The organism is Streptomyces sp. NPDC003456, from assembly GCF_042878735.1.
In the GTDB taxonomy this organism is placed as follows: Bacteria; Actinomycetota; Actinomycetes; order Streptomycetales; family Streptomycetaceae; genus Streptomyces.
Genome location: NZ_JBIAOK010000007.1, coordinates 1 through 54412 on the forward strand (window position 1 = coordinate 1; position 54412 = coordinate 54412).

General features: G+C 72.4%; 57 protein-coding genes and 1 rRNA gene. 25 read left to right on the forward strand and 33 right to left on the reverse strand.

The features are described 5' to 3' along the window. Positions 1-91: ribosomal RNA gene (gene rrf, locus ACFYWG_RS27345) — 5S ribosomal RNA — on the forward strand; the annotation flags it as partial. A gap of 67 nt (positions 92-158) precedes the next feature. On the opposite strand, the gene ACFYWG_RS27350 is transcribed toward rrf, so the two are convergent. The 4 genes from ACFYWG_RS27350 to ACFYWG_RS27365 are packed head-to-tail and all read right to left on the reverse strand — an operon-like array spanning position 159 to position 3806. Continuing rightward, a complete protein-coding gene (locus tag ACFYWG_RS27350) occupies positions 159-830 on the reverse strand; it encodes a response regulator (RefSeq protein ID WP_389203991.1) in 672 nt (223 codons plus the stop codon). After that, a complete protein-coding gene (locus tag ACFYWG_RS27355) occupies positions 827-2086 on the reverse strand; it encodes a sensor histidine kinase (protein ID WP_389203993.1) in 1260 nt (419 codons plus the stop codon). Before ACFYWG_RS27355 ends, ACFYWG_RS27350 begins: the two co-directional genes overlap by 4 nt. Before the next feature lie 23 nt (positions 2087-2109). Further along, positions 2110-2889, reverse strand: coding sequence for an ABC transporter permease (locus tag ACFYWG_RS27360; RefSeq protein WP_389203994.1), 780 nt, complete (start codon positions 2887-2889; stop codon positions 2110-2112). Next, entirely contained in the window at positions 2886-3806 is a 921-nt protein-coding gene (locus ACFYWG_RS27365) for an ABC transporter ATP-binding protein (protein WP_389203995.1), read from the reverse strand. Before ACFYWG_RS27365 ends, ACFYWG_RS27360 begins: the two co-directional genes overlap by 4 nt. 93 nt (positions 3807-3899) lie before the next feature. On the opposite strand from ACFYWG_RS27365, the gene ACFYWG_RS27370 reads away from it, so the two are divergent. Beyond that, positions 3900-4439 carry a GNAT family N-acetyltransferase gene (locus tag ACFYWG_RS27370; protein WP_389203996.1) on the forward strand — a complete coding sequence of 180 codons (540 nt, stop codon included), beginning with the start codon at positions 3900-3902 and terminating at the stop codon, positions 4437-4439. Between the two features lie 82 nt (positions 4440-4521). Here the strand turns inward: ACFYWG_RS27370 and ACFYWG_RS27375 are convergent, their stop codons facing one another. The 7 genes from ACFYWG_RS27375 to ACFYWG_RS27405 all read right to left on the reverse strand — a co-directional run bounded on the left by ACFYWG_RS27375 (position 4522) and on the right by ACFYWG_RS27405 (position 12898). Then, the gene (locus tag ACFYWG_RS27375; RefSeq protein WP_389203997.1) at positions 4522-6195 is read right to left on the reverse strand and encodes a type VI secretion protein; all 1674 of its coding nucleotides are present in this window, start codon (positions 6193-6195) and stop codon (positions 4522-4524) included. 10 nt (positions 6196-6205) lie between these two features. Continuing rightward, the gene (locus ACFYWG_RS27380) at positions 6206-7615 is read right to left on the reverse strand and encodes an ATP-binding protein (protein ID WP_376330571.1); all 1410 of its coding nucleotides are present in this window, start codon (positions 7613-7615) and stop codon (positions 6206-6208) included. Between the two features lie 5 nt (positions 7616-7620). Continuing rightward, positions 7621-9177 carry an SCO6880 family protein gene (locus ACFYWG_RS27385; protein ID WP_376330573.1) on the reverse strand — a complete coding sequence of 519 codons (1557 nt, stop codon included), beginning with the start codon at positions 9175-9177 and terminating at the stop codon, positions 7621-7623. Then, a complete protein-coding gene (locus ACFYWG_RS27390; protein ID WP_389203998.1) occupies positions 9174-10502 on the reverse strand; it encodes a hypothetical protein in 1329 nt (442 codons plus the stop codon). Before ACFYWG_RS27390 ends, ACFYWG_RS27385 begins: the two co-directional genes overlap by 4 nt. Then, a complete protein-coding gene (locus ACFYWG_RS27395; RefSeq protein WP_389203999.1) occupies positions 10492-11322 on the reverse strand; it encodes a hypothetical protein in 831 nt (276 codons plus the stop codon). Before ACFYWG_RS27395 ends, ACFYWG_RS27390 begins: the two co-directional genes overlap by 11 nt. Positions 11323-11532: 210 nt before the next feature. Next, entirely contained in the window at positions 11533-11841 is a 309-nt protein-coding gene (locus ACFYWG_RS27400) for a hypothetical protein (protein WP_333935173.1), read from the reverse strand. A 454-nt stretch (positions 11842-12295) separates the two neighbouring features. Then, positions 12296-12898 carry a TetR/AcrR family transcriptional regulator gene (locus ACFYWG_RS27405; RefSeq protein WP_389204000.1) on the reverse strand — a complete coding sequence of 201 codons (603 nt, stop codon included), beginning with the start codon at positions 12896-12898 and terminating at the stop codon, positions 12296-12298. A 71-nt stretch (positions 12899-12969) separates the two neighbouring features. On the opposite strand from ACFYWG_RS27405, the gene ACFYWG_RS27410 reads away from it, so the two are divergent. The 3 genes from ACFYWG_RS27410 to ACFYWG_RS27420 all read left to right on the forward strand — a co-directional run bounded on the left by ACFYWG_RS27410 (position 12970) and on the right by ACFYWG_RS27420 (position 16268). Beyond that, positions 12970-13905 carry an oxidoreductase gene (locus ACFYWG_RS27410; RefSeq protein ID WP_389204001.1) on the forward strand — a complete coding sequence of 312 codons (936 nt, stop codon included), beginning with the start codon at positions 12970-12972 and terminating at the stop codon, positions 13903-13905. Between the two features lie 474 nt (positions 13906-14379). Then, a complete protein-coding gene (locus tag ACFYWG_RS27415) occupies positions 14380-15324 on the forward strand; it encodes an NlpC/P60 family protein (protein WP_389204181.1) in 945 nt (314 codons plus the stop codon). A 245-nt stretch (positions 15325-15569) separates the two neighbouring features. After that, the gene (locus ACFYWG_RS27420) at positions 15570-16268 is read left to right on the forward strand and encodes a phosphatase PAP2 family protein (protein WP_383501362.1); all 699 of its coding nucleotides are present in this window, start codon (positions 15570-15572) and stop codon (positions 16266-16268) included. A gap of 37 nt (positions 16269-16305) precedes the next feature. On the opposite strand, the gene ACFYWG_RS27425 is transcribed toward ACFYWG_RS27420, so the two are convergent. Next, positions 16306-17856, reverse strand: a complete 1551-nt coding sequence (locus ACFYWG_RS27425) for an FAD-binding oxidoreductase (RefSeq protein ID WP_389204002.1) — start codon at positions 17854-17856, stop codon at positions 16306-16308. Positions 17857-17928: 72 nt separating this feature from the next. Beyond that, positions 17929-18099, reverse strand: a complete 171-nt coding sequence (locus ACFYWG_RS27430; protein WP_376330589.1) for a hypothetical protein — start codon at positions 18097-18099, stop codon at positions 17929-17931. A gap of 137 nt (positions 18100-18236) precedes the next feature. Between ACFYWG_RS27430 and ACFYWG_RS27435 the strand changes: the two genes are divergently transcribed. Together ACFYWG_RS27435 and ACFYWG_RS27440 are read left to right on the forward strand one after the other, a co-directional pair. Then, on the forward strand, positions 18237-19088 hold the full coding sequence (locus ACFYWG_RS27435) for a hypothetical protein (RefSeq protein ID WP_383501368.1): 852 nt from the start codon (positions 18237-18239) through the stop codon (positions 19086-19088). A gap of 91 nt (positions 19089-19179) precedes the next feature. Further along, positions 19180-19347 carry a hypothetical protein gene (locus tag ACFYWG_RS27440; RefSeq protein ID WP_383501526.1) on the forward strand — a complete coding sequence of 56 codons (168 nt, stop codon included), beginning with the start codon at positions 19180-19182 and terminating at the stop codon, positions 19345-19347. Between the two features lie 17 nt (positions 19348-19364). On the opposite strand, the gene ACFYWG_RS27445 is transcribed toward ACFYWG_RS27440, so the two are convergent. After that, entirely contained in the window at positions 19365-19742 is a 378-nt protein-coding gene (locus ACFYWG_RS27445) for a metal-sensitive transcriptional regulator (protein WP_376330593.1), read from the reverse strand. Positions 19743-19945: 203 nt separating this feature from the next. Between ACFYWG_RS27445 and ACFYWG_RS27450 the strand changes: the two genes are divergently transcribed. Together ACFYWG_RS27450 and ACFYWG_RS27455 are read left to right on the forward strand one after the other, a co-directional pair. After that, the gene (locus ACFYWG_RS27450; protein WP_333935180.1) at positions 19946-20566 is read left to right on the forward strand and encodes a DUF47 family protein; all 621 of its coding nucleotides are present in this window, start codon (positions 19946-19948) and stop codon (positions 20564-20566) included. A gap of 7 nt (positions 20567-20573) precedes the next feature. Beyond that, positions 20574-21572, forward strand: coding sequence for an anion permease (locus tag ACFYWG_RS27455; RefSeq protein ID WP_376330595.1), 999 nt, complete (start codon positions 20574-20576; stop codon positions 21570-21572). A 110-nt stretch (positions 21573-21682) separates the two neighbouring features. Here ACFYWG_RS27455 and pstB read toward each other — a convergent pair whose 3' ends face one another. From pstB to ACFYWG_RS27510, 11 genes are all read right to left on the reverse strand, one after another. Continuing rightward, positions 21683-22459, reverse strand: coding sequence for a phosphate ABC transporter ATP-binding protein PstB (gene pstB, locus ACFYWG_RS27460; protein WP_376330597.1), 777 nt, complete (start codon positions 22457-22459; stop codon positions 21683-21685). A 44-nt stretch (positions 22460-22503) separates the two neighbouring features. Next, entirely contained in the window at positions 22504-23559 is a 1056-nt protein-coding gene (gene pstA, locus ACFYWG_RS27465) for a phosphate ABC transporter permease PstA (protein ID WP_362280860.1), read from the reverse strand. Further along, entirely contained in the window at positions 23556-24557 is a 1002-nt protein-coding gene (pstC, locus tag ACFYWG_RS27470) for a phosphate ABC transporter permease subunit PstC (protein ID WP_376330601.1), read from the reverse strand. Before pstC ends, pstA begins: the two co-directional genes overlap by 4 nt. A gap of 103 nt (positions 24558-24660) precedes the next feature. Further along, on the reverse strand, positions 24661-25785 hold the full coding sequence (gene pstS, locus ACFYWG_RS27475; protein WP_376330603.1) for a phosphate ABC transporter substrate-binding protein PstS: 1125 nt from the start codon (positions 25783-25785) through the stop codon (positions 24661-24663). A gap of 250 nt (positions 25786-26035) precedes the next feature. Continuing rightward, the gene (locus ACFYWG_RS27480) at positions 26036-26479 is read right to left on the reverse strand and encodes an NUDIX hydrolase (protein ID WP_389204003.1); all 444 of its coding nucleotides are present in this window, start codon (positions 26477-26479) and stop codon (positions 26036-26038) included. Positions 26480-26512: 33 nt separating this feature from the next. Next, the gene (locus ACFYWG_RS27485) at positions 26513-27730 is read right to left on the reverse strand and encodes a CHAD domain-containing protein (RefSeq protein WP_389204004.1); all 1218 of its coding nucleotides are present in this window, start codon (positions 27728-27730) and stop codon (positions 26513-26515) included. Next, positions 27711-30077, reverse strand: a complete 2367-nt coding sequence (locus ACFYWG_RS27490) for an RNA degradosome polyphosphate kinase (protein ID WP_389204006.1) — start codon at positions 30075-30077, stop codon at positions 27711-27713. Before ACFYWG_RS27490 ends, ACFYWG_RS27485 begins: the two co-directional genes overlap by 20 nt. 212 nt (positions 30078-30289) lie before the next feature. Then, positions 30290-30493, reverse strand: coding sequence for a hypothetical protein (locus tag ACFYWG_RS27495; RefSeq protein WP_389204008.1), 204 nt, complete (start codon positions 30491-30493; stop codon positions 30290-30292). Next, entirely contained in the window at positions 30490-31353 is an 864-nt protein-coding gene (locus tag ACFYWG_RS27500) for an ABC transporter permease (protein ID WP_389204009.1), read from the reverse strand. The genes ACFYWG_RS27495 and ACFYWG_RS27500 overlap by 4 nt, the downstream gene beginning before the upstream one ends. Then, a complete protein-coding gene (locus tag ACFYWG_RS27505; protein ID WP_389204010.1) occupies positions 31350-32234 on the reverse strand; it encodes an ABC transporter ATP-binding protein in 885 nt (294 codons plus the stop codon). Before ACFYWG_RS27505 ends, ACFYWG_RS27500 begins: the two co-directional genes overlap by 4 nt. Next, positions 32231-32623 carry a GntR family transcriptional regulator gene (locus tag ACFYWG_RS27510; protein ID WP_376330744.1) on the reverse strand — a complete coding sequence of 131 codons (393 nt, stop codon included), beginning with the start codon at positions 32621-32623 and terminating at the stop codon, positions 32231-32233. Before ACFYWG_RS27510 ends, ACFYWG_RS27505 begins: the two co-directional genes overlap by 4 nt. Positions 32624-32835: 212 nt before the next feature. On the opposite strand from ACFYWG_RS27510, the gene ACFYWG_RS27515 reads away from it, so the two are divergent. Next, positions 32836-33798: a LysR family transcriptional regulator gene (locus ACFYWG_RS27515; RefSeq protein ID WP_383501393.1), complete on the forward strand. Its 963-nt coding sequence runs from the start codon at positions 32836-32838 to the stop codon at positions 33796-33798. Between the two features lie 383 nt (positions 33799-34181). On the opposite strand, the gene mshD is transcribed toward ACFYWG_RS27515, so the two are convergent. Continuing rightward, positions 34182-35108: a mycothiol synthase gene (gene mshD, locus ACFYWG_RS27520; RefSeq protein WP_389204011.1), complete on the reverse strand. Its 927-nt coding sequence runs from the start codon at positions 35106-35108 to the stop codon at positions 34182-34184. A 144-nt stretch (positions 35109-35252) separates the two neighbouring features. On the opposite strand from mshD, the gene ACFYWG_RS27525 reads away from it, so the two are divergent. Together ACFYWG_RS27525 and ACFYWG_RS27530 are read left to right on the forward strand one after the other, a co-directional pair. Further along, a complete protein-coding gene (locus tag ACFYWG_RS27525; RefSeq protein ID WP_389204012.1) occupies positions 35253-37070 on the forward strand; it encodes a bifunctional metallophosphatase/5'-nucleotidase in 1818 nt (605 codons plus the stop codon). A 58-nt stretch (positions 37071-37128) separates the two neighbouring features. Further along, positions 37129-38340, forward strand: a complete 1212-nt coding sequence (locus tag ACFYWG_RS27530) for a DUF2993 domain-containing protein (RefSeq protein ID WP_389204013.1) — start codon at positions 37129-37131, stop codon at positions 38338-38340. Positions 38341-38460: 120 nt separating this feature from the next. Here the strand turns inward: ACFYWG_RS27530 and ACFYWG_RS27535 are convergent, their stop codons facing one another. From ACFYWG_RS27535 to ACFYWG_RS27555, 5 genes are all read right to left on the reverse strand, one after another. Then, the gene (locus tag ACFYWG_RS27535; RefSeq protein WP_389204014.1) at positions 38461-39927 is read right to left on the reverse strand and encodes a sensor histidine kinase; all 1467 of its coding nucleotides are present in this window, start codon (positions 39925-39927) and stop codon (positions 38461-38463) included. Beyond that, entirely contained in the window at positions 39924-40661 is a 738-nt protein-coding gene (locus ACFYWG_RS27540) for a response regulator transcription factor (protein ID WP_383501410.1), read from the reverse strand. Before ACFYWG_RS27540 ends, ACFYWG_RS27535 begins: the two co-directional genes overlap by 4 nt. Before the next feature lie 100 nt (positions 40662-40761). Continuing rightward, positions 40762-41754: a S1C family serine protease gene (locus tag ACFYWG_RS27545; protein ID WP_389204015.1), complete on the reverse strand. Its 993-nt coding sequence runs from the start codon at positions 41752-41754 to the stop codon at positions 40762-40764. A gap of 105 nt (positions 41755-41859) precedes the next feature. Continuing rightward, entirely contained in the window at positions 41860-42882 is a 1023-nt protein-coding gene (locus ACFYWG_RS27550; protein WP_376330628.1) for a LacI family DNA-binding transcriptional regulator, read from the reverse strand. A 127-nt stretch (positions 42883-43009) separates the two neighbouring features. Beyond that, positions 43010-43798 carry a response regulator transcription factor gene (locus tag ACFYWG_RS27555; RefSeq protein ID WP_376330629.1) on the reverse strand — a complete coding sequence of 263 codons (789 nt, stop codon included), beginning with the start codon at positions 43796-43798 and terminating at the stop codon, positions 43010-43012. A gap of 173 nt (positions 43799-43971) precedes the next feature. Between ACFYWG_RS27555 and ACFYWG_RS27560 the strand changes: the two genes are divergently transcribed. The 8 genes from ACFYWG_RS27560 to ACFYWG_RS27595 all read left to right on the forward strand — a co-directional run bounded on the left by ACFYWG_RS27560 (position 43972) and on the right by ACFYWG_RS27595 (position 49072). Continuing rightward, the gene (locus ACFYWG_RS27560) at positions 43972-44823 is read left to right on the forward strand and encodes an alpha/beta hydrolase (protein WP_389204016.1); all 852 of its coding nucleotides are present in this window, start codon (positions 43972-43974) and stop codon (positions 44821-44823) included. Between the two features lie 78 nt (positions 44824-44901). After that, positions 44902-45156: a MoaD/ThiS family protein gene (locus ACFYWG_RS27565; protein ID WP_383501421.1), complete on the forward strand. Its 255-nt coding sequence runs from the start codon at positions 44902-44904 to the stop codon at positions 45154-45156. A gap of 2 nt (positions 45157-45158) precedes the next feature. Beyond that, complete coding sequence (locus ACFYWG_RS27570) at positions 45159-46235, forward strand: hypothetical protein (protein WP_389204017.1); 1077 nt, start codon at positions 45159-45161, stop codon at positions 46233-46235. Between the two features lie 151 nt (positions 46236-46386). Next, positions 46387-47127 carry a DUF2993 domain-containing protein gene (locus tag ACFYWG_RS27575; RefSeq protein ID WP_383501428.1) on the forward strand — a complete coding sequence of 247 codons (741 nt, stop codon included), beginning with the start codon at positions 46387-46389 and terminating at the stop codon, positions 47125-47127. A 203-nt stretch (positions 47128-47330) separates the two neighbouring features. Next, the gene (locus ACFYWG_RS27580) at positions 47331-47411 is read left to right on the forward strand and encodes a putative leader peptide (protein WP_350310325.1); all 81 of its coding nucleotides are present in this window, start codon (positions 47331-47333) and stop codon (positions 47409-47411) included. Between the two features lie 137 nt (positions 47412-47548). Next, a complete protein-coding gene (locus tag ACFYWG_RS27585; RefSeq protein WP_376330639.1) occupies positions 47549-48394 on the forward strand; it encodes a sulfurtransferase in 846 nt (281 codons plus the stop codon). Positions 48395-48437: 43 nt separating this feature from the next. Beyond that, on the forward strand, positions 48438-48725 hold the full coding sequence (locus tag ACFYWG_RS27590) for a DUF1416 domain-containing protein (RefSeq protein ID WP_003991226.1): 288 nt from the start codon (positions 48438-48440) through the stop codon (positions 48723-48725). A gap of 86 nt (positions 48726-48811) precedes the next feature. Next, positions 48812-49072 (forward strand): DUF3099 domain-containing protein, encoded by a 261-nt coding sequence (locus ACFYWG_RS27595; protein ID WP_383501433.1) that lies wholly within the window; start codon positions 48812-48814, stop codon positions 49070-49072. A gap of 69 nt (positions 49073-49141) precedes the next feature. Here ACFYWG_RS27595 and ACFYWG_RS27600 read toward each other — a convergent pair whose 3' ends face one another. Then, positions 49142-49504: a DsrE family protein gene (locus tag ACFYWG_RS27600; RefSeq protein ID WP_376330643.1), complete on the reverse strand. Its 363-nt coding sequence runs from the start codon at positions 49502-49504 to the stop codon at positions 49142-49144. Between the two features lie 203 nt (positions 49505-49707). Between ACFYWG_RS27600 and ACFYWG_RS27605 the strand changes: the two genes are divergently transcribed. The 3 genes from ACFYWG_RS27605 (at position 49708) to ACFYWG_RS27615 (ending at position 51764) form a co-directional block, all read left to right on the forward strand. Beyond that, a complete protein-coding gene (locus ACFYWG_RS27605; RefSeq protein ID WP_383501436.1) occupies positions 49708-50283 on the forward strand; it encodes an FABP family protein in 576 nt (191 codons plus the stop codon). Positions 50284-50350: 67 nt separating this feature from the next. After that, a complete protein-coding gene (locus ACFYWG_RS27610; protein WP_376330647.1) occupies positions 50351-50788 on the forward strand; it encodes a Fur family transcriptional regulator in 438 nt (145 codons plus the stop codon). A gap of 10 nt (positions 50789-50798) precedes the next feature. Then, positions 50799-51764 carry a YgfZ/GcvT domain-containing protein gene (locus tag ACFYWG_RS27615; RefSeq protein WP_376330649.1) on the forward strand — a complete coding sequence of 322 codons (966 nt, stop codon included), beginning with the start codon at positions 50799-50801 and terminating at the stop codon, positions 51762-51764. Positions 51765-51806: 42 nt separating this feature from the next. Here ACFYWG_RS27615 and dtd read toward each other — a convergent pair whose 3' ends face one another. Further along, positions 51807-52232 (reverse strand): D-aminoacyl-tRNA deacylase, encoded by a 426-nt coding sequence (dtd, locus tag ACFYWG_RS27620; protein WP_376330651.1) that lies wholly within the window; start codon positions 52230-52232, stop codon positions 51807-51809. Positions 52233-52443: 211 nt separating this feature from the next. Between dtd and ACFYWG_RS27625 the strand changes: the two genes are divergently transcribed. After that, positions 52444-53076 (forward strand): aerial mycelium formation protein, encoded by a 633-nt coding sequence (locus tag ACFYWG_RS27625; RefSeq protein WP_385412741.1) that lies wholly within the window; start codon positions 52444-52446, stop codon positions 53074-53076. 72 nt (positions 53077-53148) lie between these two features. After that, positions 53149-54408: a GNAT family N-acetyltransferase gene (locus ACFYWG_RS27630; protein WP_376330654.1), complete on the forward strand. Its 1260-nt coding sequence runs from the start codon at positions 53149-53151 to the stop codon at positions 54406-54408. The last annotated feature ends 4 nt before the right edge of the window (positions 54409-54412 follow it).

A 54412-nucleotide genomic window follows, 5' to 3' on the forward strand; every position in this document is an offset into this window, starting at 1 on the left:
GCCCGGTTACATTCCGAACCCGGAAGCTAAGCCTTACAGCGCCGATGGTACTGCAGGGGGGACCCTGTGGGAGAGTAGGACGCCGCCGAACAATTGTTGGGAAAACCCCCGCATCGAAAGATGCGGGGGTTTTCTGCGTTTCAGGGGCCTTTACGCCTTTACGACGGCTGCACCAGCTTCGTGTCGTACGCCAGAATGACCGCCTGAATGCGGTCGCGGGATCCGGTCTTCGCCAGGATGCGGCCCACGTGGGTCTTCACCGTCGACTCGGCGAGATGGAGGCGCGTGGCTATCTCCGTGTTCGTCCAGCCCTGGCCGATCACCGTGAGGATCTCGCGTTCCCGGTCGGTCAGGGACGCCAGGCGAGGATCGTTCTCGGGGAGAGCGGTCGTGCCGGGGTCCGCCGGCAGGTGGTGGACGTAGGCGTCGAGCAGGCGGCGGGTCAGGCTGGGTGCCACCACCGCGTCCCCGGTCGCCACCGCGCGGATGCCGGAGAGGAGGTCCTCGGGCTGGGCGTCCTTCACGAGGAAGCCGGAGGCACCCGCCCGCAGGCCGGCGTAGGCGTACTCGTCCAGGTCGAAGGTCGTGACGATGAGGACGCGGGTGCGGGCGCCGGCGGCCGTGATGCGGCGGGTCGCCTCGATGCCGTCCAGGCCGGGCATGCGGACGTCCATGAGGACGACGTCGGGGTGGAGTTCGGCGGTCATGCGGACCGCTTCCGCCCCGTTCGTCGCCTCGCCGACGACCGTCATGTCGTCCTGGCTCTCCAGGAGCATGCGGGAGCCGAAGCGCTGCAGGGGCTGGTCGTCGGCGATCAGGACCGTGGTCACTGCGGGATGTCCTCCGGGAGATGCAGACGGACGCACCAGCCCTGCTCCGGATACGGGCGGGGGCCGGCCTCAAGTGTGCCGCCGTACAGGGCCGTTCGCTCGCGCATTCCCGGGAGTCCGCGGCCGGCGGCCCGGGTGTCCGGGGAACGGGGCGGGGCGGTGCCCGTGTCCGTGATGGTGACGGTGACGGCGGCCTTCTCCCGGTAGGAGAGGTCTATGGCCGCGGTCGTGTGCGGGCCCGCGTGTTTCAGGGTGTTGGTGAGTGCCTCCTGGACGACCCGGTAGACGGTGAGCTGGCGGCCCGGCGGGAGGGTGGGGGTGCCGTCGACGGTGAGCTGGACGGGGAGGCCGGCCGCGCGGACGCCGTCGAGAAGCTGGTCGAGGTCGGTGAGGCCGGGCTGCGGGGTGAGGTCCGCGGGCTCCTTCGCCTCCTCGTTCTCCTCCTCGCGCAGGACGTCGAGGAGCCGGCGGAGTTCGGTGAGGGCCTGGCGGCTGGTGGTGGCGATGGCGTCGAGGGCCTGGGCCGCGCGCTCGGGGCTCTTGGCGGCGGCGTAGCGGCCGCCGTCGGCGAGGCCCGTGATGACGGAGAGGTTGTGGCCGATGATGTCGTGCATCTCCCGGGCGATGCGGGCGCGTTCGACCGCGGTGGCGAGCCGGGCCTGCTGGTCGCGTTCGCTCTCCAGGCGGCGGGCGCGGTCCTCCAGGGCCTCGGTGTGATCGCGGCGGGTGCGGACCGTGGCGCCGATGAGGGCGGCGACCGCGACGGACATCAGCTGCGAACCGATCTGCTGGTCCCACGTGCCCTCCCCGTGGCGGGCGACCGACACCAGGACCGGGGCCATCACCAGGGCCGTGGCCCACCACAGGTTGCGCAGGGGGCGGCGCAGGGCCAGGTAGTAGACGAGGACCAGCTGGAGGAGTGCTGCCTGGAGGGCGGCGCCCGTCCAGGCGTTGACCAGGGCGAAGGGGAGTGTGGCGGCGAGGGCCGCGCCGGGGTGGGTGCGGCGGCTCAGGAGCGGGACGGAGAGGCCGAGGCTCAGGGTGAGCAGCAGCCAGCCGGGCACGTCGAGCTGGTGGGCGTTGTTGCGCCAGCCGCCGCCCAGGTGGTCGATCAGGGCGGCCGTGACCCAGAAGGCGGTGAAGTGCAGGTCCCACAGCAGGGGATGGCGTCGGTCGAAGGCGCGCAGCCGGCCGGTGAGGCGGTGGGCGTACTCGGTGAGGGGCTCCGGCGCCCTGTCGTGCGTCACGGGGTCCATCGTGGGGCCTTCCCGTCCGGGCGTCACACGTCCCGGCGGCGCAGGACCACCGCGGCCGCCGCCAGGGTCGCGGCCGTCCACAGGACCAGGGCGAGCAGGGCGGTGCCCGGCGATGCCGCTCCGGGGACGGGCTGCGCCGTGGTGAGGGCTTCGAGGGCCTTGCCGGGGAAGTAGTGGACGGCGTCGTCGACGACGGCGTACGGGAGCATGGCGAGGACCTCCGGGAGGATCATGAGCAGGCCGATGAAGGTGCCGATGGCCAGGGGGACCGAGCGGACCAGGGCGCCGATGCCGAGGGCGAGGACGGTGAGGAGGGCGAGTCCGGCGGCATTGCCCGCGAGGGCCCGCAGGACGCCCGGGTCGGTGAGGGAGGCCGACAGGTCGGTGCCGGTGAGGAAGGTCTGGGCCAGGGGGAAGGTCAGCAGGTTCGTGGCCAGGGTGAGCGGGAGGGCGACCGCCGCCAGGACGGCGGCCTTGGACCAGAGGACGGGCAGGCGGCGCGGGACGGCGGTCATGGTGGCGCGGATCTGGCCGGTGGAGTACTCGCCGGCCGTGGCGAGGATGCCCAGGACCCCGAGGTTGATCTGGGCGAACTGGGTGCCGAGCAGGACGAAGACGACGGTGTCCAGCGCGCCCTCGCCGGTGTCGTCGTAGGCGGCGCCGAGGCCGATTCCCATGGCCACGGTCAGGGCGGTGGTGACGGCGAGGTTCACCCAGGTGGAGCGCAGGGTGCGGAGCTTGTGCCATTCCGCGTGCAGGACGCGGGCCGGGGTGACGCGGTGGGCGAGGGCGGTCGTGGTCATGCCGCTGCTCCTTCCAGGGCCGCCGGGTACTCCAGGGCGTCGCGGGTGAGGTCCATGAAGGCCTCCTCCAGGGAGGCGGTGCCCGGGGTCAGTTCGAACAGGGGGATGCCGTGGGCGGCTGCCGTGCGGCCGATGTGTGCGGCGTCGGTGCCGCGGACCTGGAGGGCGCCGGGGCCGTCGGTGGTGATGTCGACGCCGGGGGCGGTGAGGAGGCGTACGAGGTCGGGTGCCCGGGGGGTGACGACCCTGGTGGTGCCGGCGGCGGAGTCGCGGACGAAGTCGGCGACGGTGGTGTCGGCGAGGAGGCGGCCGCGGCCGATGATGACCAGGTGCTCGGCGGTCAGGGCCATCTCGCTCATCAGGTGGGAGGAGACGAAGACCGTGCGGCCCTCCGCGGCGAGGGACTTCAGCAGGGTGCGGATCCACAGCACGCCCTCGGGGTCGAGGCCGTTGACCGGCTCGTCGAGGATCAGCACGGCCGGGTCGCCGAGGAGCGCGGCGGCGATGCCGAGGCGCTGTCCCATGCCGAGGGAGAAGCCCTTGACACGGCGGTGGGCCACGTCGGTGAGGCCGGTGAGGCCGAGGACCTGGTCGACCCGTGTGCGGGGGATGCCGTGGGTGAGGGCCAGGGCCCGCAGGTGGTGGTGGGCGGTGCGGCCCGGGTGGACCGAGCGGGCCTCCAGCAGGGCGCCGACCTCGGTGAGCGGTGCGGGGTGGGCGGCGTAGGAGCGGCCGTTCACGGTGGCGTGGCCGCGGGTGGGGGTGTCGAGGCCGAGGAGCATGCGCATGGTCGTGGACTTGCCGGCGCCGTTGGGGCCGAGGAAGCCGGTGACCGTCCCCGGGCGGACGGTGAAGGACAGGTCCGTGACGACCGTACGGTCGCCGTAGCGTTTGGTGAGTCGGTGTGCGGTCAGCATGCTTCGATGCTCGTGCGGGCGGGGGCCGCGGTCGTCGGACCGGCGGTGGTAATCCGGGTGAGGGGTGTCGTACCCGGGTACTACCGTGGCCGTATGAGCTATGTGATCCGGTCCGTTCGTGCTGATGAGTGGCCTGCGGCGAAGGAGCTGCGGCTCGCGGCGCTGCGGGACCCGGTGGCGCACCTCGCGTTCCTGGAGACGTACGAGCAGGCCGCGGCCCGGCCGGACGCGTTCTGGCGGGAGCGGACGGCGGGGGCCGCCGAAGGGGCGGACGGGGCGCAGCAGATCATCGCCGAGGGGCCGGACGGGCGGTGGGTGGGGACGCTGACCGTGCTGGTGGAGGAGCCGGGGACGACCGACTGGGCCGGGTTTCCGGTGGAGCGGAAGCAGGGGCATGTCGTCGGTGTGTTCGTGCGGCCGGAGGAGCGCGGGAGCGGGCTGACGGAGGTGCTGTTCGACGCGGCGCTGGAGTGGGCCTGGGGGCGGGGTCTGGAGCGGGTGCGGCTCATCGTGCACGAGGACAACGGGCGGGCGCAGCGGTTCTACCGGCGGGCGGGGTTCCTGCCGAGCGGGCTGACGGTGCCGCTGGGGGAGGGGGAGCGGGAGCTGGAGTTCGTGCTCGAGCGGGAGTGACGGGCGGGCGTGCCCGGCTGCGGGCCGCCGGTCCGGGCCGGTCCTGGACCGGCAGTGCGTCGCGGGCCGCCGGTCCCAGGCCCTAGACCGGCAGTTCGTCGTGGGGCCAGCGGGAGCGGCCCTGTTCGGCGGACCGGAGCAGGGCCAGGGTCGGCAGGCCCCGGTCCGCTCCGGTGGCCAGCAGCTCCGGGAGCTGGGGAAGCGGGGCCACGGCCGCGACGTCGTCCAGGACGAGCGTCATTGGTGGGTCGAGGCGACCGGCCGATGACCGTTCGGCCATGTGCCGGCCGCGCTCGACCACGCTCGAGACGAGGGCCGTCAGGAAGGGCATCGCGCCCGGTTCGGTCCTGGGGTCCTCGATGGATTCCCCCACCACGTAAAGCGTTCCCGCTTCGTGGACGAAGGAATCCAAGGCGAGGGCATCATTTCGGTTGGGAGTGCAGGCCTCGCGGATGTTGACCGTGGAGAGGGCCGCCAGGGCACGGGTCGTCAGGTGCTGGGCCATGTCGCGGCGTTCGGGGTGGGCGGTGAGGGCGCCCTCGAGTTCGCCGGCGGCGCCGGGGGACGCCTTGGGGCTGGTGCGCAGGATGCGTACGGCGTCCTGGATCTGGGTGCCCTGGGACCAGCGGTGGACGTGGCGGACGGTGCGGCCGTCGATGGCGGCGGCGTGCAGGTAGCTGCGCAGGAGGGTGGTGGCCGTGTCGCCGACCGCCTGGTCGAGCTTGGCGGTGGGGCGGACGGGTGTGAGGAGGGCGGTGGCCCGGGCGGCTGCCGTGTCCCGGTCCTCGCAGCCGGTGGTGGGGGACCAGTGCAGGCGGGAGGGTGTGTCGCACAGGTGGCCGGGGTCGTAGAGGTGGGTGGGGCCGAGTTTGGCCCTGGCGTCCTTGGTCTCCTGCCACAGGGCGGGGTTGGAGGTGACGACCAGGGCGGGGCCCTCCGCGTCGCGTACGGCCTGGGCGGCGGTGGTCCGGCGGGTTTCCCGCGGGGCCACGAGGACTTTCGGCCACCCGCCGGGCCCTCCCTGGGCGAACAGGGGCGCCGGGGCGGCGGGAGCCGTGGCCCGGCGCGGCGTGGGGACGTCGTGCGGGGCGGCCGGGGTGTGGGCGGCGGTCGGGACGTGTGCGGCCGGGGCGTCGGGGGTGGCCGGGACCGGGGTGGAGGGAGCCGGGGCTGCGGTGGCGTGTTGCGCCGCCGGGGCCGGTACCTCGTGGGGCGTCGGAGCCGGCGGGGGATCGTGCCGGGGCGCGACCGGTCCCTCGTGCCGCGCTGCGGCTGCCTGGTGCTGCCCTGCGGGCGGGGTGCCGTGGCCGGGCGTCGACGGTACGTCGTGGCGGGCGGCGGGCGCCGGTCCGTACAGGCCGTCCGCCGCCCTGGCCTCGTCGGTGCGGCGTCTCGCGCGGACCGCCCTCCAGCGGGCCACCGTGCCCATCACGAAGACCGTCAGGACGAACAGGAGCATCAGCTGGCCGATGAACAGGCCCCAGAAGAGGCCGTAGCCGGAGAGGTCCCCGGCGGGGGTGGTGGGCCAGGCGGCGGTGAGGTCCTGGGGGTGGGCGATGAGTTCGCGCATGGCCGGGGGCGTGCGCGTGAAGGTGACTCCGGACGGCCAGGAGCCGTGGGCGAACAGGCCGGCGAGGCCGGTGGCCGTCCACACCAGCAGGGTCGTGCCGAGGAGCAGCGCGAGTATGCCGATCAGCAGCCCGTCGGGGATGCCGCCCTGCGTGTCCCGCCGGTCGCGGGGGTCGTCCGGTCTCACGCGCCGCCCCTTATGCCACCGTCGATTCGGAGTCGCCCATGTGGTGCTCCACGAAGGCCGCGGCCCGTGCCTCCGCCTCGCGCTCGGCGGCGTGCAGGGCGTCGTCCGCGTGGTCGAGGGAGGACTCGGTCATGGCGCGGTCGGTGAAGACCAGGGGGCGTTCGGTCTCGGTGACCAGGTGTTTGACGACCTGGACGTTGCCGTTGACGTCCCAGACGGCGATGCCGGGGGTGAGGGTCGGGATGATCTCGACGGCCCAGCGGGGCAGGCCGAGGACGCGGCCGGTGGCTCTGGCCTCGTCGGCCTTCTGGGCGTAGATCGTCCTGGTGGAGGCCATCTTGAGGATCGCCGCCGCTTCCTTGGCCGCCGCGCCGTCGACGACGTCGGACAGGTGGTGGACGACCGCGACGAAGGACAGGCCGAGGCGGCGGCCGAACTTCAGCAGGCGCTGGAACAGCTGCGCCACGAAGGGGCTGTTGATGATGTGCCAGGCCTCTTCGACGAGGAAGATGCGCTTCTTCCGGTCGGGGCGGATCCAGGTGTGCTCCAGCCACACGCCGACGATCGCCATGAGGATGGGCATGGCGATGGAGTTGCGGTCGATGTGGGAGAGGTCGAAGACGATCAGGGGGGCGTCCAGGTCGATGCCGACCGTGGTGGGGCCGTCGAACATGCCCCGCAGGTCACCGTCGACGAGCCGGTCCAGGACGAGCGCGACGTCCAGGCCCCAGGCGCGGACGTCGTCTATGGCGACGTTCATGGCCTCGGCGGACTTCGGCTCGGGGTGGCGCAGCTGCTCCACGATGTCGGACAGGACCGGCTGGCGGTCGACGATCGTCTCGTTGACGTAGGCGTGCGCGACCTTCAGGGCGAAGCCGGAGCGTTCGTCCAGGCCGTGGCCCATGGCGACCTCGATGATCGTGCGGAGCAGCGCCAGCTGGCCCGTCGTGGTGATCGCGGGGTCGAGCGGGTTGAGCCGGATGCCCATGTCCAGGGCCGCCGTCGGGTCCAGGCGGATGGGAGTTATCCCCAGCTCCTGCGCGATGAGGTTCCACTCGCCGACGCCGTCCTCGCCCTGGGCGTCCAGGACGACGACCTGGCGGTCGCGGAAGCGGAGCTGGCGCAGGACGTACGTCTTCTCCAGCGCCGACTTGCCGTTGCCGGACTCGCCGAGGACCAGCCAGTGGGGTGCGGGGAGCTGCTGGCCGTAGAGCTGGAAGGGGTCGTAGATGTAGCCCTTTCCGGAGTACACCTCGCGGCCGATGATGACGCCGGAGTCGCCGAGGCCGGGGGCGGCGGTCGGGAGGTAGACCGCCTGGGCCTGGCCCGTGGACGTGCGCACCGGGAGCCGGGTCGTCTCGACCTTCCCGAAGAGGAAGGACGTGAAGGCTTCGGTGAGGACGGACAGCGGGTCCCGCATGGGTCCTACCTCCGGATGCCGGTGGCGAAGGGAAGGGTGTTCACGAACGCGCGGTGGTGCTCGCGGTCGCACCATTCGAGCTTGAGGTACGACTTTCCGGCCGAGGCCCTTATCGTCCGCTTGTCGCGGGCGAGGGCGTCGGGGGAGCGGGAGGAGACGGTGATGTAGCCGACGAGGTTGACGCCGGCGGCGCCGCTGGCGAGGTCCTCGCCGCGCTGGTCCAGGCGGGAGTGGGCGGCGACGTCGCGCGGGTCGACGGTGCGGTTCATCTTGGCGGCGCGGGACGCCTCGGCCGCGTCGTTGGTCTTCTCGGTGAGCATGCGCTCGATGGCGACCTCGGTGGGTTCGAGGTCCATGGTGACGGCGACCGTGCGGATCACGTCCGGGGTGTGGACGAGCAGCGGGGCGAGGAAGTTGACGCCGACGGGGGTCATCGGCCACTCCTTCACCCAGGCCGTGGCGTGGCACCAGGGGGCGCGGGTGGAGGACTCGCGGGTCTTGGCCTGGAGGTAGGTGGGCTCGGTGGCGTCCAGTTCGGCCGGCCAGGCGTTGCGCTTGGTCATCGCCTGGATGTGGTCGATGGGGTGGTCCGGGTCGTACATGGAGTGGATCAGCGAGGACAGCCGGCTCTGGCCGAGCGGCTGGCGCACGCGGATGTCGGCCTCCTGCAGGCGCGAGCAGATGTCGGTGAGCTCGCGGGCCATGACGACGGCGAGTCCGGCGTCGCGGTCGACCTTGCCGCCGTGCGCGCGGGCGGCGCGGGCCATGGCGTTGGCCTCGGCGGCGAGCTCGCGGTTGTAGTGCATGCAGGCGACCAGGTAGGCGCGGTGCTGCTCGCTGCTGGTCGACACCATGGACTGGAGCTGGTCGTAGGACTCCTGCAGCCAGGGCAGGGCCCTGTCGTCCCCGCGGACGGCGACGTCCTTGGCGTGGGCGTCGGGGTCGGCGGGCAGGGTGCGGGCGAGCATCTGCAGGCGGGTGACGAAGCCGTCGCCGTTGGCCACGTGCTTGAGCAGGGTGCCGAAGCGGTCGACCAGCGCTTCCTGGTCCTCGCTGTCGCGCAGGCCGACGCCGGGGCCCTCGATCTCGATGGCGGCGGTGACGGTCTTGCGGTCGGCGTGCAGCAGGACGGCGATCTCGTCGGGTCCGAAGGGGGCGGACAGCCAGGTGATGCGGCCGATGCCCGGGGGCGGTCCCACCTCGATCTCGCGGCCGTCCAGGCGGGTGCCGGCCTCGACGGCGGTGGAGCGGTAGGTGGAGTTGCGCTTGAGGGTCCGCTTGTAGCTGCGGTTGATCTCGAACCACTTGTAGAACGTGCGGTGCTTGTAGGGCACGTACACCGCGGCCAGCGCCAGCATCGGGAAGCCGGCGAGCAGCACGATGCGCAGGGACAGCACGGGGACGAGGAGCCCGCACATCATGCCGAGGAACGCGCCCACGACGATCAGGGCGATCTCGCCCGTCTCGCGGTTGCGGCCGATGATCGCGTTCGGCCGGGCGCGGCCGATCAGATACGTACGGCGGGGCGTGACCGGATGGGACACGTGGGACTCGGTCGTCAACGCCCTTCACCTCCCGTGCGGTTGGTACTGCTGTTGCGGGTGCTGCTGGCGTGGGGCGTGTTGACGGGGCTGCTCGAACGGGGTGCGGGTGCGGCGGAGGGGACAGTTCCGCCGCCGCCGTTCGAGGTGCGCGCGCTGTGCGCGGCGACCCCGCCGGATGCGGGGTTGCTGGGGCGGGGGGCGGACTGGCCGCCTCCGCCGTTGTGGTCGGCGCGGGTGCTGTGGGTCTTGATGCCCTGCGCGACCAGGGACGCCGGGGAGCTGATGACGGCCGCGGCCTTGCCCTCGGCGCCCTGCATGATGCGGTTGTTGCGGGAGCCGGCGATCTCGTCGCCGAAGCCGGGGACGAAGCGGTAGATCATCGCGCTGGCGAAGATCGCGAGCAGGATGATGGCGAGGCCGGAGACGACGGCGGAGAAGGCGTCCGGGCCGTCGTCGGCGGAGAGTGCGCCGGCGAGGCCGAGCACGATCACGATGACCGGCTTGACGAGGATCACCGCGATCATGATGCCCACCCAGCGGCGGACGTGGCCCCAGAGGTTCTTGTCGACGAGGCCGGCGTAGACGACGGTGCCGAGGAGGGCGCCGACGTAGAGCAGGGCCGCGCGGATGACGAGTTCCAGCCAGAGGACTCCGGCGGCGAGGATGCTGACCAGGGAGACGACGATCAGCATGATCGGGCCGCCGCCGATGTCCTCGCCCTTCTTCAGGGCCTCGGAGAAGGTGCCGAAGAAGGCGTCGGTCTGGTCGCCGGTCGCCTTGGCGAGGACCTGGGTGATGCCGTCCGTGGCCGAGACGATGGTGTAGAGGATCAGCGGGGTGAAGGCGGAGGCGAGGACCGTCAGCCAGAGGAAGCCGACGGCTTCGGACAGGGCGGTGCCGAGGGGGACGCCGCGGACCGCGCGTTTGGCGACGGCGAGGATCCACAGCACGAGGGTGAGGACCGTCGAGGCGGCGAAGACGACGGCGTACTGCTGGAGGAACTTGGGGTTGGTGAAGTCGACGTTGGCGGTCTCCTGCACGGCGTCACTGAGCTTGCCGACGGTCCAGGAGGCGGCGTCGGCACACCCCTTGGCGAGGGAGGAGAGGGGGTCGAGGGTGGAGGTGGGGTTGATCCGGTCACCACCCCCGCCCCCGCCGCCGCTCCCGGTGTCGCCTTCACAGATCTCGCGGGCCCTGCCGGAGAGCAGGGAGCAGTTGTCGTTGCTGGGGCTGGGCGTCGGCGTGGGGGCGGCGGCCGCTCGGCCTGCGAACAGGACCAGGGCCGTCTGAGCGGCGGTGAGGGTTGCGGCGACCTTCACTGCACGGCGCGGGCTACCGGGCATAGGTGAATCCTCCGAACTCCTCGACGGCCTTGGAGATGACGTCCGACGTCGACACCTTGTTGTCGCCGTTGACCGGTGCGGGGCCTTCCTTCTGGGAGAAGCTGTCGACCTTCCAGTCGCCGTTCTTCCAGCGCAGCCGGAGGGTCATGGTGAACCAGTCGCTGGTGACGGGGGTCTGCGAGGCCTCTCCCGTCATCCCGTAGACGCCCGTGCACCAGACCTCGACGGTGGCGGTGCCACCCGAGTAGTCGGTGGTCCTGGTGCCGACCGGCATGGTGCGGGAGACGTAGGTGCTGCCCTTGGGCGCGTCGCCGTTCTCGTCCAGGCCGACCTTGGTGAGGAACGCCTTGTCGTAGACCCGGTCGAGGGTGCTCTCCAGTTCGGCGGCTCTCCCGGCGTCGAAGACCTGGCGGACGATCTCGGGTCGCCGCGCGGGCTTGAGGATGTCGGCGGAGACCAGGACCACGGCGTAGTTGGCTGCCGCGCTCTCGGCTCCCTCCTGGTCCTGTGCGAAGCCCGACGGAATGCCGGCGGCCGACTTGGTCTTGACGGGGCGTTGGCCCGAGGGAGCCGTCGCTGCTGCCTCCGGCTTGGTCGTCGTCGGGTCGTCCGCGGGGTCGCCGTCCCCCCGGTTGGCGAAGGCGATCGCGGCGATCAGGAGGACCACCACGCCGACGACCGTGACCAGGCCGCGGGACGAGGAGCGGGGGCCGCGGCGCTGCGTGCCGTAGGAGTCGGAGTCCGTGTCGGGCAGGCGGGTGCGGGTCTGGCCCGTGCCGCCGTAGCCCCCGGAGGACTCCCGTTCGTCACCGAGACTCATGCCGCGTACGCCCCCTCGACGTCGTGCGGAAACACTTCGTACCGGTCGTACTGCTCGTACTCCACGTACGACGGTAGCCGTGCTGGTTCCCGCGCGGGCGCGGTGTGGTGACTCGACATCAGGGAAACGCAACCTCAGCCGGTGGGCACGACGGGCGGGTGGGGTGGAAGGGGGAGCCGGGCGCGCCGGCCGGGGCGGACGGTGCCCGGTCTACACGGCCATGCCGTACACGATCGTGAACAGCGTGCCGAGCGAGCCGATGATGAAGACACCGGTCAGGCCCGCGATGATGAGGCCCTTGCCCTGTTCCGCGCTGAAGGTGTCCCGCAGGGCCGTCGCCCCGATGCGCTGCTTGGCGGCGCCCCAGACGGCGATGCCGAGGCAGATCAGGATGGCGAACGCCATCACGACCTGAACCATCGTCTTCGCCTCGGTGCCCAGGCTGCCGAAGGGGCCCCAGTCCGGAGCGATCCCGCCGATGATGGTGTTGATGTCTCCCTTGTCGGCCGCAAAGAGCATGTAAGTCACCGCCCCTGGTGGGTAGTTCCGCATCCTCTGCGGGCATGCAGAGGTCAGGCATCATTCTCGCCGACAATGATGCCGTCGTATGTCGACTTGGCGTCATTGATGGACGGGTTTCGTACGAAAACCTTGTCACCGCCCGGTGCCGGCCCGGGTGGGGGACGGCGAACGGTGTACGAAGGATCGTATGGTCACTCTGTGTATCACGGCGGGTGACCCCGGGCAATGAGGCCGGAGCGGAACCTGGTGTGTGGTTCCGTCGTTGTGCCCTCCTGCGGCCTTGCTCACCTTCACGGACGCTTTCTGACGGCCGATCGGGTGAGGGTCGCGCCGGTGCTTCCCGGAGGAAGGCTACCTGCCACGGCCCGCTTCGGCACTCGGCCGTGACGGTGCGTCACGACTCCGTGCGGTGGTGGTGCCATGGTCCGTCGGCGTGCTCCGGTCGCCGGGGTCAGCGGGGCCTGAGGCCGTGCAGGAGGAGGTGGACGAGCTCCTCGATGCCGTCGAGCGCGCTGCGGGGGTCGAGCATGCCGCCGGCCGCGAAGGAGGCGATGCCCTGGAGGGTGGCGCCGGTCAGCAGGGTGATGTGGTGCGGATCGCCCGCGACGATCTCGCCCCGTTCCTGGGCGTCGGCGATGACCCGCTCCAGCGAGCCCACCGTCCGGTCGACGGCCGAGGCCATCTGCTCCGAGGCGTCCGGTTCGTGCTTGCGGGCGTACATCAGCTCCAGCAGCTCGCCGTTGTCGATCGCGAAGGCGAGGTAGGCCCGGGCGAGGACGGTCAGCCGCCGTTCCAGCGGGAGGGCCGGGTCGTCGGCGCTCTCCAGGGCCTGGCCCAGCCGGTCGTAGCCGGTCAGCGCCAGGGCGTTCAGCAGGGCCTGCTTGTCCTTGAAGTGGCGGCCGGGTGCGGCGTGGCTGACGCCGGCCTCCCGGGCCAGTTCGCGCAGGGACAGCGCCCCGGCCCCCTTCTCCCGCAGGGTGCGTTCCGCGCCGGCGAGCAGGGTGGAGCGCAGGTCTCCGTGGTGGTAGGGGCGGCTGTCTGGCATGCGCACCATCGTAACTCGATGTTGACGGCGTCGACATTGTTGTCATTGACAGCATTGTTGGCGGCGCCTACATTCGGTTCATGGCTGAGAAGACGGACCTCCAGAGCAACGAGAACTTCCGCGCGGACCGCCTCCCGGACCTCTCCGGGCGGACCGCGGTCGTCACCGGCGCCAACAGCGGCATCGGGCTCACGACGGCCGACGCGCTGGCCCGGGCCGGGGCGCACGTCGTCCTCGCCGTGCGGGACACCGAGCGCGGCCGGGCCGCTGCCGCCACGGTCCGGGGCAGCACCGAGGTGCGCCGCCTGGACCTGGCCGACCTGTCCTCCGTGCGCGCCTTCGCCGAGGCCTGGCGGGAGCCGCTGCACCTGCTCGTGAACAACGCCGGCGTGATGATGCTGCCGCGGCAGCGCACCAAGGACGGCTTCGAGATGCAGTTCGGCACCAACCACCTCGGTCACTTCGCCCTGACCAACCTGCTGCTGCCGCACGTCACGGGCCGCGTCGTCACCGTCTCCTCCGGCGCTCACCGCTGGGGCCGCGCCCGGATCGAGTTCGACGACCTGGACCTCACGTCGCGCTACACCCCGCAGCGCGCCTACGCCCAGTCCAAGCTGGCCAACCTCCTGTTCACGCTGGAGCTCCAGCGCCGGCTGACCGCGTCGGGTTCGACCGTCCGCGCCCTGGCCGCGCACCCGGGGTACGCCGCGACCAACCTCCAGAACGGCACGGCCAACCCGGTGGCACGGGCCCTGCTGCGGCTGGGCAACCGGTTCTTCGCCCAGGACGACAGGGCGGGCGCGCTGCCCACCCTGTACGCCGCCACCCAGGACCTGCCCGGCGCGAGCTACGTCGGCCCCGACGGGTTCGGCGAGATGCGCGGCGGCCCCACCCTGGTGGGCCGCTCCCGCGCCGCCGGCGATCCGCTCACGGCCCGGCGGCTGTGGACCGTCTCGGAGGAGCTGACGGGCACGCGCTACCCGCTGCCGAGCGGCGAGCACCAGGACGCCGTCTGACGTGCCGGCCGGGACCGCGCGGCGGGTCGCTCGTTGCCCCCCCTGCGCCGCGTACCGGCCGGGAAGCGGGGCGGCGGGCCGTTCGTGAGCCTGTGTGCGCTGCGCGCCCCCGCCACGCCGCAGGTGCCGCGGTCCGTCTCCCCGTGCGGCTCGTGCCGCGTCCGCTTCTCCCCGCGCCGTTCGTGCCGCGTCCGCTTCTTCCCGCGCCGTTCGTGCCGCGTCCGCTTCTTCCCGCGCCGTTCGTGCCGCGGTCCGTCCGGCCCGTGCCCTGCGTGCCGCGGTTCGCGCCTCTCGTCGTGCGCGTGTCGCCGGTCGTCCCTCCGTCCGCCCCGACTCCCCTTCGCGTGATCGTTCCGGCGCGGGGCGCCCGCCTCTACACTGGCTCGCGGACTCCTGGGCTGTGAGGGGCGGTTGACGGTGCGTAAGGCATGGATCCTGGCGGGCGTCGCCATCAGTTCCGCCCTCGCGTTCGTGATGCTGCTCGTGATCGGCGTCTACCTCGTCGCCGGGAACGTCGTCAACGGCGTGGCCGGTGGGGCGAAGGCGCTGGCCAAGGGGTCGGTGCCCGCCGCCTACGCGCCGCTCGTGCAGAAGTGGGGCAACCTCTGCCCCGCCATCAGCCCGGCCCTGCTCGCCGCGCAGTTGTACCAGGAGAGCGGCTTCAATCCGCGGGCGCAGAGCCACGCCGCCGCGCAGGGCATAGCGCAGTTCATCCCCGGCACCTGGGCCAGCCACGGCATCGACGGCGACGGCGACGGCGACCGCGACGTGTGGGACCCGGCGGACGCGATCCCCTCGGCGGCCTCCTACGACTGCGAACTCGCGTCCTACGTGAAGAAGGTTGGCGGAAATCCGACCGAAAACATGCTGGCCGCCTACAACGCGGGGGCGTATGCGGTCATCAAGTACGGAGGCGTGCCGCCGTACAACGAGACGCAGAACTACGTGAAGCGGATCACCACCCTCTCCGAGAGCTTCGCCGCGCCCGTGGGCCGGGTCGACCCCTCCCAGCAGGCCGCCGGCGCGATCGAGTACGCCCAGAAGAAGCTGGGCACGCTCTACCTCTGGGGCGGTACCGGCACCCCTGAGCAGGGCGGACGCTTCGACTGCTCCGGGCTCACCCAGGCCGCCTACGCCAGCGTCGGCATCAAGCTGCCGCGCGTGGCGAACGACCAGTACAACGCGGGGCCGCACCCCGCGCGGGACGAACTGCTCCCCGGTGATCTGGTGTTCTTCTCGGACGACCTCACCAATTCCCGGGCCATCCGGCATGTGGGCATTTATGTCGGCGGTGGGTACATGATCGACGCGCCGCGGACCGGTGCGGTCATCCGGTTCGACCCGATCGACACGCCCGACTACTTCGGGGCCACGCGCGTCACCGAAGATGGCGCGAAAGCGCTGCCCACCGCGGTATGAACGGAGCGTGAACCCACCCCCTGAGCTGCGACGACGTATCTCTCTTCGATAACGTCTGCGTGATCATTCGGTGGAGTGTGGAACGGATGCACGGGGACCGTGCGTTCCTGATGTCGTAGCCGAGCAGACGTCAGGGAGCGCGTGGCACGCACGCGTACAGCGGAAGCGGATCTACAACCCACGGGGGTGGCAGGCACGGCGCACGCACGGGTGCGCCGCGAAGACGACGAAGGGGCCGCAGCACCATGGCTGGACTCGCCGATTCCGGGTCGAACCCCGACGTCGACCTCCTCTACGACATCAACGGCCTGGCCAAGGCCGCGCCGCCGTGGTTCGACCGGGTCATGGAGTACGTCGGTGAGTACGGGCTGCTGCTCGCCATCGTCCTGCTCGTGCTCGGTTGCTGGTGGTCCGTGCGGCGGCGCGGCGGCGAGGACGCGGCCTCCACCGTCGCCGCCCTCGTCTGGGCGCCGCTGGCCGCGGGTGTGGCCGTCCTGGTGAACGTGCCGATACGGGGCTTCGTGGAACGGCCCCGGCCCTTCCTGGACCACCAGGGCCTCGACGTGCTCGTCCAGGGCAAGACCGACTACTCGTTCGTCAGCGACCACGCCACGATCGTCATGGCGCTGGCGGTCGCCCTCTTCGTCGCCGACCGACGGTTCGGGCTCGTCGGGCTCGTGCTGGCGCTGTTCGGCGGGTTCATCCGCGTCTACATGGGCGTGCACTACCCGACGGACGTCGTGGGCGGTTTCGCGCTCGGCACGGCCGTCGCCCTGCTGCTCTCGCCCCTCGCCATGGCCCTGTTGACGCCGCTGATGAGGGCCGTCGAGCGCTCGCCCCGCGCGGGATGGCTGGTGCGGGCCCGGGGACGGGCGTCCGACCGGGACACCGTCATCCCCGAGGCGCGCACCGACCGCACCTCCGAGCGGGACCTGGCGGCCTAGGGCCCACCCCGGGGGGACCCCCGGGGAGGGGCCGGAGTCACAGCGCCTGCGGGTAGGTGAAGAAGCGGTCGGGGTCGTACTGCTTCTTGAGCTTGGCCAGGCGGGTCGCCGCGTCCCCGTAGTAGGCCTTGCGCCAGTCGGTCAGCGTCGGGTCCGTGTAGTTCTGGTAGGCCGCGCCCGAGGCGTGCGGACGCATCGCCCGGTGGGCCGACGCCAGCCAGTCGCGGGCCGTCGTGCCGCTCGTCCCGGCCCGCCAGGCGCCGATGTACTGCGCCAGCATCCGCGAGCGGCGGTGCACGAACGCCGTGGCGGTGGGGGAGACGCGGTTGACCGCGCCGCCCAGCGCCGTCAGCGCGATGCTGCCGGTGCCGCCGCGCACGGCGGCGATCTGGGTCAGGAGTGTGCGGATGCCGGCCGCGGACAGCGAGCGGTCGAAGAAGTCCGAGGCCGCCGCGTACGTCTCGCGGCCCAGCGCGCCCTGCGAGGAGCGGCCCGGTGTCGTACCGGGCAGATGGCACTGCGCGTCCGTCGGGAACGACGAGCAGCCCGCGTACACCTCCATCGACTCCTCGTACGAGCGGCGCTTCAGGGAGACGCTGCGGGCGGGGGCGCCGACCCGGTCGGCGAGGCGGTCCACGGCGTTCTTCAACTCGCCGTGGGTGCCCAGGGAGAAGGCGGCGACCGAGACGGTCGGGGTGCCCCCGGCGGCGTTCGCCAGGTGCAGGGACGACCAGATCTCGTCGGGCTGGGAGGGGCCCCACTCCTGCCAGGCGCGCACCACCGCCGCCGCCTTCGACCAGGGCCAGGACAGGTAGGCCGAGACGCCCTGGGGCGCGGGGTGGGTCTTGAAGTGCAGTTCGGTCACCACGCCGAAGTTGCCGTTGCCGGCGCCGCGCAGGGCCCAGAACAGGTCTGTGTTCTCGCGGGAGTCGGCGGTGAGCTGCTTGCCGTCCGCGGTGATCAGGGTGGCCCGGGTGAGGCTGTCGCAGGTCAGTCCGTAGGCGCGGGAGACCACGCCGTGACCGCCGCCGAGGGTCAGCCCGGAGACCCCGACGGTCGGGCAGGAGCCGGCGGGGATGGTGACGCCCTTGGCGGCCAGCGCGCGGTAGACGTCGATGAGTTTGGCGCCGGCGCCGACGACCGCGCTGTCGCCGAAGGCGCGCACCCGGCTGAGCTTGGACACGTCGACGATCAGCCGTCCGTCGCCGGAGGACCAGCCGGCGTAGGAATGGCCGCCGTTGCGGATCGCCACGCGCAGGGCGTGGGTGCGGGCGTAGGCCAGGGCGGTGCGGATGTCGTCCGCGTGGGAGACGTAGGCGACCGCCGCGGGGCGCAGGCCGTCGAAGCGGGTGTTGTACAGCTGGCGGGCCGTCTTCCAGGCCGCGTCGCCGGGGCGCACCAGGGGGCCGTCCAGGTCCCGGGCCAGGGCGGACCAGTCGGCCGCCGTGGACTTCGAGGCCGTGGTGGTGCGCGGGGTGGCCGCCGGGGGCGCGGAGCGGGCGCCCGACGGGGTGCAGGCGGTGCTGAACGAGGTCGCGGCGGCGGCGATCGCCGCGCTGCCGGCGGTGAGGACTGTGCGCCGTTCCATGGGGCCTCCCGGTGGTTCCGCCGTGGGAGACGGGGTGGCGGCGACGGGGGTTCCACGCCGGGCGGTCCGGGTTCAGCCGGCCGCGTGCCGGTCCGCGTCCGTGCGGGCCTGGCTGCGGGCCCGTCTGGCCGGGCCGTGCCAGCCGCAGGTGCACCGGGCCACGCAGAAGCGGCCCTTCTCCTGGGTCGTCGTGCGGTGTTCGAGGAGATCGGGGTCGGGCTCCGGCCCGTCCTGCTGCGCCACGCCGCCCACGTTACCCACCCCGGGTGACGGGCTCGGGGGCCGGGCGGCCGGTGCCCGCGTGACGGGGGCACATACCCGTCGTTAACCGGAACAACAGGGGGCCCGTGACGGACGTACCGGCTGGGGGTAGGCAGGCGATGACTGGGCGGCAGCGGGAACGGTGGCGCGGGCGGACGGGTGCGGCTCTCGTCGCGGCCGGGGTCGCGGCCGCGACGGGGCTGGGTGCGGGCGGGTGCGCGGGCGGGGACGCCGTCGCCGGGGACTCCCGGGGCGGGGACGCGGTGGCCGTGCTGCGCGGGGCCGCCGGCCGGCTGGTGGACGCGGGCAGCGCCCGGGCCAGGACGTCGATGGAGATGGCGGCCGGCGGGACGCGGGTGACGATCCGGGGCGCCGGGGTGTACGACTTCCGCCGCCGCACGGGCCGGCTGAAGGTGCTGCTCCCGCAGGACCCGGCCGGGACCGCGGGGAGCCGGCCCATCACCGAGCTGCTCGCGCCGGGCGCGCTGTACATGAAGAACCGGGGCGCCGGTGTCCCGCCGGACAAGTGGGTGCGGGTGGACACCCGGACCCTGACCGACGGCAACCTCGTCACCGGCGGCGCCACCGATCCGTTCACGGCGGCGGAGGTGCTGCGCGGGACGCGGACGGCGACGTACGTGGGCGAGACCGAGGTCGCGGGCACGGCGGTGCGGCACTACCGCGGGACGGCCGACCTCGGTGCCGCGGCCCGGCGGGCCTCCGAGGGCGGCGCGGGCTCGCTGCGCGCGGCGGGCAAGGGGTTCGCCACGGCCGAGGTCCCCTTCGACGTGTACCTCGACGACGAGGGGCGCATCCGCAAGGTGCGCCACCGCTTCAGCTTCCTGAACGGGCAGCAGAAGAACCCCGTGGCCGTCGCCTCGACCACGCTGCTCTACGATTTCGGCGCTCCGGCGCGCGTCCGGCTGCCCGAGGGCGGCGACATCTACGCGGGCCGGATCGCCGAGGAGTGACCGGCGCGAACTAGCCCGTCCGTGCCATGCGCGGTGTGTGCGCCGCTCCCTACTCTAGGAAGCCGGTAACGGCAGAGACGAGGTGATGCGCGTGGCTCCGGTCGGCGGTACGGCAGTTCAGGACCACGTGGCCCTCGCCGAGATCGAGCTGTGCGGCGAGCTGATCATCGCCGCCTCGGCCGCGCAGGAGCGGCTCAGCCTGGAGAGCATCGACGAGGTGCTGAACGTGGCCGAGGAGCGCGCCGCCGCCGGGCGCTGAACGGCGAGGGGCCCGGGTCAGGTCCGCAGCATGCGGGCGATCGCCTGGGTCGCCTCCTTCACCTTGGCGTCGATCTCGTCCCCGCCCTTGAGGGCCGCGTCGGCGACGCAGTGCCGCAGGTGCTCCTCCAGCAGTTGCAGCGCGAAGGACTGCAGGGCCTTGGTGGAGGCGGAGACCTGGGTGAGTATGTCGATGCAGTAGACGTCCTCGTCGACCATGCGCTGCAGGCCGCGGATCTGGCCCTCGATGCGGCGCAGCCGCTTGAGGTGCTCGTCCTTCTGCTTGTGGTACCCGTGCACCCCGTGGTCGTGGTCGGTCACGACGTCCGCACCGGTGGTCTCGGCGGTGCCGTGGGTGACATGCGCGACATCTGTCGTGTCGGTCACGTCGGTCATCGCGTCCTCCTGGTGGGCAGTGCGCCGACATATACCCCTACTGGGTATATGGTACCGAAGTTTCCGGGGTATACGGGCCTGAGGCCGCCCCCGTGCTCACCACTGTGCCCGATGGGCGACACTGGTGGGCGGCCCGATAGCCGTGGCCGGATGTTGCGCCTAGCATCAGCCTGACCGAAACCGAAGCACCCCGAGGACCCCACGTGCGCTTTCGTCTGACCCCCAGGGAGACGAGCTTCTACGACATGTTCGCCGCCTCCGCGGACAACATCGTCACGGGCTCGAAGCTCCTGATGGAACTGCTCGGGGCGGACACTTCCGCCCGGGCCGAGATCGCAGAGCGTATGCGGGCAGCGGAACACGCAGGTGACGACGCCACGCATGCGATCTTCCACCAGCTGAACTCCTCGTTCATCACGCCGTTCGACCGCGAGGACATCTACTCCCTCGCCTCGTCCCTCGACGACATCATGGACTTCATGGAGGAGGCCGTCGACCTGGTCGTCCTCTACAACATCGAGGAACTGCCCAAGGGCGTCGACCAGCAGATCGAGGTGCTGGCGCGCGCGGCGGAGCTGACCGCCGAGGCGATGCCGCACCTGCGGACGATGGAGAACCTCACCGAGTACTGGATCGAGGTCAACCGTCTGGAGAACCAGGCCGACCAGATCCACCGCAAGCTGCTCGCGCACCTCTTCAACGGCAAGTACGACGCCATGGACGTGCTGAAGCTGAAGCAGATCGTGGACGTGCTCGAGGAAGCGGCGGACGCGTTCGAGCACGTGGCGAACACGGTGGAGACCATCGCCGTCAAGGAGTCCTGAACCCTTCATGGACACCTTCGCCCTGGTCGCGACCATCGGGGTCGCGCTCTTCTTCACGTACACCAACGGCTTCCACGACTCGGCGAACGCCATCGCCACCTCGGTGTCCACGCGGGCGCTGACGCCGAAGGCCGCGCTCGCGATGGCCGCCGTCATGAACCTGGCCGGCGCCTTCCTGGGCTCGGGGGTCGCCAAGACCGTCAGCGAGGGGCTGATCCAGACGCCCGAGGGCTCGAAGGGGATGGGCATCCTCTTCGCCGCGCTCGTCGGTGCGATCACCTGGAACCTGATCACCTGGTATTTCGGCCTGCCGTCCTCGTCCTCGCACGCGCTGTTCGGCGGCATGGTGGGCGCGGCGCTGGCCGGTGGCACGACGGTCTACTGGCACGGCGTGCTGGACAAGGTCGTCATCCCGATGTTCATCTCGCCGGTGGTCGGCCTGATCGCCGGTTACCTGGTGATGACGGCGATCCTGTGGATGTTCCGGCGCTCCAACCCGCACAAGGCCAAGCGCGGTTTCCGGATAGCCCAGACGGTGTCCGCCGCGGGCATGGCCCTGGGCCACGGTCTGCAGGACGCCCAGAAGACCATGGGCATCGTGGTGATGGCCCTGGTCATCGCCGACGTCGAGGACTACGGCGACCCGATCCCGGTGTGGGTCAAGATCGTCTGCGCGGTGATGCTGTCGCTGGGCACCTACGCGGGCGGCTGGCGCATCATGCGGACCCTGGGCCGGAAGATCATCGAGCTGGACCCGCCGCAGGGCTTCGCGGCGGAGACCACCGGCGCCTCGATCATGTTCACCACGGCGTTCCTGTTCAAGGCGCCCATCTCCACGACCCACGTGATCACCTCCGCCATCATGGGCGTGGGCGCCACCAAGCGCGTGAACGCGGTCCGCTGGGGCGTCGCCAAGAACATCATCCTGGGCTGGTTCATCACGATGCCGGCCGCCGCCCTGGTGGCCGCGGCGTCCTTCGGGATCGTGAACCTGGCGTTCCTGTAACGCCGCCCGCACGACGCGACAGGGCCCGCCCCCGGGAACGGGGGCGGGCCCTTTTTTCGACCTCGCGGTGGCACCGCCATGCAGCACCGCGAGGAGCACCGGGGGGACGATCAGCCGAAGCGGCCGGAGATGTAGTCCTCGGTGGCCTGGACCGACGGGTTGGAGAAGATGCGCTCCGTCTCGTCGATCTCGATGAGCTTGCCGGGCTGGCCGACCGCCGCGAGGTTGAAGAACGCCGTGCGGTCGGAGACCCGCGCCGCCTGCTGCATGTTGTGCGTCACGATGACGATCGTGAAGCGCTCCTTCAGCTCGCCGATCAGGTCCTCGATCGCCAGCGTGGAGATGGGGTCGAGCGCCGAGCAGGGCTCGTCCATGAGCAGCACGTTCGGCTCGACCGCGATCGCGCGGGCGATGCACAGGCGCTGCTGCTGGCCGCCGGACAGGCCCGAGCCGGGCTTGTTCAGGCGGTCCTTGACCTCGTTCCAGAGGTTCGCGCCCTTGAGGGAGCGCTCGACGATGTCCGCCAGCTCGCTCTTCTTGTAGTTGCCGTTCAGCCGCAGGCCCGCCGCCACGTTGTCGAAGATCGACATCGTGGGGAACGGGTTGGGCCGCTGGAACACCATGCCGACCTCGCGGCGGACCGACACCGGGTCGATGCCGGCGCCGTAGAGGTCCTCGTCGTCCAGGAGCACCTTGCCCTCGACGCGGCCGCCCGAGGTGACCTCGTGCATGCGGTTCAGCGTGCGCAGGAACGTCGACTTGCCGCAGCCGGACGGGCCGATGAACGCCGTCACCGAACGCGGCTCGACGGTCATCGAGATGTCCTCGATCGCCTTGTGGGAGCCGTAGTAGGCGGTCAGTCCGCTTACGTCGATTCGCTTGGCCATGACTACTTCACTTCCATAACTCGGTCGGTCGCTGTATGGCCGCGTCAGCGACCGGTGCTCGGGGCCTTCCAGCGGGCGATGCCGCGGGCCACCAGGTTGAGGATCATCACGAAGGCGATCAGCGTGAGCGACGCCGCCCAGGCGCGGTCGTAGGCCGTGACCTCACCCGAGCCGTACTGCTGGTAGATGTACAGCGGCAGCGACGCCTGCGCACCCTCGAAGGGGTTGGCGTTGATGAACTTGCTGCCGAACACCAGCAGCAGCACGGGCGCGGTCTCACCGGCGATGCGGGCGACGGCCAGCATGATGCCGGTGGTGATGCCGCCGATCGAGGTCGGCAGGACCACCTTCAGGATGGTGCGCCACTTGGGCACGCCGAGCGCCAGGGAGGCCTCGCGCAGCTCGTTCGGGACGAGCTTGAGCATCTCCTCCGTGGAGCGGACCACGACCGGCATCATCAGGATCGCGAGGGCGAGCGAGCCGGCGAAGCCGAAGGGCTGCATGTCGAACATCAGCATCAGGCTGAGGATGAACAGACCGGCGACGATCGACGGGATGCCGGTCATGACGTCGACGAAGAAGGTGACGGCCCGGGCGAGGTTGCCGCGCCCGTACTCCACCAGGTAGATCGCGGTGAGCACGCCGACCGGCGCGGCGATCAGGGTGGCGAGGCCGACCTGCTGCAGCGTGCCGAGGATGGCGTGGTAGATGCCGCCGCCCGCCTCCGAGTCGGCGACCACGCCCATCGAGTGGGTCAGGAAGTAGACGTCGAGGACCTTGGTGCCGCGCTGCACGGTCGACCACACCAGGGACGCCAGCGGCACCACGGCGAGCAGGAACGCGACCCACACCAGGGAGGTGACCACGCGGTCCTTGGCCTGGCGGCGGTTCTCCACCTTGGCCGCGATGACGTACGTGCCGAGGATGTGCAGGAGCGCGGCGATCAGCGCCCACTGGATGTCGCTGTGCAGGCCGGCGGCGGCGCTGATGCCGAGGCCGGCGGCGACGGACCCGGCGGCGATGGCCCACGGGGCCCACTTGGGCAGGCGGGCGCCGCGCAGGGTGCTGGGGCGCTTCGGGGTGGTGGTTGCGGTGCTCATGCGTTGGCCCCCGAGTACTCCTTGCGGCGGGCGATGATCGCGCGGGCCGCGCCGTTGACCAGCAGGGTGATGACGAACAGGACCAGACCCGAGGCGATCAGCGCGTCACGGCCGAACTCGGTGGCCTCGCTGAACTTGCTGGCGATGTTCTGGGCGAAGGTGCCGCCGCCCGGGTCGAGCAGGCTGGTGTGGATCAGGAAGTCCGGGGAGAGCACGGTGGCGACGGCCATCGTCTCGCCGAGGGCGCGGCCGAGGCCGAGCATCGAGGCGGAGATCACGCCGGAGCGGCCGAAGGGGAGGACCGACATGCGGATCACTTCCCAGCGGGTGGCGCCGAGGGCCAGGGCCGCCTCCTCGTGCATCTGCGGGACCTGGCGGAAGACCTCGCGGCTCACGTTGGTGATGATCGGCAGGATCATGATCGCGAGCAGGATGCCTACGGTGAGCATGGACCGGGCGGCGCCGCCCTGCCAGGAGAAGATGCCGGTCCAGCCGAAGTAGTCGTTCAGCCAGCCGAAGAGGCCGTTCATGTAGGGCACGAGGACGAGGGCGCCCCACAGGCCGTACACGATGGACGGCACGGCGGCGAGCAGGTCGATCACGTAGGCGATGGGACCGCTCAGCCGGCGCGGGGCGTAGTGCGTGAGGAACAGCGCGATGGCGACGGCGATCGGCACGGCGATGATCATCGCGATGATCGAGGAGATGATCGTGCCGTAGGCGAGGACCGCGATGCCGAAGACCGGCGGGTTGACGCCGGTGTTCCATTCGAACGTGGTGAGGAAGTTGCCCTCGTCCTTGCTGATGGCGAGGACGGCGCGGTAGGTGAGGAAGCCCGCGATCGCGGCCATGATCACCAGGAGCAGGATGCCCGAGCCGCGCGAGAGGCCGAGGAAGATCCGGTCCCCGGGGCGGGTGGCCCCACGGGCGGCGCGCTTCTGCTCGGGCGAGGGCGCCGGGGCGGGGGGAGGTGCGTCAGCTATCTGTGTGGTGTCCATCGGGTTCTCCGGTCTGCGGAACCGCAACGGCTGTGCGGCTCTTGGCGGCGGTGCACCGGACGGTGCGGTCCGGTCCCGCGGGGGACCGGACCGCACGCTCAGGTCAGCTCAGGCTCTCGACGGTGGTCCGAACCTTGGCGATGATGTCTTCGGGCATGGGCGCGTAGTCGTTCTCGGCGAGGATCTTCTGGCCGTCCTCGGAGGCCGCGTAGCGCAGGAACGCCTTGACCGCGGGCAGCGTCTCGGCCTTGTTGCCCTTGTCGCAGACGATCTCGTAGGTCACGAGGACCATCGGGTAGGCGCCGTCGGCCTTGGTCGCGTAGTTCAGCTCCAGGGCGAGGTCCTTGCCGGTGCCGACGACCTTGGCGTCCGCGATGGCCTTGGTGGCGTTCTCGACGTTCGCCTCGACCGGCTCGGCCGCGCCGGTGTCGATGGCGACGGTCTTGATGCCGTCCTTGGCGTAGGACAGCTCGAAGTAGCCGATGGCGCCGGCGGTCTGCTTCACCTGCGCGGCCACGCCGGAGGACTGCGGAGCGGACTGGCCGCCCTTGGCCTGCCAGGCCTTGCCGCCCTCGTAGGGAAAGTCCTTCTTGGCGGTGGCGATCAGGTACTTGGTGAAGTTGTCCGTGGTGCCGGACTCGTCCGAGCGGTGGAACGCCTGGATCTTGAGGTTGGGCAGCTTCGCGTCGGGGTTCAGCTTCGCGATGGCCGGGTCGTTCCACTTGGTGATCTTGCTGTCGAAGATCTTGGCGATCGTCGCGGAGTCCAGGACCAGCTTGTCGACGCCCGGGACGTTGTAACCGACGGCGATCGGGCCGCCGACCATGGGCAGGTCGATGCCCTGGCCGCCGGAGCAGACCTTCTTGGAGGCCGCGACCTCGTCGGGCTTCAGCGCCGAGTCCGAGCCGGCCCACGGGACCTGGCCCTGGGTGAACGCGGTGACACCGGCGCCGGAGCCGCCGGCCTTGTAGTTGATCTCGACCTTGCAGGCCGCGGAGAACTGCTTGACCCACGCGTCGACGGCGTTCTTCTGCGCCGAGGAGCCGTCGGCGAGCACCTGGCCCGTGGCGTCGTCGCACTTGATGTTGCTGGGCGCGGCGGCGTTGGCCGATGAGTCGCCGCTGCCACCCCCGGTCTCGTCCGAGCCGCACGCCGTGAGGGCCAGGGCGCCGGAGACGGCGAGAGCACCGAGAGCGAGGGCCCGCCGGTTCATGCGCTGAAGCTTCACTTGAGTTCCTTCCAGGAGCCGCCGTCCTGAATCGGCGGCGTGCGAAGACTGGCCGACGCGAACACGCGGCAGGCGCGTCCCGCATCCGGTACGGCCGAAAGTAGGCAGATCAGATGAAGCCGCCGATGGCCGCACATGAACGAGGGGTGAACCCCTGCCGACGGTGTGGTTAGGTCACGGAATGCTCACGGGGAGAGCACGTGCAGATTCCGCTTCGCCCGCGGTTCCCCCTGGACAACCGCGGACGGTGTCAGTCCGCTCCACCCGCGGGCCGGGACCCGCGCAGTGCGGCGAGCAGCGCGTCGACCAGGGGGCGGTCGAGCGGCTGCGTGAGGCGGGCGCGGGCCTCCTCCGGCGGCAGCCACAGCACGCGATCGACCTCCTCGGTCGGAGTGAAAGCGCAGGTCGCAGCCTCGGCGGCCCAGTAGCGCACCTGCTTGGGGCGGCCGTTCGCCCGGTAGCGCAGGGTGGGCAGCTCGGCACCCGGCACGGCCCGGCAGCCGGTCTCCTCCGCCACCTCGCGCAGGGCGCCGGCGAGGGCCTCCTCGCCGCGTTTCAGTTTGCCCTTCGGCCACGACCAGTCGTCGTATTTCGGCCGGTGCACGAGGCAGAGCTGCAACGTGCCGGAGCCGGGGGAGCGGCGCCACACGACGCAGCCCGCGGCCCGGACGGTGGGGTCCTCGGCGGAACTCACCTGGTCTTCACCGCCTTCCGGGTGTCGCGCCGGTCAGGACGCGCCGACGGTCTCCTTCTGCCATGCCTGCTGGAACGCGAAACGTGCCGCCTCCACCTCGTGCCGCTGGTCGGCGTGGAGCACGCCGAGCGCGTACGCCGTGGCCGGGGCGATCCGCGGGGTGCGGGCCGCATGGGCCGCCGCGGCCGCCGCCTCCGAGGCGTCCCGGTGCAGGTTCAGCGCCTGGCCGGCGGCGAGCAGGCGCAGGTCCACCACGGTGTCGCCCCGCGGGCCGCCGGCCGTCTCGCGGGCGTAGCGGTGCAGGCGCAGCAGCAGGCGGACCTGGTGCCAGGGGGCGTCCTGGGGGTGCGCGACCGTGTCGGGGGACAGGCCGTGGACCAGGGCCGCGGCGTTGTACGGGTTGCCCGCGGTGACCAGGGGCAGCGCCGTCACGGCGGCGGTGAGCCGGTCCTCGGCCGCCGCGGCCAGGAGGCGCAGGTCGGTCGTGGCGGCCGTGCCGGTGAGGGGGACCTCGCTGGCCAGCACGGCGACCTTGTCTGCGACGGCGTGGAAGCGGCTGCTGCCCAGGGCCTGCAGGGCGGTGGAGTGGGCGCGGGTGCGGGCGAGGGTCAGCTGGCGGTCGAGCAGGGCGCCCGCCTTCGCCGCCCCGACGGTGAGGTTGCCGCGCTCCGGGGCGGCGGTGGTGCTCCGGGCGGGAGGCCCGGCCGGGGCGGGCACCACGCCCGCGGCCCGGCCGCCGAGGTGCGGTCCGGCCGGGAGGCCCGGCCGGACGGGGAACGCCGTGGAGCCCGACAGGCGGTGCAGGGCGGCCAGCAGGCGCTCCAGGCGGGCGGTGCAGGCGTGCTCCATCGCCAGCGTGCCCGACACCCAGGCCAGCTCGGGGCGCATCGCCTCGCACCAGTCGCTGTCCAGCAGCGGCTGGAAGGTGTGCAGGCCGGCGCTGATCCGGCGGGCCGAGCGGCGCAGGGCGCGGGCCGCTTCGGCCGAGCCCTCCGAGCCGTTCGCCCCCGAGCCCGTCTCCCGGTGCAGGCGCAGGGCTCGGAGGAACTCCGTGGCCTGGGCCCGCAGGTAGCCCGCGAGGGTGTCTCCGGTGGGGGCGGAGCCGGCGGTCCCGGGCCGGGGGTCCGCCGGGGATCCGGCGCTCGCGGGCCGGGGGTCCGCCAGGGGTCCGACGGTCCCGGGCCGGGGATCCGCCACGGGCCCGGTGGTCCGGGGCCCGGGGTCCGTCGGATCAGGGTGTCGCTGTGCCACGCCGGCGCCTCCGGGCGTCTATGAGCATCTCCTGGACGTTGCGCAGGGGCTGGCCGTCCGCGTCGGTGGCGTGCCGGGTCCAGTCGCCGTCCGGGCCGAGGTGCCAGGAGGCGGTGGAGTCCGACATGCCGGTCTCCAGCAGCCGGTTCAGGGCCGCCCGGTGGGCCGGGTCGGTGACCCGGACCAGGGCCTCTATCCGGCGGTCGAGGTTGCGGTGCATCATGTCGGCGCTGCCGATCCACACCTCGGGCTCGCCGCCGTTGCCGAAGGCGAACACCCGGGAGTGCTCCAGGAACCGGCCCAGGATCGAGCGGACCCGGATGTTCTCCGACAGGCCGGCCACGCCCGGGCGCACGGCGCAGATGCCGCGCACCCAGATGTCCACCGGCACCCCGGCCTGGGCGGCGCGGTAGCAGGCGTCGATGACGGCCTCGTCGACCATCGAGTTGACCTTGATGCGGACGTACGCGGGACGCCCCGCGCGGTGGTGCTGTATCTCCTTGGTGATCCGCGAGACCAGCCCGTCGCGCAGGGACTTGGGGGCGACGAGCAGCCTGCGGTAGGTCTCGCGGCGGGAGTAGCCGGAGAGCCGGTTGAACAGGTCCGAGAGGTCCGCGCCGACCTGCGGGTCGGCCGTGAGCAGGCCGAGGTCCTCGTAGAGGCGGGCCGTCTTCGGGTGGTAGTTGCCGGTGCCGACGTGGCTGTAGCGGCGCAGGGTCTCGCCCTCCTGGCGGACCACCAGCGACAGCTTGCAGTGGGTCTTGAGCCCGACCAGGCCGTAGACCACGTGGCAGCCGGCCTCCTCCAGCTTGCGGGCCCACTTGATGTTGGCGTGCTCGTCGAAGCGGGCCTTGATCTCGACCAGGACCAGCACCTGCTTGCCGGACTCGGCGGCCTCGATGAGCGCGTCGACTATCGGGGAGTCGCCGGAGGTGCGGTACAGGGTCTGCTTGATGGCGAGGACGTCCGGGTCGCCGGCCGCCTGCTCCAGGAAGGCCTGCACGGACGTGGAGAACGAGTCGTACGGGTGGTGCAGCAGCACGTCCCGTTCGCGCAGCGCGGCGAAGATGTCGGGCGCGGACGCCGACTCGACCTCGGCGAGGTCGCGGTGGGTGCCGGCGATGAACTTGCGGTACTTCAGCTCGGGCCGGTCCAGCGAGGCGATGCGGAAGAGGCCGGTGAGGTCCAGCGGGCCCGGCAGCGGGTACACCTCGGCCTCGCTGATCTTCAGCTCGCGCACCAGCAGGTCCAGGACGTCGCGGTCGATGGACTCCTCGACCTCCAGGCGCACCGGCGGGCCGAAGCGGCGCCGCATGAGCTCCTTCTCCAGGGCCTGGAGGAGGTTCTCGGTGTCGTCCTCCTCGACCTCCAGGTCCTCGTTGCGGGTGAGGCGGAAGGCGTGGTGCTCCAGCACCTCCATGCCCGGGAACAGCTCCTCCAGGTGCGCGGCGATGACGTCCTCGATGGGGACGTAGCGGCCCGGGGAACTCTCCAGGAAGCGGGACAGCAGCGGCGGCACCTTCACCCGGGCGAAGTGCTTGTGGCCGGTGACCGGGTTGCGCACGACGACGGCCAGGTTCAGCGACAGGCCGGAGATGTACGGGAAGGGGTGCGCCGGGTCGACCGCCAGCGGGGTCAGCACGGGGAAGATCTGGTGCCGGAACAGGGTGAACAGGCGGGCCTGCTCCTTCTCCTGCAGCTCGCTCCAGCGGACCAGGTGGATGCCCTCGTCCGCGAGTGCGGGGGCGACGTCCTCGTGGTAGCAGGCGGCGTGCCGGGCCATCAGCTCGCGCGAGCGCGCCCAGATCATCTCCAGCACCTCGCGGGGCTGAAGCCCGGAGGCGGAGCGGGTGGCCACGCCGGTGGCGATGCGGCGCTTGAGGCCGGCGACCCGGACCATGAAGAACTCGTCCAGGTTGCTGGCGAAGATCGCGAGGAAGTTGGCCCGCTCCAGCAGGGGCGTGTTCGGGTCCTCGGCGAGTTCGAGCACCCGTTCGTTGAACGCGAGCCAGCTGCGCTCCCGGTCGAGGAACCGGCCCTGGGGCAGCTGGGGTCCGTCGTTCGGCGATTCCTCGTAGGCGTCGAGGTCGGCGTCGATGTCGGGTTCCAGATCGGACACGACGGCCGCGACCGTGTGCGGGCGGTGGGCCGCGATGGAGCCCACGGAGGGCTGCGGGTGCTGGACCTGTGCCTGGGTGTTCGGCTGGCTCATGGACCCATTCTTCCGCGCCGCGAGCATCACGGGCGCGTCGGAGAGCGCGGGCGGGAGCCGGGGAGCCTCATGAGTGCTCCCGTTCCCCGCGAGCCCCTCCGGGGGCGGCGAAGGCTCTGGCACGGCGGGATTCATTGGCCGAGCGTCGCAAGCCCGTCTGAATCGACGGTTACGGAGACATGACGTGCGGGACACCGGGGGGCGGCTCGCGGGGGTGCGAGGGGGGTGCGTGGGGCGGGAGGGGGAGCCGGCCGCGGCGTCGTGCTCAGGGTGGGGAGGCGGGCCCGGGCCCTCTGCGGGGGCGGTCCGCGCGTCCGTCCCCCCGTGAACGGACGCGCGGACCGGGCTCAGGGCAGGCGGTGGGCCGGTGGGGTGGCGCAGGCGCGGTGCCCGGCGCGGGCCGGGCCGCCCAGGGTGTGCAGCCGCCGTAGGGCCGCCACCGCGGCGGAGGGGACCCCCACCAGGGTCAGGGCGAGCGCCGTGCGCTGTGTCCGGGCGAGGGTGCGCAGGAGGCCGCCCGTGCCGGCGAAGCCCGGCGCCAGGGCACTCACGCGGTCCCTCCCGTGCGGCGCAGCACGGCGAACGCGGCGGTGCCGGCCAGGGCGGCGGCGGCCAGCACGAGGGACGTCTCGACGAGTTGCAGGGGCCAGAAGTGGGACGCGGGGTGTTCGTGCATCAGCGGACGCGTCCCCTGCGGGGTCGGCCACAGGTGCGGGCGCGCCTCGTCCAGCGCCCAGATCAGGGCCGCCACGGCCAGGACGGCGGCACCGAGGGCGGGCAGGGCGCGGCGCAGGACCACGCCCGCGAGGACGCCCAGGGCGAGGGCGGCCAGGGGATGGACGGTGGTGAGGACGCCGTTGGCCTCGAAGACGCTGTCGTCGTGCCACTCGTACCAGCCGATGGCACGGGACAGGTTGCTGTGCGACGCCCACACGGCGCGGTGCAGCAGGGTCAGCGCGAGGGTTCCCGGCACCAGCAGCAGGGCCGGGACGGCCAGCTTGGCGGCGAGCCAGCGGGCCGAGGTGACCGACTGGGTCCACACCAGCCGGGCGGTGCCGTCCTCCAGCTCGCGGCCGACGATCGCTCCCGCCCAGGCACCGGTGAGCACCGGCACGAGGGAGAGCAGGCCCTCGGCGACCGTGATCACCGTCTCGTACCGGAACATGGCGGGTCCGGGCAGGTCGCAGCCCAGGTCCGGGCTTCCGTCGGTGCAGCCCATCGCCCGGTACTCGGCCCAGGCGGCGTCCGCGCCCGGGCCGAGCGCCCACAGCAGCGCCCCGGCGGCCACCGCCACCAGCCCCACCCAGAAGACCAGCGCCGAGCGGTGCAGCCGCAGCCCGGCGCGCACCAGCCCGCGCGGGCCCGGGAAGCGGGAGGCGGCGACCGGGGCCCGGTCCGTCACGGCGGTCATACGGCGGCCTCCAGCGGGTCGAGCAGGAGCGGCGGGGCGTCGGGGGACCGCAGATGGGCCAGGACGACCTCCTCCAGGGAGGGGCGGTCGCCCTGCCGTGCGTCGCCGAGGGCGCCGGCGGGCCGGACCAGGGCGGTCAGCTGGCGGCCGGTGGTGCGGGAGTCGACCACGGTGTGCGGGGCCAGCACGTCACCGGCCCGGGCCGTGACCAGGGTGTGCGCGGCGATCAGGTCGTCCAGCGGCCCGGCCAGGCGGACGCGGCCGCCGCCGAGCAGCAGCAGGTGGTCGCAGGATCCCTCCACCTCCGCCACGACGTGCGAGGACATGACAACCGTGGTGCCGTGTTCGGCCGCGTCGGCCATGAGCGTACCCATCAGCCGGTGCCGGGCCAGCGGGTCGAGGTCGGCCATGGGCTCGTCCAGCAGCAGCAGCTCGGGGCGCTTGCCGAGGGCCAGGGCGAGGGCGACCCGGGTGCGCTGGCCGCCGGAGAGGGAGCGGATCCGGGCACCGGGGTCGAGGTCGCCCTCCGCCACGATCCGCTCGGCGGTCCGGGCGTCCCAGCGCCGCGGGTTGAGGTCCCGGCCGAGCCGCAGCGTGCCCGCGACGGTGAGCTGGGGGTACAGCGGCTTGTTCTGGGCGACGTGGGCCAGGCGCTCACGGGCCGCCGCCGGGCTGGTGCCGAGCACGGTGACGGACCCCTCGGTGGGGCGCAGCAGCCCGGCGGCGAGGGCGAGCAGGGTGGACTTGCCGGCGCCGTTCGGGCCGACGAGGGCGCAGACGCTGCCCGCGAGGAGCCGGAAGGAGCACCCCTCCAGCGCCGGCGGGCGGCGGCGCCCGAACCTCCTGCCCAGCCCGGCCGCCTCGATGGCGGTGTCGGTCATGCGTCCCCCTTGAAGTCTGCGAACTGCGCGTCGAGTACGGAAGTGAACAGGGCGGCCACGTCCTCGCGCTCCAGGCCGGCCGCGCGGGCCCGGGCCGCCCAGGCGTCCAGCTCCGCGCGCAGCGGGGAGTCGGCGGGGGCGGCGCCCAGGGACCGGCGCACGAAGGTGCCGAGGCCGCGACGGGCCTCCACCAGGCCCTCGCGCTCCAGTTCCCGGTAGGCCTTGAGCACGGTGTTGGGGTTGATGGCGGTGGCCTCCACGACCTCGCGGGCCGTGGGGAGCCGGTCGCCCGGCTGGAGCAGGCCCAGGCGCAGGGCCTGCTTGGTCTGCTGGACGATCTGGACGTAGGTGGCCACGCCGCTGCGCCGGTCGATGCGGTACTCGACCACTGCCGGAACCACCCTTTCACTAATTGAGTAGTGAAAGGGTGGTGGAAGGGGGCCGCGGAAGTCAAGCGGGGCGGAGCGGACCCCCTTCGCGGAGCCAGGTCCGCGCAACCGCCCTGCACACCCACCGGTTGTGCGGAGGGGTGCCCGGGGGGTCCGGGTGTCCGCACGGCCGCTCCCGGTACAACCGTCCGGCGTGCCGCTAGGCTCCCGGTGTGGATCTCAAAGCCGTCCGGGCGTTCGTCGCCATCGCCGATTCCGGGCAGTTCCAGCGGGCCGCCGTCGATCTGGGGCTCACCCAGCAGGCCGTCTCCAAGCGGATCGCCGCGCTGGAGAAGGACCTCGGGGTGCGGCTGCTGGTGCGTACGCCGCGGGGCGCGGAGCCGACCATCGACGGGCAGGCCCTGCTGCCGCACGCCCGGGTCCTGCTGCGGGCGGAGGAGCGGGCCGCCGCCGCCGTGCGGCCCGGGGGCCGGGCGCTGCGCGTGGACGTGGTGGGGCGCCGCAGCGCCGTCGGCGGGCTCGTGCAGGGCTTCCACCGGGCCCGTCCGGAGATCGCGCTGGACGTCGTCACGCTGTTCGACGCGGACACGGCGATGGCGGCGGTGCGGGACGGGGCCGTGGACGCCACCTTCCGGGCCGTCACCATGCCCGGGCAACGGCTCCCCGACGGCGTGACGGCCGTCCCCGTCCTGGACGAGCCGCTGCACCTGTGCGTCGGCCCCGGGCACGCCTTCGCCCGGGCCCCCTGGGTGAGCCCCGCGCAACTGTCCGGGCACCGCCTCTGGATGCCGGGGAACGTGCCGGGGACCGAGTGGCACGCCTACTACGAGGCGTTCGCCGCGGAGTTCGGGCCGGCCGTCGACACCGTCGGGCCCAACTTCGGTCTGGAGGCCCTGCTCGACACGGTCGCCGCCTCCCCGACCGTGGCGACCGTCCTCAGCGAACGCACCCCGCACGTCTGGCCGGCCGGTCACGACCTGCGGCTGGTGCCGCTGCGTGACCCGGTCCCGGTCTACCCGCACTCCCTGCTGCGGCGCACGGACGACCGGCACCCCGGTCTGACCGCGCTCCAGGACCACCTCACGGCGACGCGCCCCCTCCCGCCGGAGGGAGAGACCTGGCGCCCGGCCTGGGCCCGGCACACGCCTACGGGCCCCGCTTCTCCCTCAGCGTGAAGGGCCTGGGCACCCCGCCCGGCTGCGGCTTGCCCTCCTTGCGGCCCGCGATCCGGCAACCGGCCTCCTGGCAGCCGGCGTTGAGCCGGGCGCCGGCCGCCCGGCGGTCCAGCCGCACCGGGATCCGGCCCGCGTCCCGGCCGTAGGGCGCTCCGCGGCCCCCGGCAGCAGCCGGCCCGTCCCGGGCGCGGCGGCCACCCGGTCCACCGTCGACCGGTGCCCGTGCCCGGCCACCGGTGCTCGTACCCGGCCACCGGCGGCCGCGGGCCCCAGGCGTCCTCGTCCTGCCACCACAGCTCCCGGGCACCGGTCGGGCGCCCTCCGGACCAGGGCCGGACCTCACCGGCCGGGCCGAAGCGGAGGCCGGGTGGCTCGGGCACGGCTCAGGTCTCCGTCCGGTACATCAGGTCCACCTCGTGCGTGGCGAAGCCCAGGCGTTCGTACACCGTCACCGCCGCCTTGTTGTCGGCGTCGACGTACAGCATCGCTGTGGGCAGGCCCCGCTGCGCCAGGTGGCGCAGGCCGATGGTGGTGAGGGACTTGCCGAGTCCGCCGCCCTGGGCGCCCGGGGCGACGCCGAGCACGTAGACCTCGCCGAGGTCCTCGCGGGCGTGCACCTTCGTCCAGTGGAAGCCGACGAGTTCGTCGCCCTGGAAGGCGAGGAAGAAGCCCGCCGGGTCGAACCACGGCTCGGCCTTGCGGTCGTCCAGGTCGCGCTGGGTGAGGGAGCCCTGCTCCGGATGGTGGGCGAAGGCCGCGGCGTTGACGGCGAGCCAGGCCGCGTCGTCCCGGCCGGGCTCGAAGGTGCGCACGGTGACGCCCTCGGGCAGCACCGGCTCCGGGGCGTCGAAGCCGGCCAAGGGGCGGCGCATCTGGCGCAGTTCGCGGAAGAGGGTGAGGCCGAGGACCTGGGCGAGGTGCCGGGCGGCGGAGTGCCCGCCGTGCGCCCACACCCTCAGCCGCTTCCCGGAGGCGGCCAGCAGGGCCGAGCCGAGGGCCCGCCCGTGCCCGTGCCCGCGATGGCCGGGGTGCACCACCAGCTCGGCGGCGGGCGGCTCCACCTCGTCGGTGTCCTCCAACTGGGCATATCCGACAAGCTGCCCGCTCACGGTGAGCAGCAGATGGGACACGCCCTCGCGCTCCCCGCCCCGCAGTTGCAGCCGGCCCTGTTCGGACACCGCCTGCTGACCGTCGGTCCGGGCCGCCTCGTCGAGCAGTCCGAGCACGGCCTCGGTCTGCTCGGGGGAGAGTGCGGCGAGGGTCTCGATCGAGCGGGGGTGGCCTGGCCGTACGGTGTCGTCGCTGGTCATGCGTACGAGGGTACGGGGCACCACCGGCAAACGGCGGCAAAGAAGCAACCCACTCGTAACCATGAAAGGCCTGTCGCGCTACGCGCGTTGACTTTAGGCTGCGCGCGACGACATCACTGTCACCGCAGACCCACAGGGGGGCGAATGCCAGCCACTTCACCGGCGCATCCGGAGCGCCGGAAACGCCGTACGAACCGTTTCCTCGCGCTCACCGCCGGTGTCGTCACCGTCGGCGCGCTGGCCGCCGCGGCGCTGCCCGGCTCCGCGAGCGCCGGTGAGGACCACGGCACGGGGGACCACGGGCACGGCCGCTACCAGGACGTGCAGCTGCTGTCCTTCAACGACCTGCACGGCAACCTGGAGCCGCCGGCCGGTTCCTCCGGCCGCGTCACCGAGAAGCAGCCGGACGGCACGACAAAGACCATCGACGCGGGCGGCGTCGAGTACCTCGCCACGCACCTGCGCCAGGCGCGCGAGGGCGAGAAGTACTCCATCACCGCCGCGGGCGGCGACATGGTCGGCGCCTCCCCGCTGATCTCCGGGCTCTTCCACGACGAGCCGACCATCGAGGCGCTGAACAAGCTCGACCTCGACGTCACCTCCGTCGGCAACCACGAGTTCGACGAGGGCGCCAAGGAGCTGGGCCGCCTGCAGAAGGGCGGCTGCCACCCGAAGGACGGCTGCTACACGGACGAGGAGTTCGAGGGCGCCGACTTCCCCTACCTCGCGGCCAACGTGCTCGACGAGAAGACCAGGAAGCCGATCCTCAAGCCCTACTGGGTGTGGAAGAAGAACGGCGTCAAGGTCGGCTTCATCGGCGTGACCCTGGAGGGCACCCCGGACATCGTCTCCGCCGAGGGCGTCAAGGGCCTGTCCTTCAAGGACGAGACCGAGACCATCAACAAGTACGCCAAGGTGCTGCAGAAGCAGGGCGTGAAGTCGATCGTCGCGCTCATCCACGAGGGCGGCTTCCCGGCGTCGACGTCGTACAACTACGACTGCGACTCCCCGGGTGCGGGCGACGGCATCTCCGGGCCGATCGTCGACATCGCCAAGAACGTCACGCCGCAGGTGGACGCGCTGGTCACCGGCCACACCCACAACGCGTACGTGTGCAGCATCGCCGACCCGGCGGGCAAGCCCCGCATGGTCACCTCGGCCGCCTCCTTCGGCCGCCTCTACACCGACACGACGCTGACCTACGACCGCAGGACGGGCGACATCGCCCGTACGGCCGTCAAGTCCGCCAACCGCGTGGTCACCCGGGATGTCCCCAAGGCGCCCGACATGACCGAGCTGATCGGCAAGTGGAACACGCTGGCCGCGCCCATCGGCAACCGGCCGATCGGCTGGATCTCCGGCGACATCGGCAACACCGGCACCGAGTCCCCGCTCGGCGACCTCATCGCCGACGCCCAGCTCGCCCACGGCAGGCAGCTCGACCCGGAGACCGACCTGGCGCTGATGAACCCGGGCGGTATCCGCGCCCCGCTGACCTACGCGGCCAAGGGCGCCGAGGGCGACGGTGTCGTCACCTACGCCGAGGGCTTCACGGTCCAGCCGTTCGCCAACACCGTGAACCTGCAGGACTTCACGGGCGCACAGGTGATCCAGGCGCTGAAGGAGCAGGTGTCCGGCCCGAACGCGGCCGCGCCGAAGATCCTCCAGGTCTCCTCCGGTCTGACGTACACGCTGGACCTCACCAAGTCCGGTGCCGACCGGGTGGTTACCGACAGCATCAAGCTGAACGGCGCGGCCATCGACCCGGCGGCCACCTACCGCGTCGCGACGAACAGCTTCCTCGCGGGCGGCGGCGACGGCTTCCCGACGCTGGGCCAGGGCACGAACGACGTCGTCGGCGCCGACGACCTGACCGCCCTGGAGCAGTACCTGACGGCCAACTCCTCGGCGGGCAGCCCGATCGCGCCGCCGAAGGCCGACCGGATCACGATCGTGAAGTAGGTCGCACACCCGGAGTTCGGGTTGCGGGTGGGGCAGGTGCGCATGGTCGGATGACTCGATGCGTACCCCCCACCACGCAGCCGCGCATCCCCGGCCGAACCCGTACGAGGAGCTCGCCGCCCTCGACGACGGGCCTCTGGAGGTCATCCCTCTGGAGGAGTTCCTGCCCGAGGCGCCCGAGGAGGGCGCCGAGGACGCCTGGGCCCCGCCGGACCACCGGCGGGGCGGCCGGCGGCGGCGGAAGCATCGCTTCGCCGGACTGCCCCTCGCCGTCAAGGCGGTGGCCGGCCTGGTCGTCCTCGCGGCCTTCGCCGCCCTCGCCGACCGCTGGGCCCTCCTCTACGCCGAGCACCGCGCCGCCGACACCGTCAAGGACCGCCTCGGCCTGGCCGCCGCGCCCGAGGTGGAGATCGGCGGCTTCCCCTTCCTCACCCAAGTCACCGCCGAGCGGCTGGAGTCGGTGACGGTGACCGTCCCGGACGTCGCCGCCGACCGCGTCTCCCTGGCGAAGGTGTCCGCCACGGCCCACGACATCCGGCTGGACACCGACGGCCTGACCTCCGTGCGCGGTGCCGGCGTCCCCCGCTTCGACGGGGAGGTGCAGCTCTCCTTCACCGACCTCAACCGCGAACTGGGTTCCTCCCAGGTCACCTTCACCGGCCGGGGCCGCGACCGCGTGCGCGCCGAGGGCGTCCTGCCGGTCGCCGGCCACGACCTGCGGCTGCACGCCGAGGCCCGGATCCGGCGCCAGGGCGAGCGCGGCATCGCCACCGAGATCGGCGCCCTGCGCCTGGACCTCGGCGGCCTCGCCACCTACCGTCCCGGCACCGGTCCCGCGCAGGGCCTGCACCTCACGCCCCAAGGCAGCGCCGACCTGGCCCGTCAGACCCGCAAGGCCAAGGCGCTGCTGTCCGTCCCCGCGATCGTGCAGCGGCTCGGGGTGCCCGGGGCGACCGTGCGGGAGGCCCTGGCCGACGACGGCAGACTCACCGAGCTGACCGGCTCGCCGCGCTTCGCCCGCCAGGCCCAGCGCCTGAACCTCCTCGACCTCGCCCTGGACCACCCGCGGGTGCTGCGCCGGCTCGGCCTCGACCCGGAGCTGCTCGACGCGCTGACCGGCCTGACCCGCCCCGCTCTGGCCGAGCGGCTGTCCCTGGCGTTCGAACTGCCGGAACCGGAGCGGGGGGACGTACGGCTGCGGGAAGTACGCGTGGAGAAGGACGGCATCCGGGTGCGGGTGTCGGGCTCGGGGCTGTCCGTGGGGTCGTAGCAGGAGGAGCGGCGACCCTCTCGGGGGGCATGCTCGGCCTCCACCGACGCGTCAGCGAACTCCCCGACGGGCCCGTTCTCGAGTTCGGCGCGAGCCCCTGGGCGTCGTTCGTGGCGTACGTCAGCCGGTAGGGAGGTCCGACGGCGGAGGCACCGTCGCGCCCGGCAGCCGGACCGTGGCCACCGTGCCTCCACCCTCCGCCGGGGACAACGACACCTCGCCGCCCGCCTGCTGCACCGTGCGGGCCACGATCGACAGACCGAGGCCCGAGCCCGGCAGGGACCGGGCGCTCGGGGAGCGCCAGAAGCGGTCGAAGACGTGGGGGAGTTCGTCGGCGGGGATGCCCGGGCCGTGGTCGCGGACCGTGAGGGTGCCGTCGGACAGCCGTACGTCGATCGTGCCGCCCTCGGGGCTGAACTTCACCGCGTTGTCGAGGATGTTGACCACCGCCCGTTCGAGAGCGGACGGCTCCGCACGGACGAACCAGGGCTCGACGTCCGCCGTGATCGTCAGGTCCGGGCCCCGCAGCCGGGCCCGCCGCAGCGCGGACTCGACCGTGTCGTGCCAGGCGACGATCTGGGTCCGGCCGGAGTGCTGGCCGGTGTCCGGGCGGGACAGTTCCTGCAAGTCGCCGATGAGCGCGGCCAGTTCCGTCATCTGGGCCTTCACCGACGCCAGGAGCGCCTTGCGGTCGGCCTCGGGGAGGGGGCGGCCGGTCTCCTCGCTGCGGGTGAGCAGTTCGATGTTGGTGCGCAGCGAGGTGAGGGGGGTGCGCAGTTCGTGGCCGGCGTCCGCGATCAGCTGCTGCTGGAGGTCCCGGGAGCTGGCCAGCGCCGAGGTCATCGAGTTGAAGGAGTGGGACAGGCGGGCGATCTCGTCCTCGCTGTCGTCCTCGACGGGGATGCGGACGTTCAGGTCCTCCGTGCGGGCCACCTGCTCGACGGCCTCGGTCAGCTTGTCGACGGGCCGCAGCCCGGCCCGGGCGACGGCCAGCCCGGCCGCTCCGGCGCCGAGCACGCCCACACCCGACACCAGCAGCAGGATCAGCGCCAGCTCGTTGAGCGTGGACTGGGTGCCCTTCAGCGGCAGGGCGACGACCAGGGAGTGGTTCGCGGCCACGCCCGGCGGCAGGGAGTCGTCCTTGACGACGAGCGCCGTGGTCATGACGCGCAGCTTGGCGCCGTCGGTGTCGGTGCCGTCCCGGAAGTGCGGCACGTTCGGGTCGGGGGCCTTGGCCACGCTCTTGTCGACGCCGCTGACCTGTACCTGGGCCGTGGAGCTGGGGAAGAGGCACACCTTGCCGTCGGCCCCGACTAGCTGCCCGTAGCTCTTGGGCCGCGATCCCACGCCGAGTGCGTCGGAGGGGGTCTGGGGGCAGGCGGCCACGAGGTCCCGGAACTCGTCCGGGCGCACCGGCCCCACCGACGACTTCAGGTCCTCGTCGATCTCGTCGTACAGCTTCCCCTGCACGATGAACCAGCAGGTCACCGAGACCGCCGCCACCGCGAACGCCACGGCCGCCGCCACCAGCAGCGCCAGGCGCGAGCGGATCGGCAGGGCGCGGAAGCGGCGGACGAGCCTGCTCACTCGGCGCCGCCCTGGCGCAGGACGTAGCCGACCCCGCGCACCGTGTGGACCAGGCGCGGCTCGCCGCCCGCCTCAGTCTTGCGGCGCAGGTACATGACGTAGACGTCGAGGGAGTTCGAGGACGGCTCGAAGTCGAAGCCCCAGACGGCCTTGAGGATCTGCTCGCGGGTGAGGACCTGGCGCGGGTGGGCCATGAACATCTCCAGGAGCGTGAACTCCGTGCGGGTCAGCTCCACGTGGCGTCCGCCCCGGGTGACCTCGCGTGTGGCGAGGTCCATCCGCAGGTCGGCGAAGGCCAGCACGTCCTCGTCGGCCGGACCGGCCGCGCCCACGGCCGCCGCGTAGGAACTGCGGCGCAGCAGGGCGCGGATCCGGGCGAACAGCTCGTCCAGTTCGAACGGCTTGACCAGGTAGTCGTCGGCGCCGGCGTCGAGGCCGGTGACGCGGTCGCCGACCGTGTCGCGGGCGGTGAGCATCAGGATCGGGGTCGTGTCGCCCGCGGCGCGGATGCGGCGCGCGGCGGTCAGTCCGTCCATGCGCGGCATCTGGATGTCGAGGACGACGAGGTCGGGGCGGTAGGCCGCGGCCTTCTCCAGGGCGTCCGCGCCGTCGACCGCCACCTGCGTGCCGTACCCCTCGAAGGCCAGGCTGCGCTGGAGCGCTTCGCGCACGGCCGGCTCGTCGTCGACGATCAGGATGCGCTGGGTGTCACGGTCGCCGTCTGCGGGGCTCATGGGCGGGCGGTCCTCGGGTGTGGTGGGGGACGGGGGTGCTCTGACGTTCTCAGCGTCGCACGACACGGCGCGGTGCCGGGCGCCCTCCGTCCGGCGGGGACTACTCCGTCGAGCCGGACCGCAGCTTCGCGAGGTCGGCCTTGACCGTGTCGATCGGAATGGCGAAGCCGAGGCCGACGCTGCCCGCGTCGGAGGACGAGGAGGCATGGCTGGTGGGCGAGTACATCGCGGAGTTGATGCCGATGATGTTGCCGTTCATGTCGATCAGCGCGCCGCCGGAGTTGCCCGGGTTGAGGGACGCGTCGGTCTGGAGCGCCTTGTAGGTCGTCGTGTCGCTGCCGGTGTCGCCGTTGAACTGGCGTCCGCCGAACTCGAAGGGCCACTGGCCGTCGCCCTGCTGAGGCTGCTGCTGCGCCTCGTCGGTCGGGACCGTGACGTCGCGGTCGAGGGCCGAGATGATGCCGCTGGTCACCGTGCCGGACAGCCCCTCGGGCGAGCCGATCGCCACGACCTGGTCGCCGACCTGCACGCCGGCCGAGTCGCCGAGCGTGGCGGCCTTGAAGCCGGAGCCGTCCTGCACGTCGATCAGCGCCAGGTCCTTCTTGCTGTCGGTGCCGACGATCTTCGCGGAGTACGTCCTGCCGTCGCTGGTCGTCACCTGGATCTTCGAGGCGCCGGAGACGACGTGGTTGTTGGTGACGATCTCGCCGCCGCTGCTGATGATCACCCCGGAGCCGGTGGAGGACCCTGCGCCGGAGTCGGCGCTGATCTCGACGATGCTGGGGCTGACCGCCTTGGCGACCCCGGCGACCGTGCCCTTCTGGCTGGAGGGCACCACGGTGGTGCTGGTGGAGCTGGAGGCGACCGTGTCGGTGCCGGCCAGCTCCTGGATGCCGTAAGCCGTGCCGCCGCCTATCGCGGCCGCGACGATCGCCACGGCGGCGAGCAGGGCCAGGGGCCCGCGGGTGCGCTTCTGCGGGGCGTGCGCCGGGGCGTACGCCGGCGGGGGCGGCCACTCGGGGTTCACCGGGGCCTGCTGCTGACCCTCGTAGGGGTTCGGGTACTCGCCACTGCGGTGGAAGCTCTCGGTCATGGCATCGAGCGTGTCGCCCGACCATGAGAGCTTCCTGAGGGCTCGCTGAGAAGCCCGACAGAAGTGCGTATGCCCGATATAAAGACGCCCCGGAGGCGACAGACCCTAGGCGCAGCCGCAGGACCGGCGGACGACCAGCCGTGACGGGAAGACCTTCAGGCGCTCGCGCCGGGAGCCCGCCACCCGCAGCCCGTCGTCGAGGACGAGGTCCACCGCGGCCCGGGCCATCGCCGGCCGGTCCGAGGCGATCGTGGTCAGGGGCGGGTCGGTCAGCGCCGCCTCCTTGATGTCGTCGAAGCCCGCCACCGCCAGCTCGCCCGGCACGTCGATGCGCAGTTCGCGCGCCGCGCGCAGCAGGCCGATCGCCTGGTCGTCGGTGGAGCAGAAGATCGCCGGCGGGCGGTCGGGGCCGGAGAGGATCTTCAGGGCGGCCTGGTAGGCGTCGTAGCGGTTGTACAGGGCCTCGAAGAGCCGGCCCTCGGTGGGGATGCCGGCGTCGTCCATCGCGCGGCGCCAGCCCTCCACGTGGTCGGAGACCGGGTCGCCGACCGCGGGCGTCTCGGCTATGCCGCCCATGCAGGCGACGTACGGGTAGCCGTGCTCCAGCAGGTGCCGGACGGCCAGCTCGGCGCCCCCGAGGTCGTCCGTGGTGACGGCGACGTCGTCGATGGCCTCGGGGCGTTCGTGCAGCAGCACCACCCGGGCGTCCCAGGCGTCGATCTCGGCGGCGGCCAGGTCGTTGAGCGCGTGGCTGACGAGGATGAGCCCGGACACCCGCATGCCCAGGAAGGCCCGCAGGTAGTGGACCTCGCGCTCGGCCACGTAGTCCGTGTTGCCGACGAGGACCATCTTCCCGCGCTCGGAGGCGGCCTGCTCGACCGCGTGCGCCATCTCCCCGAAGAAGGGCTGGCGGGCGTCGGGGATGATCAGGCCTATGAGGTCGGTGCGCCGGGACGCCATCGCCTGGGCCACCCGGTCGGGCCGGTACCCCAGTTCCTTGATCGCGGCGAGGACGCGCTCGCGCGTGGCCGGGGCGACCGGCCGGGGTCCGTTGTTGATGACGTAGCTGACCACGGCAGTGGAGGTCCCTGCCAGCCGCGCCACATCATCCCGAGTCACCTTGGCCACGCGCGGAGTCTACGCGGATATACCCGCTCCGGGCAGGGCGTGAAGGAGGCTCCGTACGACATCCCGACCGCCGTCCGGGCGACGTCCCCGCGCGGGCGGGGACCGGGCCGGCGGCGGGATGCGCCCGTCATGCCCGGGCGCGCGCCTCCGCGGCGTCCAGGGCGGCCGACTCGTCCGTTGTGTCCGGCTTCGCGGCGGCGGCCTTGGCCTTCGCCTCCTCGGCGGCCCGCTCCATCTTCTCCGGCTTCTCCGGCGTAACGAATCGATAACCCACGTTCCGCACGGTGCCGATCAGCGACTCGTGCTCGGGGCCGAGCTTGGCGCGCAGCCGCCGTACGTGCACGTCGACCGTGCGGGTGCCGCCGAAGTAGTCGTAGCCCCAGACCTCCTGCAGCAGCTGGGCGCGGGTGAAGACCCGGCCCGGGTGCTGCGCGAGGTACTTCAGCAGCTCGAACTCCTTGAAGGTCAGGTCCAGGACCCGTCCCTTGAGCTTGGCGGAGTAGGTCGCCTCGTCCACCGACAGGTCGCCGTTGCGGATCTCCATGGGGGAGTCGTCGCCGACGATCTGCTGCCGCCCCATGGCCAGCCGCAGCCGCGCCTCGACCTCCGCGGGCCCGGCGGTGTCGAGCAGGACGTCGTCGATGCCCCAGTCGGCCGTGACGGCGGCGAGACCGCCCTCGGTGACGACCAGGACCAGCGGGCAGCCCGGCCCGGTGGAGCGCAGCAGCTGACACAGGCTGCGCACCTGGGGGAGGTCCCGGCGGCCGTCGACGAGGATGACGTCGGCACCGGGGGTGTCGACGAGGGCGGGGCCCTCCGCGGGGGCCACCCGCACGTTGTGCAGGAGCAGGCCGAGTGCGGGGAGCACCTCCGTCGACGGCTGGAGGGCGTTGGTCAGGAGCAGCAGAGAACTCATACGTCTGGTTCCTCCTCGGTCCCTGCGAGGACGCTGGTTGGCACAGCACGGGCTCTGCGATCCCGAAGGCCCCGTACACCCGCGGTTTCCCGCGTCGTATACAACGCTTCCGAAAGCACAAAAGGACCCGGGGGCAACGCTGCCCGAGTCCTTCGCCCAGCAGAATAGCCCACATGAGCTCTGGTCCGGCAGGTCATGTGGCGCGTTCCACCGATCGTCCGCATCCCGAGACGCCTGCGGGAACGCCCGTTCGCGTGTCGTCGCGGACGTTTCTGCGGACGGCCGACGGGGTGACGATCGACGCCCTCCACGAGCCGGGCGCCGCCGCGGCCGACGCCTGCGGGACGCCTTCCGGCCACCTCGTGTTCGTCGTCGCGCACGGCTTCACCGGGGCCGTGGACCGGCCGCACCTGCGGCGGGTGGCCGGGGTCCTCGCGCGGTACGGGGCGGTGGTCACCTTCTCCTTCCGGGGGCACGGCGCCTCCGGCGGGCGCTCCACGGTCGGGGACCGGGAGGTGCTGGACCTCGCGGCCGCGGTGCGCTGGGCGGGGGAGCTGGGCTACCGCCGCATCGTGACGGTCGGGTTCTCCATGGGCGGCTCGGTGGTGCTGCGGCACGCGGCGCTGCACCCCGGCGAGAGCGCCGCGGTGGTCGCCGTGAGCGCGCCGGCCCGCTGGTACTACCGGGGGACCGCCCCGATGCGGCGGCTGCACTGGCTGGTGACCCGCCCCGAGGGCCGCGTGGTGAGCCGCTACGGGTTCCGCACCCGCATCCACCACCGCGACTGGGACCCCGTGCCGCTGTCGCCCGTGGAGGCGGTGCCGAAGATCGCGCCCACGCCCCTGCTGATCGTGCACGGCGACGCCGACGGCTACTTCCCCCTCGACCACCCCCGCATGCTCGCCGCGGCAGCCGGTGACCAGGGCGAACTGTGGCTGGAGCCCGGCATGGGGCACGCCGAGCACGCGGCGGGCGAGGAGCTGCTGGACCGCATCGCGACCTGGGCGGTCCGGCGGTCGGGCTAGCCTGACGGGGTTCACCGTCGGGTGGACCCGTGCGAATGTCGATGTGAGTCCGCTGCGACTGTGCGATTGAGGAAGCAGATGCCAAAGGTCACGGTGCGCTACTGGGCCGCCGCCAAGGCCGCGGCCGGGGTGGCCGAGGAGCCGTTCGAGGCCGCCACGCTCGCCGAGGCGCTGGCCGGCGCGCGCGAGCGCCACCCCGGGGAGCTGGAGCGCGTCCTGCTGCGCTGCTCGTTCCTCGTGGACGGCGACCCCGTGGGCACCCGCGGGCACGAGACGGTACGGCTGGCCGACGGCGGCACGGTCGAGGTGCTCCCGCCGTTCGCAGGAGGGTGACGATGACCAACCAGCCGTACGACGGATACGACGGCTACCGCCCCTACGACCCCCACGGGCAGCAGCCGCAGCAGCAGCCGTGGCCCGGGCAGGGGTACCAGGGGTACGACGACCCGCAGGCCGCGCAGCAGTACACGCAGCAGTGGCAGGGGCAGACCTGGGAGACGCAGACGCACCAGGCGGTGAGCGCGCCGGCCGCCGCGGAGACGGCGTACCTGTCGCAGCCCGGGCACCCCGCGCCCGCCGGCCCGGTGGACGCCGGGGCCCCGGCCGGCGCGGCGGCGCCCGTGCCCGACTACGGACCGGCCACGGTCGGCGGCAACACCCGCCTCACGGACGCGCAGCGGGCCCGCGCGGAGGGGCGCTCGCCGGTCATCGAGCCGGGGATGCAGCCCGCCGCGCTGACCGCGCTGCTGGGCCTGCTGCTGGCCGGTGCCGCGGCGGTCGGCACGTACGCGCTGCTCGTGCCGCTGGTCGTGCTGCAGGCCGTGACCGCCGCGGGCTGGTTCCGCCTCAACGGCATGTGGCCGGCGCGGCAGGGCATCGCGCTCGGGTTCGCGGGGGCGCTGGCGGCGGACGCCGCGCTGCTCGCCTCGGACCGGTCGCCGGCGGCGATCCTCGGGACGCTCGGGGTGTGGGTGCTGCTCGCGCTGGTGCTGCAGCTGCGCTCGCACGCCGACCCCGACGAGCGGATGTACGGGCTGACGGCGACGGTCGCGGCCTCCGCGCTGGCGATCGTGGCGGCCGGCCACCTCGCCGCCGACGCGGACGCGGTGACGGTGGGCGCGGTCGCCGTGGCGGTCGCCGTGCTGGTGCGGGCGCTGCCCCTGCCGACGCCGGCGTCCGTGGCGGTGGCGCTGCTCGCCGGTGCGGGCGGCGGTGCGGCCGCCGGGGCGATGACGGACCTGGGCACGCCGGGCGCGGTCCTGGGCGCGGGAGCGGCCGCGTGCGCCCTGATCGGCCACCGCGTCGCGAGCTACGACTACCCCTCCCGCTTCGTCCACTTCACGGCGGGCGTGGCCCTGCCCCTCGCCGCGGCGGCCCCGGCGGTGTACGTCCTGGGCCGGGTGCTGGGCTAGGGCCTGTCGTTCGGATCGGCTCCGCCGGGCCTGTCACAGGTGATCGACAATGTGGCGGCCGTCCTTGCACGCGGAGTTACGCTCACGCCAGGGACGGCCGCCCGGTCGTCGAGGGACGCCGTCACAACCGCCTAGGTGGGGGAAACACCGCATGCGCGCACTGCGAATACTGCTGATCTTCGTCGTGGTCCTGGGCGGTCTGTTCGTGATCGCCGACCGCGTCGCGGTCGGCTTCGCCGAGGACGAGGTCGCCGACCGGCTGAAGTCGACGGAGAACCTGTCCTCGACCCCGGACGTGAGCATCAAGGGCTTCCCGTTCCTCACACAGGTCGCCGGCGGCTCCCTCGACGACGTCGAGGTCGGCATCCAGGACTACGAGGCCGCCACCGGCGACGGCGGCCGCACGATCCGCATCGACGACCTCCAGGCCGACATGAAGGGCGTGGAGTTCTCCGGCGACTACAGCTCCGCCACCGCCACCACCGCCACGGGCACCGCGACCATCGCCTACGACGAGCTGCTGAAGACCGCGAAGGTCGAGCCCACGCAGATCGCCCCGGGCGTCACCGCCAACGTCGTCGGCCTCTCCGACGGCGGCAACGGCAAGATCAAGGTGGCCGTGGAGGCCACCGTCCTCGGCACCACGCTGCCCGAGCCGGTCGCCGTGCTCAGCACGGTGACGGTGGTCGACGGCGACACCGTGCGGGTGAAGGCCGACGGCCTGCCGAAGTTCGCCGGGGTGAACCTCGCGGAGAATCGGGTCCGCACCATCACCGACTTCCAGCAGAAGATCGACGGCCTGCCCGGCGGCATCAAGCTGGACAAGGTCCAGGCCGCACCCGACGGCGTCGAGATCTCGGTGCGGGGTTCCGACGTCCGGCTCGCCGGGTAGGGGACGGGCACGGCGGTCCGACCTGCGCTGTCCGGTGGGCGAGACGGCGGTGTCCGCAGCGCAGATGGGTCGGGTGGACCGGTCGGGCGGAACCCGTGCGGGGAGCGGCCCGAGGGCCCGGTGATCCCACATGGCGGATCATCCCGTCTCAACATGCGACACGCCGGTGACATGGCCGCCCTGCCGTCCTTACGATCGAGGCCATGAAGCGACAGGCGGATCTCACGAAGCGGCGGGCAGTAGACCTGTGCCGCGTCGCCGCCATGCTCTGTCGCACCTTCTGAGCGACCGCGCCGGCCTGCTCGCCGGCGCGCGCATCCCCGCCGCCCTGCAGCAAGGGCATCCGTGCGCCGCCCCGTCCGCGGGTGTGCGCCCGCCGACCTCGCACGCCCCGCCGTAACTGCCCCGGAGGAGAAAGAGCATGAGCCGCAGCGACGTCCTGGTAGACGCCGACTGGCTTCAGGAGCACCTGGACGACACGGACCTCGCGATCGTCGAGGTCGACGAGGACACGTCCGCGTACGACAAGAACCACATCAAGAACGCGATCCGCATCGACTGGACCAAGGACCTCCAGGACCCGGTCCGCCGCGACTTCATCGACCAGGAGGGCTTCGAGAAGCTCCTGTCGGAGAAGGGCATCGCCAACGACCACACCGTCGTCCTCTACGGCGGCAACAACAACTGGTTCGCCTCGTACGCGTACTGGTACTTCAAGCTGTACGGCCACGAGAACGTGAAGCTTCTCGACGGCGGCCGCAAGAAGTGGGAGCTGGACGCCCGCGAGCTGGTCCCCGGCGACGAGGTGCCCGAGCGTCCGAAGACGGACTACAAGGCCAAGGCCCAGGACACCTCCATCCGTGCCTTCCGCGACGACGTCGTCGCCGCGATCGGCGCGCAGAACCTGGTCGACGTGCGCTCGCCCGACGAGTTCTCCGGCAAGCTGCTCGCCCCGGCCCACCTGCCGCAGGAGCAGTCCCAGCGCCCCGGCCACGTGCCGAGCGCCCGGAACATCCCGTGGTCGAAGAACGCCAACGACGACGGCACCTTCAAGTCGGACGAGGAGCTCAAGGCCCTCTACGAGGCGGAGAGCGTCGACCTGGCCAAGGACACCATCGCCTACTGCCGCATCGGTGAGCGCTCCGCGCTGACCTGGTTCGTCCTGCACGAGCTGCTCGGCGTCCAGAACGTCAAGAACTACGACGGCTCCTGGACCGAGTACGGCTCCCTCGTGGGCGTGCCGATCGAGCTCGGCGCTGCCGAGTAAGCGAATCCGACCGACCTTTCCAGACCCCCTTCAGGAGTACGACATGTGCGGTGCGAAGGCCGGCGGCCCCGACGCCTCGACGATCAAGCCCGGTGAGACCACCATCCAGGGTCAGGTGACCAAGGACGGCGAGCCCGTGGTGGGCTACGTCCGCCTGCTGGACTCGACCGGCGAGTTCACGGCCGAGGTGCCGACCTCGGCGACCGGACAGTTCCGCTTCTACGCGGCCGAGGGCACCTGGACCGTCCGTGCCCTCGTGCCCGGCGCCACCGCCGACCGCACGGTCGTCGCCCAGCAGGGCGGACTGGCCGAGGTCGCGATCGCCGTCTGACGGCGAGAGGTTCTCGAGGGGCCGCACCCACCGGGTTGGACGCCTGGGGTGCGGCCCTTCGGCCTGCGCGGACCTACGCTGGAGACATGTACGCACGGAGGCGGCGGACGTACTTCGCGATGATGGGCCTGTGCATCGGCCTCTTCGTCCTGGCCTGGGGCGTCGTGCGGCTGTGGTCCGTCCCCGTGGCCGTCGGGATGTGCGTGGTCGCCATGGTCATCCCGCCCGTGGCGGCCATGGTCGCCAACCGGCGCGGGCCCGACGACCGCTGGTGGGACGACCCCTCCGGCGACCCCCAGTCCGACGAGTGGTGGGACGAGCTGGACGGCCGGAAGCGCCCGCGGTGAGGCGCGTCCGCCCGGCTCACCGCCGTCTCCGCGCAGGGGCACGGTCCCCCCGGGGCCCGCGGGCGCGTCTCAGTAGACGAGGGCCTGCGTGCCGTCGGCCATCGCCTCCTGGACGAAGACCTGCGCCCCCGCGATCCGCACGCCCTCCAGGACGTCCTTCTCGGTGATGTCGCGGCGGGCGGCGCACTGCGTGCACAGGGTGACGCGGCCGGCCGCGAGGACGGAGTCCAGCAGGTCGGGCAGGGGCGCCGCGTGCGGCAGCTCGAACTCGGCCGCCCGGCCGGGGAGCGCGAACCAGGCGGACTCGCCGGTCAGCCACAGGGAGACCTCGACGCCGCTCGCGACGGCCACCGCCGCCACCGTGAACGCCTGGGAGCACCGCTCGGGGGCGTCGGCCCCCGCCGTCACCTTGATCACCAGCTTGTTCGCCATAGCCGGAATCGTAGTGCGCAAAGGGCCCGCGTAAGCTGGGGCCGGCCCTGTGCTTACATCCGCACCCCGCTCAAGGAGCACCCCGTGGAGCTTTTCTTCGAAATCCTGTTGGTCCTGGTCGCCGTCGGCGTCCTCGCGTTCGCCGGACTGACCGTGAAGAAGCTGTACCAGGGCCAGCGCTGACCCACGTCTAGGAAGTTCTCATGATCGAGATCCCGTCCGACCTCCACAAGGACCTCGTCCCGCTCGCCTTCCTGCTCGGCAACTGGGCGGGCGCCGGCGTGCACGACTTCCCCGGCTCCGAGAAGTGCAACTTCGGTCAGGAGGTCGCCTTCACCCACGACGGCCGGGACTTCCTGGAGTACCGCTCGCACACCTGGGTGCTGGACAACGACGGCAACAAGGTCCGCCCCCTGGAGTCCGAGCACGGCTACTGGCGCGTCGACGCCGGCCGCAAGGTGGAGGTCACGATGACCCGCGACGACGGCGTCATCGAGATCTGGTACGGCGAGCTGGCCGACAAGAAGCCGCAGATCGACCTCGTGACGGACGCGGTGGCCCGCACGGCCGCCTCCCAGCCCTACACCGGCGGCAAGCGCCTGTACGGCTACGTGAAGAGCGACCTGATGTGGGTCGGCGAGAAGCAGACCCCCGAGGTCGAGCTGCGCCCCTACATGTCGGCGCACCTGAAGAAGGTCGTCACGCCGGAGGAGGTCGAGCGCTGGGCGAAGGCCCTGCCCGACGACATGCCGGACGACGGCATCGCCTTCTTCAAGTAGCCGCCCCGCCGGTCGGACGCGGGCCTTCCCCGTCCGGTCCGGTGCGAGTCCGCCTAGACTCTGGGGTGTGGTGAGCACCGACTGGAAGAGCGATCTGCGGCAGCGCGGCTACCGGCTGACCCCGCAGCGGCAACTCGTGCTCGAAGCCGTGGACACCCTGGAGCACGCGACCCCCGACGACATCCTCGTGGAAGTGAGGAAGACGGCGTCGGGGGTCAACATCTCGACCGTCTACCGGACGCTGGAGCTCCTGGAGGAGCTCGGCCTGGTCAGCCACGCCCACCTGGGCCACGGGGCGCCGACCTACCACCTGGCCGACCGGCACCACCATCTCCACCTGGTCTGCCGGGACTGCCAGAACGTGATCGAGGCGGACGTCTCCGTCGCCGCGGAGTTCACGGACCGGCTGCGGCAGACCTTCGGCTTCGACACCGACCTGAAGCACTTCGCGATCTTCGGCCGCTGCGAGGACTGCACCCTCAAGGCTTCAACTACCGAGTCGTAGGCTTACGGACATGAAGAGCCCCCTGCTGACCCTGCCCGGCGCCGTTCCCGCCGAGGGCGTGGACGAAGGCGTCGCCGCCCACTACGGCGACCTGTTCCGCGAGCAGCGCGCCCTCGCGAACGGCACCGGTTTCGTCGACCTCTCCCACCGCGGGGTCGTCACCGTCACCGGCGAGGACCGGCTGGCGTGGCTGCACCTGCTGCTCACCCAGCACGTCAGCGAGCTCCCCGCGGGCCGGGCGACCGAGGCGCTGATCCTCTCCGCGAACGGCCACATCGAGCACGCCCTGTACCTCGTCGACGACGGCGCGACCGTCTGGGCGCACGTGGAGCCGGGCACCCAGGAGGCGCTGATCGCGTACCTGGAGTCGATGAAGTTCTTCTACCGCGTCGAGGTCGCCGACCGCACCGGTGACATCGCGGTCGTGCACCTCCCGGCCGGTTCCATCGCCGAGGTGCCCGAGGGCGTGACCGTCCGGGAGACCCCGTACGGCCGGGACCTGTTCCTGCCGCGTGCCGACCTGGAGGCGTACGCCGAGCAGGCCGGGCCGCCCGCCGGGATCCTCGCCCACGAGGCGCTGCGCGTGGAGCAGCACCAGCCCCGGCTCGGCTTCGAGACCGACCACCGCACGATCCCGCACGAACTGGGCTGGATCGGCTCGGCGGTGCACCTGCAGAAGGGCTGCTACCGGGGCCAGGAGACGGTCGCCCGGGTGCAGAACCTGGGCAAGCCGCCGCGCCGCCTGGTCTTCCTGCACCTGGACGGCAGCGAGGTGCACCTGCCTGCGGCCGGCACCGAGCTGCGGCTCGCCGGTGAGGGACCCGACGGGCGGAAGATCGGCTTCATCACGACCTCCGCGCGTCACCACGAGCTCGGCCCGGTCGCCCTCGCCCTGGTCAAGCGGAACGTGGCCGTGGACGCACCGCTGGTCGCGGGGGACACGGCGGCGGCCCAGGAAGTCGTCGTCGAGCCGTAGGGCGCGTCGTCGTCGCGCCGTGGGGCGGGTAGATCTTTCGGGTCAGATCTCGATCAGCACGGTGAACGGGCCGTCGTTGGTCAGTGATACACGCATCGCCGCCCCGAACCGGCCCGTCGCCACCGTCGCCCCGAGGGAGCGCAACTGCGCCACCACCTCGTCGACGAGGGGCTCGGCGACGTCGCCCGGGGCGGCCGCGTTCCAGGTGGGGCGGCGGCCCTTGCGGGCGTCCCCGTAAAGGGTGAACTGGCTGATCACCAGCAGCGGGGCGCCCGTGTCGCTGCAGGACTTCTCGTCGTGCAGCATGCGGACCGACCACAGTTTGCGGGCCAGCTGGGCGGCCTTCTCCTTGGTGTCCTCGTGCGTGACGCCGACCAGGACGCACAGCCCCTCGCCCTCGATCGCGCCCACGGTCTCGCCGTCCACGACGACGCTCGCGCCGTCCACCCTCTGCACCACTGCTCGCATGCGTCCATCATGCAGGGCGGTGACGTCGCCGCCCCACGCGGTCGGCGCATGGCTCGAAAGAGTGGTTTGCCCGGGCGCCAACAGGCAGCGCACGGACGTATTTTGCTGCTTAACCGCCCATCTGGGGTCTATCGGGGGCACTCGTTCCCATAGCGGCCACTCGGGGTGGCACGATGCATGCACACACCGGTCGAGGGGACGGTCGAGGCACATGAGCACATCGAGCACCGGGCAGTACCCGGGCGCTGCCTGGTCGACGTACACGGGGGCCGGGGCGCCGGAGTACCACCGGCCGCCCACCCAGCGCACGGACAGCCCGCGGCTGCCCTCGGACACCCCCGCGCGCGAGCTGACCGCGCTGAGCCTGGCCGAGCTGCGGGCGCTGCGCCGCGAGGCCCAGCGCGACGAGACCGGCCTCAGTTACGTGCGGCGGCTGCTGCAGGGGCGGATCGACATCCTGCGCGCGGAACTGTCCCGGCGTGCGCCGGAGGGCGCGGCCCCCGTCGCCGCGCCACCGGAGGCCTCCGTCGTCGAGCGCCTCGCGGAGATCCTGCGCGACGCCCCGGCCTCCAGCCGCTCCTCCGCCCGGCACGTGACCGTGGGCGCCCCGCAGGGCGAGGAGTACCGCAGGCTCGCCGCGGAGATGCTCGGCGAGGTCGAGCTGTCCGACCTGGGCGCGCGCACGGACGTCGAGCTGACCACCGGCATCGGGCGCCTGGAGCGCCACGAGCAGCAGGTGTCGCGCCGCCGCCGGCGGCTGCAGCGCACGGCCGACGCGTGCAGCACGGAGATCGCCCGCCGGTACCGCGAGGGGGAGGCGCAGGTCGACGATCTGCTGGCATGAGCCCTCGCGGGGGTGCGGGGCCGGTCGGATATTCGCACGACACCGGCCGGCCCGCCGCCTAGCGTGAAGTCCATGACCCTCCCCCGCGCCGACGACATCGACGTACGCCCCATCACGGAGACCGAGTTCGCCGTCTGGCAGCGGGCCGTGGGCACCGGCTTCCTGCGGTCCCAGGCCCTGTCCGAGGAGGAGGTGGCGGCGCGGCGCCGGGTGTTCGTGCCCGGCCGGTACCTGGGGGCCTTCGACGGCGACCGGTGCGTGGCGACCTTCCGGTCCTTCGACCAGCGGCTCACGGCGGTCGGCGGGGCGAGCGTCCCGGCCGACGCCGTCTCGGGCGTCACCGTGACGGCCACCCACCGGCGGCGCGGCCTGCTCTCCCGGATGATGGCGCACGACCTGGCGGCGGCGAAGGAGCGGGGGGACGTCGTGGCGACGCTGATCGCCGCCGAGTACCCGATCTACGGCCGGTTCGGCTTCGGCCCGGCGACCTGGATGACCGAGTGGACGGTCGACGTGCCGCGGGCCGGACTCGACGCCCGCTGGGCGGGTCCGGCGGACGGCGGGCGGATCGACCTGGTGGACGGCGAGGACGTCCGCAAGCTCGGCCCCGAACTCCACGAGCGGCTGTGCCGCACCCGGCCCGGCGCCATCGACCGCGACGAGCACTGGTGGAAGGTGAACACGGGCGCCCTGCCCGCCGACCCGACGTGGAAGACGCCCTTCTACGCGGTCTACCGCTCGGCGTCCGGCGAGGTCGAGGGCATGGCCGTCTACCGGGTGGACGACACCTGGGGCGACGCCAAGCAGCCGTTGAACACGGCGAGCGTGGACTGGCTGACCGGTGTGACCCCGCGGGCGGAGCGGGCCCTGTGGCACTACCTGTGCTCCATCGACTGGGTCGTCTCGGTCAGGAGCGGCCGGCGCGCCCCGGACGACCTGCTGCCGCTGCTGCTGCCCGACCCGCGGGCGGCTGCGATCACCACGCAGTCCGACTGGCTGTGGGTGCGCATCCTCGACGTCGAACGCGCTCTGCGGGCGCGGACGTACGAGGGTGAGGGGGCGCTGGTGCTGGAGGTGGCCGGGGTGGACGGCCTGACCGGCGGGCGCTACCGGCTGGAGGCCGGCACCGACGGGGCGTCCTGCACGCCCACCACCGCCAGTGCCGACCTGGCACTGGGACTCGGGGACTTGGCGGCGCTGTGGCTCGGGGACGAGTCCGCGGTGCGGCTGGCGGCCCTGGGCCGGATCGGGGAAGAACGAGCGGGCGCCGCCCGGAAGGCCGACGCCCTGCTGCGTACGTCCAGGCGGCCGTGGTGCCCGGACATGTTCTGAAGCC

What these genes read in the sequence shown, in the direction of transcription:
- ACFYWG_RS27600 (WP_376330643.1), bottom strand. Translation starts at nt 49,504, where the DNA reads ATGGCGAACAAGCTGGTGATCAAGGTGACGGCGGGGGCCGACGCCCCC.
- ACFYWG_RS27530 (WP_389204013.1), top strand. Translation starts at nt 37,129, where the DNA reads ATGCGTACCCCCCACCACGCAGCCGCGCATCCCCGGCCGAACCCGTAC.
- dtd (WP_376330651.1), bottom strand. Translation starts at nt 52,232, where the DNA reads ATGCGAGCAGTGGTGCAGAGGGTGGACGGCGCGAGCGTCGTCGTGGAC.
- ACFYWG_RS27415 (WP_389204181.1), top strand. Translation starts at nt 14,380, where the DNA reads ATGCTGCTCGTGATCGGCGTCTACCTCGTCGCCGGGAACGTCGTCAAC.
- ACFYWG_RS27365 (WP_389203995.1), bottom strand. Translation starts at nt 3,806, where the DNA reads ATGCTGACCGCACACCGACTCACCAAACGCTACGGCGACCGTACGGTC.
- ACFYWG_RS27360 (WP_389203994.1), bottom strand. Translation starts at nt 2,889, where the DNA reads ATGACCACGACCGCCCTCGCCCACCGCGTCACCCCGGCCCGCGTCCTG.
- mshD (WP_389204011.1), bottom strand. Translation starts at nt 35,108, where the DNA reads ATGACCAGCGACGACACCGTACGGCCAGGCCACCCCCGCTCGATCGAG.
- ACFYWG_RS27560 (WP_389204016.1), top strand. Translation starts at nt 43,972, where the DNA reads ATGAGCTCTGGTCCGGCAGGTCATGTGGCGCGTTCCACCGATCGTCCG.
- ACFYWG_RS27455 (WP_376330595.1), top strand. Translation starts at nt 20,574, where the DNA reads ATGGACACCTTCGCCCTGGTCGCGACCATCGGGGTCGCGCTCTTCTTC.
- ACFYWG_RS27410 (WP_389204001.1), top strand. Translation starts at nt 12,970, where the DNA reads ATGGCTGAGAAGACGGACCTCCAGAGCAACGAGAACTTCCGCGCGGAC.
- ACFYWG_RS27580 (WP_350310325.1), top strand. Translation starts at nt 47,331, where the DNA reads ATGAAGCGACAGGCGGATCTCACGAAGCGGCGGGCAGTAGACCTGTGC.
- ACFYWG_RS27370 (WP_389203996.1), top strand. Translation starts at nt 3,900, where the DNA reads ATGAGCTATGTGATCCGGTCCGTTCGTGCTGATGAGTGGCCTGCGGCG.
- ACFYWG_RS27525 (WP_389204012.1), top strand. Translation starts at nt 35,253, where the DNA reads ATGCCAGCCACTTCACCGGCGCATCCGGAGCGCCGGAAACGCCGTACG.
- ACFYWG_RS27590 (WP_003991226.1), top strand. Translation starts at nt 48,438, where the DNA reads ATGTGCGGTGCGAAGGCCGGCGGCCCCGACGCCTCGACGATCAAGCCC.
- pstB (WP_376330597.1), bottom strand. Translation starts at nt 22,459, where the DNA reads ATGGCCAAGCGAATCGACGTAAGCGGACTGACCGCCTACTACGGCTCC.
- ACFYWG_RS27420 (WP_383501362.1), top strand. Translation starts at nt 15,570, where the DNA reads ATGGCTGGACTCGCCGATTCCGGGTCGAACCCCGACGTCGACCTCCTC.
- ACFYWG_RS27380 (WP_376330571.1), bottom strand. Translation starts at nt 7,615, where the DNA reads ATGCGGGACCCGCTGTCCGTCCTCACCGAAGCCTTCACGTCCTTCCTC.
- ACFYWG_RS27490 (WP_389204006.1), bottom strand. Translation starts at nt 30,077, where the DNA reads ATGAATCCCGCCGTGCCAGAGCCTTCGCCGCCCCCGGAGGGGCTCGCG.
- ACFYWG_RS27565 (WP_383501421.1), top strand. Translation starts at nt 44,902, where the DNA reads ATGCCAAAGGTCACGGTGCGCTACTGGGCCGCCGCCAAGGCCGCGGCC.
- ACFYWG_RS27605 (WP_383501436.1), top strand. Translation starts at nt 49,708, where the DNA reads ATGATCGAGATCCCGTCCGACCTCCACAAGGACCTCGTCCCGCTCGCC.
- ACFYWG_RS27400 (WP_333935173.1), bottom strand. Translation starts at nt 11,841, where the DNA reads ATGCTCTTTGCGGCCGACAAGGGAGACATCAACACCATCATCGGCGGG.
- ACFYWG_RS27625 (WP_385412741.1), top strand. Translation starts at nt 52,444, where the DNA reads ATGAGCACATCGAGCACCGGGCAGTACCCGGGCGCTGCCTGGTCGACG.
- ACFYWG_RS27390 (WP_389203998.1), bottom strand. Translation starts at nt 10,502, where the DNA reads ATGCCCGGTAGCCCGCGCCGTGCAGTGAAGGTCGCCGCAACCCTCACC.
- ACFYWG_RS27445 (WP_376330593.1), bottom strand. Translation starts at nt 19,742, where the DNA reads ATGACCGACGTGACCGACACGACAGATGTCGCGCATGTCACCCACGGC.
- ACFYWG_RS27540 (WP_383501410.1), bottom strand. Translation starts at nt 40,661, where the DNA reads ATGAGCCCCGCAGACGGCGACCGTGACACCCAGCGCATCCTGATCGTC.
- ACFYWG_RS27595 (WP_383501433.1), top strand. Translation starts at nt 48,812, where the DNA reads ATGTACGCACGGAGGCGGCGGACGTACTTCGCGATGATGGGCCTGTGC.
- pstC (WP_376330601.1), bottom strand. Translation starts at nt 24,557, where the DNA reads ATGGACACCACACAGATAGCTGACGCACCTCCCCCCGCCCCGGCGCCC.
- ACFYWG_RS27500 (WP_389204009.1), bottom strand. Translation starts at nt 31,353, where the DNA reads ATGACCGCCGTGACGGACCGGGCCCCGGTCGCCGCCTCCCGCTTCCCG.
- ACFYWG_RS27555 (WP_376330629.1), bottom strand. Translation starts at nt 43,798, where the DNA reads ATGAGTTCTCTGCTGCTCCTGACCAACGCCCTCCAGCCGTCGACGGAG.
- ACFYWG_RS27405 (WP_389204000.1), bottom strand. Translation starts at nt 12,898, where the DNA reads ATGGTGCGCATGCCAGACAGCCGCCCCTACCACCACGGAGACCTGCGC.
- ACFYWG_RS27575 (WP_383501428.1), top strand. Translation starts at nt 46,387, where the DNA reads ATGCGCGCACTGCGAATACTGCTGATCTTCGTCGTGGTCCTGGGCGGT.
- ACFYWG_RS27505 (WP_389204010.1), bottom strand. Translation starts at nt 32,234, where the DNA reads ATGACCGACACCGCCATCGAGGCGGCCGGGCTGGGCAGGAGGTTCGGG.
- ACFYWG_RS27585 (WP_376330639.1), top strand. Translation starts at nt 47,549, where the DNA reads ATGAGCCGCAGCGACGTCCTGGTAGACGCCGACTGGCTTCAGGAGCAC.
- ACFYWG_RS27615 (WP_376330649.1), top strand. Translation starts at nt 50,799, where the DNA reads ATGAAGAGCCCCCTGCTGACCCTGCCCGGCGCCGTTCCCGCCGAGGGC.
- pstA (WP_362280860.1), bottom strand. Translation starts at nt 23,559, where the DNA reads ATGAGCACCGCAACCACCACCCCGAAGCGCCCCAGCACCCTGCGCGGC.
- ACFYWG_RS27425 (WP_389204002.1), bottom strand. Translation starts at nt 17,856, where the DNA reads ATGGAACGGCGCACAGTCCTCACCGCCGGCAGCGCGGCGATCGCCGCC.
- ACFYWG_RS27545 (WP_389204015.1), bottom strand. Translation starts at nt 41,754, where the DNA reads ATGACCGAGAGCTTCCACCGCAGTGGCGAGTACCCGAACCCCTACGAG.
- ACFYWG_RS27395 (WP_389203999.1), bottom strand. Translation starts at nt 11,322, where the DNA reads ATGAGTCTCGGTGACGAACGGGAGTCCTCCGGGGGCTACGGCGGCACG.
- ACFYWG_RS27630 (WP_376330654.1), top strand. Translation starts at nt 53,149, where the DNA reads ATGACCCTCCCCCGCGCCGACGACATCGACGTACGCCCCATCACGGAG.
- ACFYWG_RS27570 (WP_389204017.1), top strand. Translation starts at nt 45,159, where the DNA reads ATGACCAACCAGCCGTACGACGGATACGACGGCTACCGCCCCTACGAC.
- ACFYWG_RS27435 (WP_383501368.1), top strand. Translation starts at nt 18,237, where the DNA reads ATGACTGGGCGGCAGCGGGAACGGTGGCGCGGGCGGACGGGTGCGGCT.
- ACFYWG_RS27355 (WP_389203993.1), bottom strand. Translation starts at nt 2,086, where the DNA reads ATGGACCCCGTGACGCACGACAGGGCGCCGGAGCCCCTCACCGAGTAC.